28 protein-coding genes and 1 pseudogene (1 of these 29 cut by a window edge) are annotated in these 45,816 nt (G+C 40.8%); 15 read left to right on the top strand and 14 right to left on the bottom strand.

Going from position 1 to position 45,816, the window contains the following annotated elements; translation table 11 throughout:
* Positions 1 to 479, top strand: a pseudogene (locus BM329_RS01410) (RNA-guided endonuclease TnpB family protein); the annotation flags it as partial.
* A 219-nt stretch (positions 480 to 698) separates the two neighbouring features.
* Here BM329_RS01410 and fliE read toward each other — a convergent pair.
* Positions 699 to 1,010, bottom strand: coding sequence for a flagellar hook-basal body complex protein FliE (gene fliE, locus BM329_RS01405; protein ID WP_092547811.1), 312 nt, complete (start codon positions 1,008 to 1,010; stop codon positions 699 to 701).
* A 284-nt stretch (positions 1,011 to 1,294) separates the two neighbouring features.
* Here fliE and fliF point away from each other — a divergent pair, with 284 nt between their 5' ends.
* The 6 genes from fliF to BM329_RS01375 all read left to right on the top strand — a co-directional run bounded on the left by fliF (position 1,295) and on the right by BM329_RS01375 (position 8,083).
* Positions 1,295 to 3,022, top strand: coding sequence for a flagellar basal-body MS-ring/collar protein FliF (gene fliF / locus BM329_RS01400; RefSeq protein WP_092547808.1), 1,728 nt, complete (start codon positions 1,295 to 1,297; stop codon positions 3,020 to 3,022).
* Positions 3,019 to 4,011, top strand: coding sequence for a flagellar motor switch protein FliG (gene fliG / locus BM329_RS01395; RefSeq protein ID WP_092547805.1), 993 nt, complete (start codon positions 3,019 to 3,021; stop codon positions 4,009 to 4,011). Before fliF ends, fliG begins: the two co-directional genes overlap by 4 nt.
* Entirely contained in the window at positions 4,004 to 4,708 is a 705-nt protein-coding gene (fliH, locus tag BM329_RS01390; protein ID WP_092547802.1) for a flagellar assembly protein FliH, read from the top strand. The genes fliG and fliH overlap by 8 nt, the downstream gene beginning before the upstream one ends.
* Entirely contained in the window at positions 4,708 to 6,072 is a 1,365-nt protein-coding gene (gene fliI, locus BM329_RS01385; RefSeq protein WP_092547824.1) for a flagellar protein export ATPase FliI, read from the top strand. The genes fliH and fliI overlap by 1 nt, the downstream gene beginning before the upstream one ends.
* Positions 6,073 to 6,233: 161 nt before the next feature.
* Positions 6,234 to 6,680: a flagellar export protein FliJ gene (gene fliJ / locus BM329_RS01380; protein ID WP_092547800.1), complete on the top strand. Its 447-nt coding sequence runs from the start codon at positions 6,234 to 6,236 to the stop codon at positions 6,678 to 6,680.
* Complete coding sequence (locus BM329_RS01375) at positions 6,677 to 8,083, top strand: flagellar hook-length control protein FliK (protein WP_092547799.1); 1,407 nt, start codon at positions 6,677 to 6,679, stop codon at positions 8,081 to 8,083. Before fliJ ends, BM329_RS01375 begins: the two co-directional genes overlap by 4 nt.
* Before the next feature lie 29 nt (positions 8,084 to 8,112).
* On the opposite strand, the gene BM329_RS14620 is transcribed toward BM329_RS01375, so the two are convergent.
* Positions 8,113 to 8,280: a hypothetical protein gene (locus tag BM329_RS14620; RefSeq protein ID WP_177216157.1), complete on the bottom strand. Its 168-nt coding sequence runs from the start codon at positions 8,278 to 8,280 to the stop codon at positions 8,113 to 8,115.
* Between the two features lie 26 nt (positions 8,281 to 8,306).
* On the opposite strand from BM329_RS14620, the gene fliL reads away from it, so the two are divergent.
* The 8 genes from fliL to speD all read left to right on the top strand — a co-directional run bounded on the left by fliL (position 8,307) and on the right by speD (position 14,614).
* On the top strand, positions 8,307 to 8,783 hold the full coding sequence (gene fliL / locus BM329_RS01370; RefSeq protein ID WP_092547796.1) for a flagellar basal body-associated protein FliL: 477 nt from the start codon (positions 8,307 to 8,309) through the stop codon (positions 8,781 to 8,783).
* 5 nt (positions 8,784 to 8,788) lie between these two features.
* Complete coding sequence (gene fliM, locus BM329_RS01365) at positions 8,789 to 9,796, top strand: flagellar motor switch protein FliM (RefSeq protein WP_092547793.1); 1,008 nt, start codon at positions 8,789 to 8,791, stop codon at positions 9,794 to 9,796.
* The gene (gene fliN, locus BM329_RS01360) at positions 9,789 to 10,196 is read left to right on the top strand and encodes a flagellar motor switch protein FliN (RefSeq protein ID WP_092547790.1); all 408 of its coding nucleotides are present in this window, start codon (positions 9,789 to 9,791) and stop codon (positions 10,194 to 10,196) included. Before fliM ends, fliN begins: the two co-directional genes overlap by 8 nt.
* A gap of 2 nt (positions 10,197 to 10,198) precedes the next feature.
* Positions 10,199 to 10,660, top strand: a complete 462-nt coding sequence (gene fliO, locus BM329_RS01355) for a flagellar biosynthetic protein FliO (RefSeq protein ID WP_092547779.1) — start codon at positions 10,199 to 10,201, stop codon at positions 10,658 to 10,660.
* A 112-nt stretch (positions 10,661 to 10,772) separates the two neighbouring features.
* Entirely contained in the window at positions 10,773 to 11,489 is a 717-nt protein-coding gene (gene fliP / locus BM329_RS01350) for a flagellar type III secretion system pore protein FliP (protein WP_092547822.1), read from the top strand.
* Between the two features lie 67 nt (positions 11,490 to 11,556).
* Complete coding sequence (gene fliQ / locus BM329_RS01345) at positions 11,557 to 11,826, top strand: flagellar biosynthesis protein FliQ (protein ID WP_092547777.1); 270 nt, start codon at positions 11,557 to 11,559, stop codon at positions 11,824 to 11,826.
* Between the two features lie 2 nt (positions 11,827 to 11,828).
* Positions 11,829 to 12,611 carry a flagellar biosynthetic protein FliR gene (gene fliR, locus BM329_RS01340; RefSeq protein ID WP_092547774.1) on the top strand — a complete coding sequence of 261 codons (783 nt, stop codon included), beginning with the start codon at positions 11,829 to 11,831 and terminating at the stop codon, positions 12,609 to 12,611.
* Between the two features lie 491 nt (positions 12,612 to 13,102).
* Positions 13,103 to 14,614 (top strand): adenosylmethionine decarboxylase, encoded by a 1,512-nt coding sequence (gene speD / locus BM329_RS01335; protein ID WP_092547772.1) that lies wholly within the window; start codon positions 13,103 to 13,105, stop codon positions 14,612 to 14,614.
* 275 nt (positions 14,615 to 14,889) lie between these two features.
* On the opposite strand, the gene BM329_RS01330 is transcribed toward speD, so the two are convergent.
* The 12 genes from BM329_RS01330 to BM329_RS01270 all read right to left on the bottom strand — a co-directional run.
* Complete coding sequence (locus BM329_RS01330) at positions 14,890 to 15,960, bottom strand: fatty acid desaturase family protein (protein ID WP_092547770.1); 1,071 nt, start codon at positions 15,958 to 15,960, stop codon at positions 14,890 to 14,892.
* A gap of 131 nt (positions 15,961 to 16,091) precedes the next feature.
* A complete protein-coding gene (locus BM329_RS01325; RefSeq protein ID WP_092547768.1) occupies positions 16,092 to 17,177 on the bottom strand; it encodes a saccharopine dehydrogenase family protein in 1,086 nt (361 codons plus the stop codon).
* A 207-nt stretch (positions 17,178 to 17,384) separates the two neighbouring features.
* Positions 17,385 to 21,848, bottom strand: coding sequence for a type I polyketide synthase (locus BM329_RS01320; protein ID WP_092547766.1), 4,464 nt, complete (start codon positions 21,846 to 21,848; stop codon positions 17,385 to 17,387).
* Between the two features lie 102 nt (positions 21,849 to 21,950).
* Positions 21,951 to 24,524: a non-ribosomal peptide synthetase gene (locus BM329_RS01315; protein ID WP_092547763.1), complete on the bottom strand. Its 2,574-nt coding sequence runs from the start codon at positions 24,522 to 24,524 to the stop codon at positions 21,951 to 21,953.
* 181 nt (positions 24,525 to 24,705) lie between these two features.
* Positions 24,706 to 25,029, bottom strand: coding sequence for a darcynin family protein (locus BM329_RS01310; RefSeq protein WP_092547759.1), 324 nt, complete (start codon positions 25,027 to 25,029; stop codon positions 24,706 to 24,708).
* A 169-nt stretch (positions 25,030 to 25,198) separates the two neighbouring features.
* On the bottom strand, positions 25,199 to 30,982 hold the full coding sequence (locus tag BM329_RS01300) for a type I polyketide synthase (protein WP_092547747.1): 5,784 nt from the start codon (positions 30,980 to 30,982) through the stop codon (positions 25,199 to 25,201).
* A gap of 58 nt (positions 30,983 to 31,040) precedes the next feature.
* A complete protein-coding gene (locus BM329_RS01295; protein WP_092547744.1) occupies positions 31,041 to 32,513 on the bottom strand; it encodes a serine hydrolase domain-containing protein in 1,473 nt (490 codons plus the stop codon).
* 81 nt (positions 32,514 to 32,594) lie between these two features.
* Positions 32,595 to 42,869, bottom strand: a complete 10,275-nt coding sequence (locus BM329_RS01290) for a type I polyketide synthase (RefSeq protein WP_092547742.1) — start codon at positions 42,867 to 42,869, stop codon at positions 32,595 to 32,597.
* Between the two features lie 204 nt (positions 42,870 to 43,073).
* A complete protein-coding gene (locus tag BM329_RS01285) occupies positions 43,074 to 44,225 on the bottom strand; it encodes an acyl-CoA dehydrogenase family protein (RefSeq protein ID WP_092547735.1) in 1,152 nt (383 codons plus the stop codon).
* A 7-nt stretch (positions 44,226 to 44,232) separates the two neighbouring features.
* Positions 44,233 to 44,490: an acyl carrier protein gene (locus tag BM329_RS01280; protein ID WP_092547733.1), complete on the bottom strand. Its 258-nt coding sequence runs from the start codon at positions 44,488 to 44,490 to the stop codon at positions 44,233 to 44,235.
* Between the two features lie 33 nt (positions 44,491 to 44,523).
* The gene (locus BM329_RS01275) at positions 44,524 to 45,588 is read right to left on the bottom strand and encodes an HAD-IIIC family phosphatase (RefSeq protein ID WP_092547731.1); all 1,065 of its coding nucleotides are present in this window, start codon (positions 45,586 to 45,588) and stop codon (positions 44,524 to 44,526) included.
* Positions 45,588 to 45,816: the 3' end of a 3-hydroxyacyl-CoA dehydrogenase family protein gene (locus BM329_RS01270; RefSeq protein ID WP_010848099.1), read on the bottom strand. 629 nt of this gene lie beyond the right edge of the window; only the last 229 of its 858 coding nucleotides appear in the window; its start codon lies off the right edge, out of view — the gene reads right to left on this strand; the stop codon is at positions 45,588 to 45,590. The genes BM329_RS01275 and BM329_RS01270 overlap by 1 nt, the downstream gene beginning before the upstream one ends.

The following is a 45,816-nucleotide window of genomic DNA, read 5'->3' as shown; positions in this document are numbered from 1 at the left end:
AGATTGCTGGTCGCCAAATGCCATGAAAAAGTAGCGAACGCTCGCGCTGATTTTCAGCACAAACTCTCTCGAACTCTCGTTGACGAAAACCAAGCGGTGATAGTCGAGACACTGAAATCAGCCAATATGATGAAAAACCGCAAACTGGCTAAACACATAGCAGATGCCTCATGGCATGGCTTTGTTGTAAAGCTGGAGTACAAAGCCAAAGAGCAAGGTAAGCACCTGGTAAAACTCGATCAGTGGTACGCCAGCTCTAAAACTTGTCATTGTTGCGGTCATAAAACGGAAGATATGCCTTTGTCGGTTCGTCAGTGGGATTGTCCATCTTGTGGCACTACGGATATAGACCGCGACTTAAACGCGGCTCTCAATATCCGTGATAAAGGCATTCTGGAATTAAAGGCGGCTGGACGGTCGTCTCTGCTTATGGAAGCTGCGTCAGTCTCGATACTATCGAGCAACGGCTAACGAAATAAGAAGCATCGCCCGATAGGGCGGTGAGAAGTCACAGTCTATCCCTGCAGGGGTTATAACAAATAAAACAGACTGATAGACTCCCACAATTAACCTATACCCATTGGATTTCAAGATGCAGCGCGACGGCAAGGAACGAATCCCCTGGAGCATAGATAACTATGTGACCGGGGTGAGTGAGCGCAGCCAACAAAGCTGCATCTTGAAAGACGATAGGTATATCAAACTTGTATATTCATGATCTCATGATACGCACTAATCAACTTATTCCTTACCTGAATCCCCATTTGCAGCGAAATATTCGACTTCTGCATATTAACCATGACATCATTTAGCTCTACACCGGGAGCGCCCAGCGTAAAATCTTGTGCTTGCTTGACCGCACTCAAACGTGTCTGGTTTATTTTTTCTACTGCGGCAGTGAGCTGACTGGCAAAACCACTCTGCACTGGCAGCGGTTTGGCAATGTTTGCTGCTTGTAATGCCTGAGTCTGCATCTGTTGCAGCACACCTTCAATTGCCTGAATTGACATAAAAACCTCGCGTTAAATCACCCTATTGATGACGTGATTAAGTGCCATATTAGTCGTGGGCTGGTTGGCAGTTTTTCCACGCTGCCACCGTAACATAGCCCTTCTAATCTAAAGCAGGTAATTGAAGTCAAAATTCAAAGCTTATTGTGCCATTAAAAGAGGTGTGAACAGCGAATAATGATGGAATTAATAATAGGAAGAATCTTTTCGCTTGCGTATGGGGAGTCTGTTTTGTTACGCCACGCTTTTAGTATTTATGTTGACCAGCAAGGCAAGGATCGTCTATGAGTGCAACAAACGACGTTGAAAACCAAAACAAAGGTTTCAGCACTATTATCAGCAGGATAAAAGCTGATCCGAAGGTTCCGTTATTAGTCGCTGGCTCCGCTGCCATCGCTATTGTCGTTGCTCTGTTTCTCTGGTTGCGCAGCCCCGATTATCGGGTGCTTTACAGCAATCTGAGTGATAAAGATGGCGGCGAAATCGTTACGCAATTAACCCAGATGAATGTCCCTTACCGTTTTTCCGAAAATGGTTCTGCGATCATGATACCTACTGATAAAATACATGAAACCCGCCTGAAACTGGCACAGCAAGGGCTGCCCAAAGGCGGGGCTGCGGGTTTTGAACTACTGGATAAAGAGAAATTCGGCGCTAGTCAGTTCAGTGAACAGGTCAATTACCAACGCGCTCTGGAAGGCGAGTTGGCCCGTACTGTTGAATCTCTCGGCCCGGTCCAAAGCGCCCGCGTTCATCTGGCTATGCCAAAACCTTCTTTGTTCGTTCGTGAACAGAAATCGCCGTCAGCTTCTGTAACTGTTGGTTTGTTGCAAGGACGTGTACTGGATGAAGGACAAATCAATGCTATTGTGCATATGGTTTCAAGCAGTGTTGTCGGTTTACCAGCAGGGAATGTTACGATTGTGAATCAATCAGGACGTCTGCTGACACAAGCCGATACCACTGGCCGTGATTTAAATACCACCCAGTTGAAATATACGCAGGAAATTGAAAACCGTTTCCAGCAGCGCATTGAAACAATTCTGGCCCCTGTCGTCGGTCGGGGCAATATACATGCGCAGGTAACAGCTCAAGTCGATTTTTCCCGCCGCGAGGAAACATCAGAAGAGTACAGGCCGAATCAGCCACCCAATCAGGCGGCCGTCCGCTCCAAACAGAGCAGTTCCAGTGAGCAAAACGGCGGGCCATTGGTGGGCGGTGTACCGGGTGCATTGTCGAATCAGCCAAGTGCTGCACCGAGCGCCCCGATTGAAAGACCAAATACCAATGCCAATACGAACGCCAAAGGCAATGGTGACGAAAAATCTGCTCAACAGCAGCGCAATAATAGAAATAATAGAAATAATAGCTATGAGCGCATGGTGAACAATAATCGTAATCATCGTTATGACGAAACCACCAACTATGAAGTGGATCGCACCATTCGCCATACGCAATTACACGCTGGCGCAGTGGAACGTCTTTCGGTTGCTGTCGTCGTCAACTACACCACCACTCAGAGAGAAAACGGACCTGAAACAAAACCGCTGACACCAGAACAATTAGCACAAATCGAAGCACTGACCCGTGAGGCAATGGGCTTTTCTTCTGACCGTGGTGATAGCCTGAATGTGGTCAATACTCCGTTCAATGACACTACCGAAGTGATAGAAACCCTCCCGTTCTGGCAGCACCCTGTTCTACTGGATAAATTACTGGACGCAGGCCGTTGGTTACTGCTGGCATTCATTGCATGGTTACTGTGGCGTAAGATGATCGTACCGCAAATTGCCAAAAAACGTGCTATGGAGAAAGCGGCTTTGGGTACACAGAAAAATCAGCAGAAACAAAAGACAGAAACCAATGCTGAAATGGATGAAAAAATGCGACGTAAAATGGCTCGTCAACGAGTCAATGCTGAACTTCAAAGCCAGCGTATTCGTGAATTAGCAGAAAAAGATCCTCGCGTTGTTGCGCTGGTGCTCCGTCAATGGATGAGTAACGAACAATGAGTCTGACCGGAACAGAAAGAAGTGCCGTCATGTTAATGACCCTGGGAGAAGATCAGGCAGCTGAGGTGTTCAAACACCTGAATTCGCGGGAAGTACAACAACTCAGTATCGCAATGGCGGGGATGAGACAAGTCTCCACCCAGCAACTGGTTGAAGTGCTGGCGGAGTTTGAAGAAGATGCAGGGCAATATGCTGCCCTCAGCATTAATGCCAACGATTATCTACGCAGCGTATTGATCAAAGCATTAGGTGAAGAACGGGCTTCCAGTCTGCTTGAGGATATTCTTGAATCCCGTGATACCACTACAGGAATCGAAACCCTCAACTTTATGGAACCGCAGATGGCCACCGATATGATCCGGGATGAACATCCGCAAATTATTGCCACTATTTTAGTTCATCTGAACCGAGGTCAGGCTGCCGATATCCTCGCCCTGTTTGATGATCGCCTGCGCAACGATGTCATGCTGCGTATCGCCACCTTTGGCGGTGTACAGCCTACCGCATTGGCAGAATTGACCGAAGTCCTGAATAACCTGCTGGACGGTCAAAATCTCAAACGCAGCAAAATGGGTGGTGTTCGTACTGCGGCAGAAATCATCAACCTGATGAAAAGCCAGCAAGAAGAAGGTGTCATTGATGCGGTTCGTACCTATGATGGTGAACTGGCACAGAAAATCATTGATGAAATGTTTTTGTTCGAAAATCTTATCGGCGTGGACGATCGCAGTATCCAGCGTTTGTTGCAGGAAATCACGACCGACTCCCTGCTTGTGGCATTGAAAGGCTGCGATCAGGCATTGCGCGATCACTTCCTCAACAATATGTCGCAACGTGCTGCTGAAATCATGCGTGATGATTTAGCAAATCGTGGCCCTGTTCGTATGTCTCAAGTGGAAGCTGAACAGAAAGCCATCCTGCTTGTGGTTCGTCGTCTGGCTGAAAGTGGCGACATGATCTTAAATGGTGGTGATGATACCTATGTCTGATAAGCCGAATAAAGGAAACTGGCAGCCCTGGCTGCCGGGCGAATTGACTCAATGGGAATCTTTGCAGGCAAAACTGGAGCCGATAGACGAGGCACAGGAGCCGAGTGAACAAGAGATTCTGCTGAAACAGGCAAAAATGCTTGATGAACTGAAAGAACAGGCGCGTCAGGCCGGCCATGCGCAAGGCTTTGCAGAAGGCCAGATTCAAGGTTATGAACAGGGACTCCGGGAAGGCCGACAGGCCGGACTGGAACAGGGTTTGCAAGAAGCCAGACAACAACAGCAAGTTGTCATTGACCAGTGGAAAGCACTACTGATGGATTTCAGCCATTCATTGGATGGATTAGATACCGTTATTGCTTCACGTCTGATGCAACTTTCACTGACAGCGGCTCGCCATATCTTAGGGCAACCCGCGGTTTGTGACGGCACTGCCCTGTTGAATCAAATCCGTGAATTTATCCAGCAAGAACCTATGTTCAGCGGTAAACCTCAGCTGCGAGTCCATCCACAAAACATTCCTCTGGTTGAGCAGAAACTGGGGGAAGTTCTGACGTTGAATGGCTGGCGTTTGGTTGCAGATAACAAACTGCATCCGGGTGGCTGTAAAGTCAGTGCCGATGAAGGGGATCTGGATGCCAGTTTAGCCACGCGCTGGCACGAAATGTGTCGTCTGGCAGCATCGGGAGAATTATGATGACAGCAAGACTCGGACGCTGGCTGGCAACATTAGATTCACTGGAAAAGCGTCTGGCAAAAACGCCAAAAGTACGTCGCTATGGGCGCCTTACCCGTGCTACAGGTCTGGTCATGGAAGCCACTGGTTTGCATATGCCCCTTGGCTCGACCTGTCTTATCGAGCGTCAGAATGGTAAAAAGATTGAAGAAGTCGAAAGTGAAGTTGTCGGCTTCAATGGCGAAAAACTACTGTTAATGCCAATGGAAGAACTGGAAGGCATTGTACCGGGAGCCCGCGTCTATGCCCGCTCATACGGTGAGGATGCCGGAGGGGGGCGTCGCTTGCTTCTGGGACCTGAATTGCTTGGCAGGGTTCTGGATGGTGCAGGACGTCCTCTTGATGATTTACCTGCCCCCGATACAGGCTATCGCGCTTCCCTGACAACAACTCCGTTTAACCCCCTGCAACGAACTCCAATCAGCAATGTACTGGATGTCGGCGTTCGTGCCATCAACGCCTTGCTGACGGTAGGACGCGGACAACGCATGGGGCTGTTCGCTGGATCGGGGGTTGGTAAGAGTGTATTGCTTGGCATGATGGCACGTTATACCCAAGCCGATGTGATCGTCGTAGGGCTGATTGGTGAACGAGGCCGGGAAGTCAAAGATTTTATTGAAAATATCTTAGGTACGGAAGGATTGTTACGTTCAGTGGTCGTCGCCGCTCCTGCGGATGTTTCACCGCTGTTACGGATGCAGGGGGCTTCTTACGCGACTCGCATCGCCGAAGATTTTCGCGATCGCGGTAAACATGTGCTGCTGATCATGGATTCCCTGACCCGTTACAGCATGGCCCAGCGCGAAATTGCACTGGCCATCGGCGAACCACCGGCAACCAAAGGTTATCCCCCTTCTGTATTTGCCAAATTACCCGCTCTGGTAGAAAGGGCCGGTAATGGTGTCAGTAACGGCGGTTCCATTACCGCATTTTATACTGTTCTGACAGAAGGTGATGACCAGCAAGACCCCATTGCCGATGCTGCCCGAGCTATCCTTGATGGCCATATCGTGTTATCACGCTCGTTGGCAGAATCAGGTCACTATCCGGCCATTGATATTGAGGCATCCATCAGCCGTGCCATGACCTCTCTGATCGACAATACCCATTACCGGCGGGTACAGCTCTTTAAACAGTTGCTTTCCAGTTACCAGCGTAACCGGGATTTGATCAACGTTGGGGCTTATGCTGCGGGTAGTGATCCTTTGTTGGATAAAGCGATTGAGCTTTATCCGCACATGGCTCAATTCCTGCAACAAGGCATTGATGAACGCAGTGAATATGATACGGCCTGTACTCAGCTTCAACAATTGTTACCGACATAATTGTTACCGACATAATGTCTTGCTTATGAAATCTTGCTTATGAAAATTTCGCCGAAGAATATTCGGCCAACGGGTATAACGTTTGTCGGTTCAATGCCGATATAACTTTGATGCAATTCAGTAACGCTTATGTCTGCGTGGTGATTAATACGAGGAAATACATGCAACAACCCTCCCCTCTCGTGACTTTACGTGAACTTGCCCACGATGCGGCAGAAAAAGCGGCATCTCAGCTTGCTCAGATTCGGCAAAATCACCAGCAAATGGTGCAACAACTCACGGAATTAATGAATTATCAGGATGAATATCGTACCCGTTTAAATGACACTTTCAGCAGTGGCATGTCCTGCTCAACATGGCAGAATTACCAGCAGTTTATGAAAACGCTGGAAATGGCAATTGAACAGCACAAGTTACAGCTCAATCAATGGAAAAAACGACTTGAGCTGGCCATATCTCAATGGCAGGAAAAACAGCAGCGTCTGAACGCTTTCGACACACTGCAACAGCGGGCAGAACATAATCTGAAGTTACACCAAAATCGCATGGAGCAAAAACAAATGGACGAGTACGCACAACGTGGCGCACAACGGAGAATGAAACAATGAATCTCACTCTTTTGCCTACGGATTTAAAACTCACGGATAAAGGTTCGGCAAAAAGTCCGTCATCCTTAAATGATCTCGTGAACGATAGCCACTCCCCTAAATTCGGGCAGCTTCTTGATGCAAAAACAGCCTCTATGCAGAAGCGCCCGGCTCAGGCAGATAAACATAGCCTGAAAGAAGGAAATTCCGTTGTTGATAAAACAGCAAAAAGCGAATGGTCGCAATTACAGAGCGTATCAGACAAGACTGCCGAAGATAAATTGCAGAAAGAAATCACTCTGCAAGAGAACAATGCCGAATTTACGCTATTGAAAGATGACGATCTGTTATCAGCCGATGCGTTAAATGCGGTTATTCCGATCCAGATTGCCGGATTAGTTACCCCTCCTGCAGGTACTGCGGCGCTTGCCGAGAATACCGATGGATTGGCAGAAAATGAATTACTGGATAGATTACTGGATAGTGAAGGCGATCTTGCCAATGCGCAGCTGGGCAAAAGTCCCAAAGATGCCAGGCTGACCAATACAGATCTTGTTGAATCACCTAAAGAGAGTGATCGGGATGAAGGCATACATCTTTCTGCTGCACGCAATACTGCCCTGAACCATCAATCAGACGATGCCACCAACACTCGCTCTGCACTGATACCAGCCGCCGGACAAATAAAACTTGCCAGCAGCAATAAAGCAGAGTTCAGCCAGTCTCTCCAAAGTAATGCCATTCCTAAAAATGCAGCGTCGAGCAACGGTAAGGAATTAAACCTGCTTCAGGCGGCTATTCAGGCTGTCCCTGCATTAACTGCCCCTACTGCTGAAACAACCTCAATTGATTCTCCTGCAATATTGGCGGCATCTCCCCTGTTTTCAGCCGGACAACATGTCACCGGACAGCAACCTGTGGGCCAATTTCAGCTAAGTGAAACAACCGCACCATTGTTGAATGCTCATCTTGGCAGTGAAGAGTGGCAGCAACAGCTCAACCGGCATGTCCTGTTCTTTAACCGCAATGGACTACAACAAGCAGAACTTCGCCTACATCCCCAAGAATTGGGCGCACTGCATATCCGCATGAGTGTTGAAGACAATCAAGCACAACTGCATTTTGTTTCTGCTCATCAAAATGTTCGTGCTGCTCTGGAAGCTGCATTGCCGGGACTTCGCCACGCATTAGCTGAAAATGGCATTCAATTGGCGCAAAGCAGCGTAAATAGCGATGCCCAAGGGAATTGGCAGCAAGAACACCATGCCACTAATCATACCAACGGTCATTCCGGTTCCCATGAAGATACCCAAAGTCATGGCCTGGCAGCTGCAACAGGAATAACGGCTTCTCCTGCCTCAGCCATGAGAATGACACCTCAACAACTCGCCTCGACCCGAGGAGGTATTGATACATTTGCCTAATTATCCACCTGATTATTTGCCCAATATCATTATGCGCTGTAAGAAAGCGAAAAAGGGCCGATAACAAATGTGTGAGTTAATGGTTTTTTCCACGTTTGTTCCTGCCATTGCCGGAACAAAGACGCGGGATAATTGATATTGATATCGATTTTGATGGAAAAGGAGACCCGCCACGGAATGCCCGGGAACTTATCCACCACGGAAAACAGGAATTTGTCTGTCCATGTCTGATTATAACTACGAGCGTAAACGCATAAATCCAATTTGGATGATACTGTTAGTACTAATTGCTGTTATTGGTGCTGCCATCGGCGGGTATAGCTGGTGGGCGATGAACCAGTCGGCCAATAACAGTACAACAAAAACCAAAGTTATTAAAACACCTGTGTTTATGTTTTTGGAACCTTTTACCGTCAATTTGATCGACAACGAAGATCATTTCGACCGTGTTCTGTATGTTGGAGTCACATTGCGTCTGTCTGACGAAAAAATCCGTCAGCGCTTGCATGATTATCTGCCAGAAGTTCGTAGCCGTATGTTGCTGTTATTATCTCGCCAGAAAGCGGCTGATTTGGCAAAAGATGACGGCAAGATGCATTTGGTGACAGAGATCAAACAGACATTAAACCCGACGCTGATATCCGGTGAACCTGATCAAGAGATCACCGATGTGTTGTTTACCACGTTTATTCTGCGATAATCACAATGAGTGACAATATTCTTTCACAGGCAGAGATCGATGCTCTGCTAAATGGTGACAGTGCCTCTGATGATGACATAGAACAAACTGCGTCCGGAGAAAGTGAGGTTCGTCCTTACGATCCCAATACGCAACGCCGCGTTGTACGCGAACGTTTGCAGTCACTGGAAATCATCAATGAACGTTTTGCCCGCCAATTCAGAATGGGGCTGTTTAACATGCTGCGCCGCAGCCCGGATATTACGGTCGGCGCAATCAAAGTTCAGCCTTATCAAGAATTTGCCCGCAATCTGGCCGTGCCAACCAATCTCAATCTGGTGCATTTGAAACCATTAAGGGGAACCGCACTATTCGCTTTCGAACCCAGTTTAGTTTATATCGCCGTTGATAACCTGTTTGGCGGAGATGGTCGTTTTCCCACCAAGGTGGAAGGCCGTGAATTCACCCATACCGAACAGCGGATCATCAACCGAATGCTGAAACTGGCGTTGGATGCCTATCGGGATGCCTGGGATTCTATATTTAAAATTGAAATGGAATATGTGCGTTCCGAAACACAGGTAAAATTCACCAATATCACCACTTCACCGAACGATATCGTGGTGACGACACCGTTTCATGTGGAGATTGGTGCATTGACGGGCGAATTCAATATCTGCATTCCATTCGCCATGATCGAGCCTTTGCGCGAACGCCTGACCAACCCACCCGTGGAAAATTTGCGTCAGGAAGATGGCCAGTGGCGTAAAAGCCTGGTGAAGCAAGTTCAGCACTCAGAATTAGAACTGGTGGCGAATTTTGTTGATATTCCCCTGCGGCTGTCAAAGATCCTCGAACTAAAAGCCGGCGATGTTTTGCCGATTGAAAAACCCGAACGCCTGATCGTTCACGTTGATGGTGTGCCCGTGCTCACCAGTCAATATGGAACACTAAACGGGCAGTATGCCCTGCGTGTTGAACACCTGATTAACCCTGTTTTAACTGCTCTGGATGAGGAAAAGCCCAATGAGTGATGCTAAACAACCCACAGATACCAGCTTGACTGACGATATGTGGGCAGAAGCGCTGGAACAACAGACCGCACAGCAAACCTCTGACGGCGGCGCGTCAATATTTGAAAATCTGGAACCACAGAATGTGCTCTCCCAGCTCTCCGATATTGATCTGATCATGGATATTCCCGTTAAGCTTTCCGTCGAGCTGGGGCGCACTAAGATGACCATCAAACAGCTACTGAAACTGTCACAAGGTTCTGTTGTTTCCCTTGATGGCCTTGCGGGTGAACCGTTGGATATTCTGATCAATGGCTATTTGATCGCACAAGGAGAAGTGGTTGTTGTATCCGATAAATACGGTATCCGTATCACAGATATCATCACGCCTTCTGAACGCATGCGTCGCTTGAGTCGCTAACCATGATGGAAAACCAGCCTTCCCTTCATGCGTCTTTTCAGCGTGGTACGGCATCCGATGCCGTACCCGTCAGCACGACAGGCAGTAGCGAACCCCTTCCGGCAGGCCAAACTTTAATGCAAGTCAGCAGTGCATTGGGGGGTGTTTTATTGCTGATATTCTTCATAACATGGCTAGTTCGCCGTTTGGGTCTTGCTCCCGCCAAAAACAAAAATCACCGATTGTTAAATGTTAAGGCAAGCTGCTCACTCGGTCCAAAAGAGCGAGTCGTTGTGGTGGAAATCGAAGGCAATTGGCTGGTACTGGGCGTGACTTCTCAACAGATAAATATGCTGCATCAAATGCCTGCACCACCTGATGACGTGGAAAAGGACAACGTACTCAAGTCGCTGCCGTTTGGTCAGATGCTAAAAAATACGCTCCAGAGAAAAAGCAGGAACGACAAGGACGATGATGAAAAATAGAGTTTCCTTTATGACAGGCAGCCAAATAACAGGAAAAAAACGGGTTTCACGACTTTATCAAATGCGTTCAGGTTCAAAACGATTGAACTTAGTACGTGTGATCACCCTGCTTATGGTGTTCTTTCTGCCGCTGTTCTCCATGAACGCCGCGGCCGAATTGCCTGGCATCATCAGCCAGCCCTTGCCTAATGGCGGCCAAAGTTGGTCACTGCCCGTTCAAACGCTGATTTTTATCACGGCTCTGGGGTTTATTCCAGCCGCCCTGCTGATGATGACCAGCTTTACCCGCATCATTATCGTACTCGGTTTATTGCGTAATGCGCTGGGGACTCCGTCTGCCCCGCCTAACCAAGTTATGCTGGGTCTGGCACTGTTCATGACATTTTTCATCATGGCACCGGTATTCGATAAAGTTTATCAGGATGCTTATTTGCCCTACAATGAAGATAAAATTACGCTGGAAGCCGCATTGGACAAGGGTTCCAAGCCATTGCGCCAGTTTATGTTACGCCAGACCCGGGAAAATGATTTGGCTCTGTTTGCCCGCCTTGCAGATCAAGCAACGTTTGAAACTGCGGATTCTGTGCCAATGCGTGTACTTGTACCTGCGTTTATTACCAGCGAATTGAAAACCGCTTTCCAGATTGGTTTTACCCTCTTCATCCCATTTTTAATTATCGATCTGGTGGTTGCCAGTGTTTTGATGGCGTTGGGGATGATGATGGTGCCACCGGCCACTATATCGCTGCCATTTAAACTTATGTTGTTTGTCCTGGTAGATGGCTGGCAATTATTACTTGGCTCACTGGCACAAAGTTTTTATATCTGATAGGCAGTTTTTGTATCTGGCATGAAATCTTATTGGAAAAAGATCACAAAAGCGGTTTGAGAAAATTATGACTCCAGAATCGGTAATGGCCCTCGGTGTTGAGGCGATGAAAGTAGCACTGGCGCTGGCCGCACCACTGCTTTTATCTGCCCTGATCTGTGGCTTGATCATCAGCTTATTGCAGGCGGCAACTCAGGTAAACGAGATGACCTTATCGTTTATCCCAAAGATTCTGGCCGTTGTCGTTACTATTGTTGTCGCCGGGCCGTGGATGCTGAACTTGCTGCTGGATTACATGCGCACACTGTTTAGCAGCATTCCCACTATTATCGGTTAATCATGATCCCATTTGATAGCGAAACACTTTCCCGCCTTGTCAGTGACTTTTTCTGGCCCTTGATTCGTTTATTGGCGTTGTTTAGCATAGCTCCCATTTTCAGTGAAAAACAGATGCCGATAAAAGTCAGAATCGGTCTGGCATTAGTGATCACTGCTTTATTGGTTCCCAGTATTCCTTCTTCCCAAATTCCTATTTTTTCCGTTGCTGGAATTTGGGTATTGATACAACAAATATTGATCGGCGTGGCTTTGGGCCTGACTATGCAAATCGCTTTTGCTGTTGTGCGCCATGCTGGTGAAGTTCTTGGTTTGCAGATGGGGCTTTCATTCGCCACCTTCTTTGATCCCACTGGTGGGCCGAATATGCCTATTTTATCCCGTATTCTGAATATGCTGATGATGTTGCTATTTTTGGCATTTGACGGGCATCTGTGGCTGTTATCTATTTTGGTAGATACGTTTTATACCATTCCGGTTCAAGTGACGCAGTTGAATCCGAAAGGTTTCCTGTTGTTAACCCAAAGTGCCAGCCTGATTTTCATTAACGGTATGATGCTGGCCATGCCAATGATTACTCTGCTGCTAATCTTGAATTTTTCCTTAGGCATGCTAAACCGTATGACACCGCAACTTTCCGTTTTTGTGGTCGGTTTTCCATTGACTCTGACAGTAGGAATTTTCACACTTTCCCTGCTGATCCCGGTGCTGGTACCGTTTACTGAGCGATTATTCGGGGAAATGTTTGACCGCCTGGCCGTGATTATCAGTGAACTGATACTGTAGTTGTGGCTTTATCAGCAGCAAATACAATCGTTACAATCAAGTACGTTATTTCGAATAAATTTATGTAAAACAACAATCATTCCTCAATTTTATTTTTTATAAAACTCAATTCATTATCCCGCATTAAAATAAGAAATTGGTTTTACCAAACTATTTAGAAAACCAAAAATCACTTACTACATAAGCACCAATAAAATAAATACAAGTTAATATAACTAATGTTATCATTCCAATAAGTTACAAATAACTGAGATAACACGTTATATTAACCTAGTTTATTATTTCTTTAGAAATAGAAACTAGTTGAAATTTATAAGCCACTATATAATGTTGAGTTTTATAAATTACTCGTCAGATTTATAGCATTTATGGGGAGAGGTAAATGGCTGGATTCAGAAAGCGCGACAGTAACAGATCCAAGTATAATTTAGATATCTGACTGGATATTAATTACGCTATCAGATTATAAGAATATGTAAAAAGAGATTACGATGAATACACTAGACATTATAAAAAACAACATGAAGTTGTCACACCCGGTTGAAGTATTAGAGACATTACTAATACGCCTATATTTATATGGCCGTACATCAAACAAAGACCTGTCATTAAAAAGCAATTTACCTATTCCTATCATCTCAGCATTTAAAAAAGAATTAATAAAGTATAATTTTGCTGAAAATAAAGGGGTTTTTAAATTAAACCCAACAGGTATAAAACATGTTCAAAATGAACTGGAATATAAATCAATTGATATCAATAAATATAACTTACTCTCTTCCAATGAAAAACGAGAAGAGTTTACAAATGAACTATCCGTTTTACTGGAACCTATATATAACAACAGACCGCAAGTCAATATTTTATTAGATCAAGCTCATGCAACATTAGAGACATCAATAAGCAGGGTAATGTTATTACTTAATAATCCACGGGTGTTTAAACAAAACATTCTATTTTTAGGCGATGATGATCTAACATCTTTAGCTTTAATGATGGCCTTTAAAAAACTTGGGTATTCCTCTTCAAGGAATATTTTTGTCAAAGATATAGATCAGGATCTATTAACATTTATCCAAGATGTAGCGAAACAAAATGATTTTGTTATCAATACTGAGTACTTAGATCTAAAACGTGCTAATGTTTACACCAAAAATTTTGACATTATCTGGACAGATCCACCTTATACGTTGAGTGGATTGAAATTATTTTTATCACGTGCAATTAGCTTAGCTAAAAATGATAACAGTGAAATTTTACTTTCATTTGGTCAAAAAAAACCAATGGAAAATCAAGAGGTACAGCGGTTACTGAACAACCAGAATCTCCTTATCAAGCATATTTATCCACAATTCAATAAATATCATGGCGGAAGTATTATAGGCAATGTCAGTGACTTATATGTTCTTTCTGTTACACCACACACATATCCAATCATTTCAGGCAAAAGTGACTACTCAGATAAAATCTACACAGGAGAATTAAATCCTCGTATAAAATTTTATCAATGTAAATCATGTAATAACATGATAACCATTGGGCACGGAAAAAACATATTAACGATAGAACAGCTTATTGAGACAACGTGTAATCAGTGTCACGGCAATAAATTTCAATATCGAGGTCAAGAGAAAGTAAATTCGTCGACTAAAGTAAGTCAACTTGGTATTCACATTATTGTAGATATGAAGGAATGTGATGCAGAAATATTAAAATCGGTATCAGACATTGAAAAAATCATGCTTGATGTTGCCAAAAAATTTGAGTTAAACGTTATTACTCATAATTTTCATCAATTCAAACCCTGGGGTGTCAGTGGAGCACTGATATTGGCTGAGTCACATTTTACCATTCACACATGGCCAGAATATCATTATGCAGCACTTGATTTATTTGTCTGCAATGAATTTAAACATCAAGATGCATTTATAACAGAATTACGCATGCAGCTTAATGGCCAAGAATATGAATATAAAATACTACAGAGAGGGAGAGGGTTTTAATTTTAAAATAAGTAAAATACCTTATTAACATCTTATCCATGAAACAACTGATTGTTAATTAGCCAAGCGTGAAAGGCAATCAGTTACAGAATAATATACCCGTCGTCTTTCAAGTTGCAGCTTTGTTGGCTGCGCTCACTCACCCCAGTCACATAGTTAGCTATGCTCCTGGGGGTTCATTCCCTTGCCGTCGTGCTGCATCTTGAAATCCATTGGGTATAAACATAAAGGGCCTTAAAAGCCCTCATGAAAAAATAGTTTTATGTATTGCTTGTTCAAATAGAAAGAAGATATTTGGCAAAACTGCCCTTTTGATTATATTTTCTAAATTTTCTATATTTTGAAGCATAACTTAGCATCGTTTCTTGATGGGGATGTTGACGAATAAATATCCCGCCCCATAAATCATCCCATTTTTGATAATTTGGATCATTGAGCAAGTATATATGAGCTTTTTGTATGTTCCAATGAGGGATACCCGGATACAGGTGATGCACTAAATGATAATTGTCATAATGTCTTCCAAACAAAAAGCGTTCCCACCAAACCCCCTTTGTGTTTCTTGTGAGCAACAATGCTTCCTTTTCAGATGCAGGAAGAGGATAATGTTCAGCTATACCAATAATCCACCCAATAGCCACTGTGACAGTGAATAATGGTACTATCCAAAGCAAAATAAAATACATAAAGAAACCAAAATAAATAATAACTGAAAGAATAAAAACCCAATAAATAACAAATGCTATTGATTCATTGTTATTTTTAGGATTTTTCTTTTCTATTTTAATTTTAATTTTAATTTCATCTTTCTTTGATTTGATTGCATCCTTTATTACATAGTGTATAAACTTTAATGTCCTATATCCTGAAATGGTTAACAATATATTTTGTATGAAGAATTCTTTATCATTCTGATTAAAATCATATAAACCACTATCTATATGAAACTTGAGATCAGGATCTTTTTCTGGATTACCTAAATGTGCATGATGATACCTGACATGAGGATCTTTATAAGTATTAAGCAGGTGGAAGACTAAATGCCCAGATAAAAAAGTACCTCCAATATAATTTATAAATTTATTTTTGGCTAAAACATGATGAGACGAATAATGTAATATATTAGTAAATGCTCGTTGTGTTGAACCTATCATAAGTAAAGAAAATGGATAAAACCAAAAACTTATACCAACACTTAAATATATAGCCGTTATTATAACAAGATAGTCTTTTGAAAGTGCAATAGCCCAATGATAATTATCTAATTTCCTTAACTCCCGTAAGCTAGCAATCACTTTACGTGATATATTGAAATTATTACTTAAACTTATTTCAGACAGTGACATGATTATCTATTCTCCTGATATTTTCATCATAAATAAAAAACCAAGTTCCAATTAAGGTAAGGCAAGAGCGTGAAAATTTTGTTAACAAAATTTTCACGCTCTTGCCCTGTAAAACAACTAACTAAAGAAAACTACTTTAAGATTTCATTTTCTTCATCAAGATAAATTCCTTCAGACTGTAATAGATCTTTAAGTTTTTGAACACTGAAAAACGCCTCTCCTACCATAAAAATATTTGGTTGATTATTTTGAATATGCTCAGCCAATTGCATAATTAAAGCCGCTACGCCTGTCGCTGTTAAGTGAGATTGTCCTTTCGGATCCTTAATATGAAGAATGTGATGTTTTTGATGCCCTTTTTCATCAACTCCATGAACATCAATACGAATTTGATGTTGGTCGCCAGAGCCAGGATGATAAAAAATTTTCTTACGTAATTTTTTGAAAAGATCACCAGATATCAGTTTCCATATACCACTCTTTATAATGAAAGCTAAAATATCATTCACCTTATGATTATTATAACCAATTCTGGTTGCAACAGTTTTCGCATTTGTCATTAAAGGCAAAGTAAATTGTTCAGGCATATCCATACGAAAAACTTTATATTTACCATTATCACCAAATGACATAATACGTTCATCCGAAAAAGGCAACACTTTCTGATATCTGTCACTTTGCTTTACAATAAATGGAATCGCAAGTCTATCCAAATAGTCAAATGAATCCGGGCCGGATTTATCCTGAGAAAAAGCCAATATACTGATATCAATACTCGTCACGCTCTTAAGTGACTTGCTCATATTATTGGCGAGTGCTGAAACAACACTTGCCATCCAAGAAGAGGCAAAAATCATTGAGCTTGTATTTTGCATCATCACCGCTTTACTTAGTGTAATCTGCAACTTTTCCGTCCAGCGCGTAATATCTACATAAGCAATGCTATTTTTATTTGCAAAATAAAACAAATTATCTTGTGGATCATTAACGATAGATAATATTATATCAACATCCATATCGTCTGGCAGACAAATATTCTCAATATCAAAAGCGATACCCTGCGCATTTTGTAAACTTTTAGCTAGATCCCTGGCTTTATTAATATCCCTTCCGGCAATGATCAACTTCAGATGGGGAGCATGCTGATTCAAAATCAATGCAACCTGATGTCCAACAACCCCATATCCTCCAACCAATAGAACAGACAACTTTTTCATTTAATAATCCTCAAAACAGAATGCAAGACTTTATCCTGCTAATAACCAGAAAGATTTAAATAGACTTAGAAATACTATTTCTATACCCGTCGTCTTTCAATTTGCAGCTTTGTTGTCTGCATTATGAAACTCACCGGGTATACATACAATCATAAAATATGGATAATATTTAATTAAAATAAAAATAATTTCCTGACCATTCAGATTTCAGCTATTTTTCAACCGTCTATTTATACGATTCTTAGCCAAACTTCTTCTATTATTTTGATTTGAGCCTTCCTTACTTTGATGTATGTTACCTGAAGATTTATTCATCATATTCTGTAATGCTGACCAGAGCTTCACAACAGAGCTATAGGTAAACATCATGGCAATGGGAATATCTGCATTTAATTTTTCCTTTAATCTTTCATTGGCCTGAACGATATCAAGTGAAGTCGCTCCCAAATCAAAAAAACTTATATTCTCATCAAGGCTCATTAATCCCAGTTGATGTTCCCAGACTTCTATAATGACTTTCTTTATTAAATCTTCGGTATAAGAAATTTCAGTATTGGATATATGATCTTTATTCTCCAGCCGGAGAAGATCGTTCTCTTCCATTCTCTCTTTTATTGGCAATACGGATACTGAAAATCGATTAGGGTAATGGGAAAGTATTTGCAGAAAGACATCTTGCCCTTCCCGGTTAGTCAAACCGACTATTTTGTTGGTATCCAGTCTGTTTTTAGCCGCCATCCCCACTTCTAACCAGCGATCCCAAGAGATGGAGCAAATTCTGAAAGGATAATTATAGTTATCCGCAATAGCCTCTAAGTAAGCATTAGCTGCAACATAAGCAGAATGCCCATAGGCGCCATAATAAGCTAATAAAGAAGAACAAAGCAGCATAGTACGAAGATTTTTATCACTGAAATATAACAGCAAATTATTCACACCACAGACTTTAGCCGCCATGATATCTCGATGCAGTATCAGATTAGGTTGCGCAATGAGTGCACCGGCATCAGATCCGGCAGCATGAATAACCATACTAAATGGCCCTAATTCGCTTTCAAGAGATTGAAGCAAAGCATGAAGATCTTTTTTGCAGGAAACATCAACAGAATGGAGATGAACTTCACCACCAAATTGTTCTATTTTTTCAATAGCCTCAATCTTTCTCATTGTTTCCATTTGTGTCGGATCTTGCTTTATCAAATCCCATTCAGATCTCGCCGGGAATTCTGAACGGGATGACAACACAAGACGTGCGCGATACTGAATTGCTAATGATTCCGCCAGTGTCAGTCCGATACCACCAAGACCACCGCTGATAAAGACTAAATCACCTATTTGCAATTCATGATCTTGCTTAACCTGATGCAGGGAATTAACCGATAATACTTTAAATTCAGGTGACCATAACTGACCATATCTTATTGCGGCATGACGATATTTCTCAAAACCACGTTTATCAGACCCGACAAGCCCGCGTATCAGTGAGTTCAATCGATTGCCTGCTACAGCATTTCCGGAGAAATCTATCTGCATAGTCTGGTGCTGTTGATATTCATGAGAAATGGATTGCACCAATCCCTTTAACATTGAAATGGCAGGATTAGGCCGTTCATATCCCAATACATTTTCAATTTCAGGGGTAAAGAGGACAAATCGTGCAACTTGTAACTCCAGTTGATTTAAAATGACGCGAAGTGCTTCCACCCATTGTAGATAATATTCAATGGGTTCATTTTCGAGCGGATCATTTTCAGGAATAAGAATAAAAGTGCTGTCAGATAATGATGTTAATAACTTAAACTCTGCTGAATTATCAATGAAAATGACTTTACTGTCAGGCCACAACTCTTTGCTTAAATCAAGGTAATAAGAATTATTTGTTTGGGTACAGAGGATAAAAACGTGTTGGTATTTTGTTTCTTCCCCTGGCTGATAATAAATTTCTCGTTGCCAACCAGGAGAATAAAGTTTATTTTTATTCTCCTGTTGACTAGCACTGTTAATATTTAAACCAGAAACTAATTTATCTCTTAGTTTAGTGTATTCCGTTTTGGCAAACTGATACACTGGCATATGAATCAACCTTCCTGTCGGCTGATTGATATTTTCCCACTCGACTCCTTCTGTACTACACCATATCTTTCCAAGTTGACGATAGAAATACTCATGATCATCATCGTTCAAATTAGGATGTTTAATCATGTTAATGATTAATGGCTTATTTTCACTCTCGTTTTGGTAATACTTATGTACAAAACTGGATAACGTGTTACCCGGGCCCATTTCAATAAATACGAGGTCATTAAATTCAGATAATGTTTCCATTCCTCTCAAAAAATTAACTGTATTTCGCTGATGTGACAACCAATATTCAGAAGCCCTGATACTTTCTACAGAATGCCACACACCCGTTAAATTAGAGATAATGGGAATATTGGGCTGGTCAAAGTTTACTGAGTTTAACGAATTAGCATATTCTGACTGAATTTCATCTATTGCTCTGGAATGGAAGGCATGAGCCGTTTTTAATCTTCTGCAATAAATATTATCATTTTGAAGAGAGGATTCCAGCTTATCAATATTCATTGCATGACCAGAGATAACGACAGATTCTCTACCATTAATTGCCGCTATTTCAAGTTCTTCATTAAGGTAATGACCTATCTGCTCTGCACTCAATGATACACTCAACATAACACCCGGTGACATTGTTTCGATGAGTTTTGCTCGCTGACTCACCAAATACAAAGCATCACTCAGTGAAAATACCCCCGATATTGTTGCTGCAACATATTCACCTAAACTGTGCCCAAACAGAGCAAAGGGTTTAAACCCTTTGCTCTGGAATAAAAATGTCATCGCATATTCAACAATAAAAATAGCTAATTGAGTTATTTCGTTAGAGACATTCTTTTGTTCAGACGTATTCACAAAAAAATCATACAATTTTTGTTGAGAGTCTTCCGGCAATAAAGATAAACACGTCTGGCAACTCTCCCTGAATACACTTTCCTGCTGATATAAAGCATAAGTCATACCCGGATATTGCGTTCCTTGTCCCGGGTATAAAAAGACCATCTTCTTATCTGAATATTTTACTTTGGCACGCACAAAATCAGATAAGGTATGGTTTTCCTGATCCCCTGAGCAAACCAGTACAGAACGATAATCAAAGTGTTCCCGTCCTTGCTGCAAGGTATAAGCAATATCAGATAACTTATATTGTTTCTCTGACAAAAATTTCAGCAATTCATTTTCCATCATTGATAGACTTGCTTCATTTTTTGCTGAAAGAGGTAAAAGAGTGAGCTGTTCCGGCGTTTCAGCTTGCTCTGTCTGATATGACATTTCTTCAAGAATCACATGCGCATTTGTCCCGCCAATACCAAAAGAGCTGACTCCGGCTCGTCTGATCGATTGACTGTGCCATTCCTGACTATGCGTATTAATGTAAAACGGTGACGATTCTAGTTTAAGCTTAGGATTTGGTGCGTTGAAATACTTATTGGCGCACAGCATTTTATTTTTCAACATTAACGCGGTCTTAATTAAACCGGCCATACCTGCTGCGCTATCAAGATGCCCGAGAATGGATTTAGCCGAACCGATTGCGATACTGCCCGCCGGACAATCATCAAATACATTTTTTAACGCCGCCATTTCAATGGGATCACCGAGTTTAGTGGCGGTTCCATGCGCTTCAATATATGAAATTGATTTAGGATCAACCTTGGATACAGTGATTGCACTACGAATAACATCGGTTTGCCCTTCAATACTCGGCGCGGTATAACCCACTTTTCTCGCACCATCATTATTGATGGCACTTCCCTTAATCAGAGCAATAATAGGTCGTTTTTCTTCCAGAGCCTGTCTCAAAGGTTGCAGAACAATTGCGCCAATGCCTTCTCCGCCGACAGTGCCATTGGCATGTTCATCGAAAGGACGACACATACCATCCGGTGATTCAATCATGCCATCCAGATAGAGATACCCCTGCTGATTAGGGAGCGTCAAAGCGGCGGCGGCCACTAAAGCCATTTGACATTCACCCAGCAATAATGCGCGGGCAGCCATATGCACAGCAGTTAATGAAGAAGAACACGCGGTTTGTAATGCGACCGCCGGTCCCGTCAAACCGAGCTTATAAGCTAAACGCGTCGCCACAAAATCCTTCTCGATAAGACTAAATGCCGAAAACAAACCGACTGCATCTTGTTTACTTTCTTCATAAGCCGCCATCTGCCACTGCAATTGCGCACTGGCTGCCAGATAACAGCCTATTTTTCCTTTATAAACCGAAGGGGCTATGCCTGCTGAACCCAATGCGTCAAAACTACATTGATGCAAGTGTCTGATTTGTGGTTCAAGTAATTCTGCTTCTCGTTTATTGTATTGGAAAAATTCAGCATCAAATCTTAAAGGATTTTCAATCACACCTTTTGCATTAACATAATTCTGACTTTTATATTCATTCTCAGGAACCCCATTTTCAGCTAATGTTTCATTAGAAAAACGGGTAATGCAGTCATTACCTTCAAGACAGTTTTTCCAAAAACTTTCTATCGTTGGACTGTTTGGAAATTGACAAGAAACACCTACAATAGCGATTTCCAGACCTGTTAGTTTCTGAGAAATTTTATAATCAGCCTGATTTTCTTTTTTATTCATAATATGTCATCACCGATAACAATAAATACATTACTGAAAGTTAATGAAACCCATCAATATATTAATTAAACCTGATTTTTATTTTTTTATTATTAACAATGACTAATTGAACATCCCTATCACCTTATCAAATTGCTCCAGTTGATGATTCTCAAATAAATTATTTTCTTCTATCTTCTCATGAGATGAGATGAAATTGGCTTGTTGCTCTATCGTTGTATATTGAAATAATTCAACAACCTCAATTTCTTTATTAAAGAACTCATTTAGTTTAATACTCAGTTGTAATAACGTGTATGAAGAACCACCTAAATCAAAGAAATTATCATATACACTGATATTTTCTTTATTTATTTTTAAAACATCAGCCCATAAAGATAATATATGAACTTCAATCTCACTGCTGCAAGGTTTCAATTCACTATTTCTTATCATACTTCTGGGATCGGGTAATCTTGACACATCAATTTTACCGCTATTGTTTTGTGGAAATTCATCCACTTTAATGAAATAGTGGGGGATCATGTAATTTGGCAAATGTTTAGCTAATGTACTTTTCAAAATTTCCTGATCAAATGCAATATTAGTATAGAGATAAGCGATCAGGATTTTATTATCCGAATCTTGAGAGTTAACCATAACAAAAACATCACACACTGCCGCTGAACTCAGTTCAGATTCATTCATTTGTTCATAAACGGATTTTTGCGTAATGACTTCTATCTCTCCCAATTCAATGCGATAACCATTAATTTTAACCTGACTATCAGATCGGCCAAGATAGATTAAACCATTTTCGCCAGAGTATTGGGCGAGATCACCTGTTCTATAATATCTTTTACCATCAATAGTAATAAATTTTTCGGCCGTTAACGCGGGTTTATTGATATAACCTTTTGCAAGACCCTTTCCCGCAATGGCAATCTCACCGACGGCACCTTGAGGCAACGGTCTTAAACAGTCGTCAATCAATATAATCTCTTCCCCCGGCATAGGAAAACCGATCGGGATCGTGGGTGTTTGAATATCACTATTCTCGTCAAATTCGAAAGAAGAAGACTGGACACAACATTCTGTAGGACCGTACGCATTAGAGGCATTAGGAGCCGACGCCCAGCATTTGGCAAAGTTATGCCAGTTGTGTTTTTCCAACCGTTCACCACCAATCATCAGATGATTAACAGGAAAATAAATAGAATTTTCAGCAAATTGCGTGCGTATCATACGCAAATGTGTCGGAGTACAATCTGCAATATTAATGGCTCTTTTATGCCAAAACTCAACGACACTTTTTCCATCTCTCCTGACAGATTCCGGTACTATATGGAGGGTATGACCGAGTAACAATGCAGGATATAACTGTTGTACTGAAGCATCGAAGCTCAATGCCGACATCATGGCGACATTAAGAGGAGCTTGCTCTTGATAACGCTGATAAACCCGATCATGCAGCCCTAACACCAGGTTGATTACAGCAGAGTGGGAAACTTCCACCCCTTTCGGTGCTCCTGTTGAACCTGAAGTGAAAATAATATAAGCCGAATCTTCTGAAGTTATATGAAATGCCTCGCCAACATCAATATCAGTATTAAGCTCAAGTGGTGCATAAACAATATTCTGGCAATTTTCAAGCTCGCAAACCGTTTCGTCGGAAATAATTAAATACTGAATATCAGCGGTATCTTTAACATATTTCTTTCGTTCTATCGGCCAATTGATATCAAACGGGCAATATTTAGCACCTGTTTTCAGAACCGCCAACATAGCGACAATTGCTGCACATGAACGGTTCATATGAATGCCGACCGCATCATATTGTTTAATACCCTGACTTAACAACTGAGCGGCAAAAAATGAACTTAATTTATCCAGCTCAATGTAATTGAGCGACGAATTTTCATCCGTTACTGCGATATGCAAAGGATGTATTTTCGCTTTTTCCGCAAATAAAGAGTGAATAGTAAAATGATGTTCAATCTCAGGTGACAATGGATCGGTATATTGACCCGAACCGGCAGATAATTTAAGGGTACTGAGCGTTTCCTCAGAACGAACCTGCTGTACCAATAACTCCACCATTTTAATCAGTTCATTATAATAATTAACAGAATAAGGCGAATGAATTTCACAACTGATTATTTCGTTATCATGATCAAAAAATAACTGAGAAACAGATAAATCATAAATTTCTTTATTCACTGCCTGACAGTTCTTCAATAAAACACAAGATGTAAGAAACTTAGGCTGATCACAAACATCCTGAAAAGAAGCCAATTTATACTGCAATAAATCATGTATACTTTTAGATACCGTTTTTATCAACCCAACCAGAGTTTGCTCAGGTTCATACTTTGCAGGCACACACAGTATCTTTGGAAACTCGTCATCATCCAGGTAATTTGTGGTTAAGATTAAAGAGTTCTTACTTCTCTGCATCACTGATTCGGCAAATCCGAACAACGATAAAAGCAGAAGACTTAATCGTTTATCTGAACTATTCGCCATAAACAAGAGATTTTTTGATGCTTCACGTGAAAATGATATATTTTGTATATTTATGCCATCATGATTGGGTATCAACGACTTTTCAAACTCTGATGGCTCATATTCATTAATGACTTTCTTCCAAAAATAGACTTTATCAATGTTTGTATTTAATTCATCTTTTACATTCATAATATAAACACCCTATCATTTAATTTCTTTCACTCTATCAATGAGGCTGACTATACACTTCGTCTTTCAAACTGCCTCTTTGTTGGCTGCGCTCGCTCACCCTGGTCACATAGCTATCTATGCTCCCGGGGATTTGCTCTCTTGCCGTCGCGATGCAACTTGAAATCCATTGGGTATAAAATTAATTATCGTCATAAATTTCATCGGCATTTTCAATACCCATGAAAACTTTAGATATAGATAAATATTTTTCAGAAAAAACAAGGGTGTTTCTCATATCCTGTAACATACAGTAATAGTCACTTAAATTTTCCGTTTCTATAATAACAAAATCTTGAAACTCTGCTGTAAACCCTTCTGTATCAATGGTTCTCAAACTAATGGTTGAATGGTACTTTTCCAATATTTCAGGCAACGCTGTGTTTTGCAATCTCTTCCGTTCATTTCTCGTCAAAGCATTCCATTTATCATGAAAAACCAGTGTCCAAATAATGACATATTTCATTTTATTTCCTATATAATTTCATTTATTTCAGATTCAATTTTCTTGATGACGTCATTTTTGTATTTCTGCAAATAAAAATATCCACCCTGAAATCCATAAATTGTGCATTGACCTAAAATATATCTCGACCACTCTTTCATCATTGCATATACTCGTCGTCTTTCAAGTTTTAGAAATTAAAGTTAAACAAATCATCCTCTGCTGTTTCACTATGACTTCCTTCATTATCCATACTCAATATTTTTTTAATTGCTGTATCAGGACGAGCAACAATACTATTTAACAAGGTTAAATATCTCTGTTTAAAATAATTTATCGTTTCATCTTTAAATAAATTCTTTTTGTACTCAATATTGAATTCATAACCTTCAGGGTTTTCTTTAACAAAGAATGTGATATCAAAACGGGTATTTTTCTGATTAATCTCATAACGGGAGAATTTAACCTCAGGCAATATAAAATCAGCCATACCAATATTCATATAGGAAAATACCGTATCGAAGATCGGTGTTCTATTCAATCTTGGCTTGATATTCAGCTCTTTTACCATATCCTCAAACTGAAAATTAGCATTTTCAAATGATGTTATTGTTGTTTCAGCAACATTTTTAACAAAATGATTAAATGATAATTCATTTTCACATTTAAAGGTGATCGGCAGCAAATTAACAAACATACCAATAATATCTTGCAGTTCACTTTGTGGCCGTCCCAATATTGGCGTACCGACTGCAAATTCATCTTGCCCGGAGATATCTTTCAACAAAAGCGCGTAAGATGAAATGAACAGCATGAATTTTGTAATATTCTCTTGTTCTGCCAAGGCATCAAGTTGATCACTCAATGGTTTGTCAATGGCAAAGCTTATCCAGCCACCTGTGTTACCTACTTCATTTGTTCGAACATAATCTGTCGGTAATTTAAATTCAGGCAAATCTTTTAAATTTGATAACCAAAACGCTTTCTGCTTCAATATACGGCTATCATTTAACATTTTTTGTTGCCAGACTGTATAGTCTTTATATTGTATTTCTAAAGGCTTAAGTTCTTCATCCTGATAAATACTTAAAAAATCCCTGACAAAGATATCCTGAGATAGCCCATCTGAAATAATGTGATGTAAATCCAGGAAAAATATATAGTGTTCTTCTCTTACTTCAAGCAAGGTAACTCTAATCAGTGGCGGCTCATTTAAATTAAACGGTTTAATCAAGCTATTAACTTTCACGTTTATTTCATCATCATTCATATTGGATGAATCAAGTTTTAAGTAATCGATATTTAACTCAATATCATTGTTACATTTTTGTCTCGGCTCTCCATCAGATAAAACAAATGATGTTCTCAGTGAATCATGTCGTTTAAATAATAAATGAAGTGTTTTGTTAAATTTATCTTTATCTAATTTTCCGATAATATTAAACGCGGCGGTTTCATTATAAGCAACAGAATTTTTGTCAAATATCTGTTGCAGATAAAGTCTCCGCTGGCCGGAAGATAATGGATAATTGTCTTGAATCTCTGCCGGCAATATCATCTGATACTCTGATTCTGACTGAGAACCACATAACATGACAATATCTTCTATTGTCGGGTTTTTAAAGAAATGTGTTAATGACACATCTATTTTACAGTTTTTATGGATACGGGATAATAGTGTTATTGCTTTAAGTGAATTACCGCCCAACTCAAAGAAATCATCTTTTAAACCAATAGGTTTAATTCTTAAGAAATCTTGCCAGATTGAGACTAATTCCGCTTCAATTTCACTGTTTGGTAAAACATACTCAGTGTCTAAATCAGGTCTGACTGAATAATTCTCATGCTGAGTTTCTGCTTCATTATCATGGACAGAAGGCGCTGACCATTGGGCAATACGTGCGTTGATATCCGCCGTCGAAATAACAACAGCCTGTCTTTCCTGATATTTGAGTACCTCTTCTAATAAAGAAGTGCCTTCATTTTTCGTCACAAGCAAGTGTGATAAGCTGCTTCCCACTTTTTCGTTAATTTTATCTTTTTCCGCTAATTCCCAGCCATCCCAGTTAATTAATGCCCAGGTTTTCGGATTCTTCCGGTTATGCTGCAATACAAACGCATCTAAATAGGCACTGGCTGCCGCATAGGCATAAAATCCTACACCACCGAGAATCGGGGCCAGAGAAGAAATAACTAAACAAAAATCATAATCAATGGGTTCTAAAACCTGTTCTAATACCATTATCCCTTTTTGCTTAGGCACCAGATGGCTGTCAATATATTCCATCTCTGTTTCACTGAGCGACCTAAACGAAGCGTCATCGGTTAAACCCGCCAGATAGAAAATACCATCAATACAACCATATTTAGCCATCATGTCATTGATAAGTTTTTCCATTGCAACACGATCGCTTGCATCAACCTGAACAAATTCTAAGTCAGCGGCGGCTTCTGCTACGGATTGCCATTGCTGATCACCGGCATATTCCTGTTTAGATCGTGAAGAAATGACCAAGTGGGCATGATATTCTGTTGCAAGATATTGAGAGAATGTGTGGCCGATAAATCCTCCCCCACCAATGAGTAAATACACGCCCTCTTTTTTCAGACAGGAAAGGTTATCTTTTATAAAAGGACTATAGGATAAAAACGCTTCAGTCCATCTTCGATTATTTCTGTAGATAACGGTTTTATTTCCACCTGCCTCTATTTCGCGCATTAATATCTCGGCAGCGCAATCATCAGGATTACCAACGTCTATCGCGCGGCAATCCACTTCGTGAAATTCTTGTCGGATAACTGTGCTGACAGCTAACATCGCGGCGGCACGTGGATCAATATCAGGCTCATTGCAAACTTCACGTGCGTTCTGAACAAGTAAGGTAATATCCGTGAGTTTATTGACATGACAAAATGCGCGGTGTGATTTAATTAAATAGAGAGCTGAGGCCAATTGTTCATTAACGGCCAGATTTCCCCCTGTGCAATCAATGATAATCTCTTCAATAGGAACTTCATTCTTATTAAGAAACTTGAATAAATTTTCATAATCTTCCACGTGAAGAGCACGAAGGGTACTGGGTATTCCAATCTCTAATTCGCATTGTGAACCAATATTAACCTGAATAATTTTATGATAATGCTTGATTAATCCTTGTTCGTAGAGAGTGCTTTGCTCAGAACGCTCCCCCAATCGGAATAACAGTGCGGTCTTGGCATGTTTATTTTGCTTCGAATATTTCAGAACATCTTGCTGCCAAACAGATTGATAAAACCAATCTGACATATTCTCATTTTTGATAACAGGAATCTGACCCTTTTCGACACTTTCATTATTACCGGAAAACAGGTGCAAGAAATTGGCATTTTCAGGCCAGTAAATACTGCGGTCAAACGCATAACCCGGCAATGAAATACGTTTACAATCTGATGATGGGCGTACTTTTTCCCATTGAATTTTAACGCCTTGTTGCCATATTTTACCTAAACCAGACCAGAACAAATAAGGCTGGGTTGCGACTTTATTATCTTCCGGTAACAATTGGATAATGGCTTGTGCATCTTCCGGTAAGGTATATCGGCGAACTAAATTAACCAGATCTCTCCCCACGCCGACTTCAAGTAATACATAATGCTGACTGCTGTTGAGAATATTTTCGATTCCCTGAACAAAACAAACTGTCTTTTCTGCTTGTTCAGCCCAATATTGAATTGATTTTACCTCTGTCTCAGACAAAATTTTACCGGTCACAGAGGACATAATGGCTGTTTTCGGGGCACTTAACGTAAAACCAGAAAGTATTTGCAACAATGCTTTATTTATTTCAGCCATTGCAGGGGAATGGGCTGCATGTTTAGATTTTATGGGTGTCGTTAAAATACGTTTTTTCTTTAATATCTGAGAAAATGCTTCAATGGATTTTTCATCGGATGAGACGACACAAGAATCTTTATTATCTATCGCAATAACAATGTGTTCAGGGCAAAGCGACAAGACTTCTGATGCAGGCAACGGGATACTCAGCATTGCGCCAGTAGGCAGACTTTGCATAAGCTGTCCGCGTTTTACGACAAATTTTAACGCATCTTCCAAGGTGAAAACGTCAGCAATTGTTGCCGCAACCAATTCCCCAAAGCTATAACCAATCAGAACAGAAGGTTTTATTCCATTATCAATCAGGCAATGAGCAAGCGCATATTCGATAATAAAAATGGCAGGCTGCGCATATTGTGTCTGGCTAAGATAATCACTATTGCCATTATCAAACCACTTATCCCGGAGAGATTCGCCAAGATATTCTGAAGCCAGGAGTAAACCTGAATCCACTATAGAGCGGAATAATGAATGATTTTCATAAAGTGATAATGCCATATTTGTATATTGTGCTCCCTGACCCGGGAACATAAATACGATATTCGGCTCTGCATCTTTCGCTTTTACCGGATTGGTGGTTGCTCTTTCCAGCACCGAACAGAGTTCCTGGTATGTTGAACCCATAAATGCTTTACGGTAGCGGAGGTGTTTTCTCCCTTCCTGCAAAACGTAGGCAACATCATTTAAGCGGTACGATTTCGAATCTTTAAGTACCTTGAGCAAATTCTGTTGATTATTTTGTAAAGCTTCAGGCGTTTCGGCTGAGATTAGGAATAGATTGGGAGATTCATCATCCGGGATATTTTCTTGCCTGTCTGCTTCAGCCAGCACAATATGTGCATTCGTTCCACCAATACCAAACGAACTGACCCCGGCCATTCTTTTTTTACCTTCAGGAACTGCCCATTCCATCGGACAATCCACCACTTTAAACGGTGTCTCGTCTAAATATAATTTATCATTCGGCTTTTTGTAATGCAGAGTAGGTGCTAACTGTTTATTCTTCAATGACATAACAGTTTTAATGACACCGGCAATTCCTGCTGCTTCGTCTAAATGACCGATATTGCTTTTTACCGCGCCTAACCAACAAGTATGCTGAGAATGTTGGAATACACGCGCCAACGCTGTGACTTCAATCGGATCGCCTATTTCAGTTGCGGTGCCGTGGCATTCTATGTAACTGATATCTTCAGGTTCAACCCCCGCCAACATTTGTGCATTGGAAATAACTTCAATTTGCCCTTCTATACTTGGTGCCGTGAAGCCGACTTTACGTTGCCCGTCATTATTGACTGATGTTCCTTTTATAATCGCATGGATGTGATCATTGTCTTCTACAGCGCGATCAAGTAGCTTTAGCAGCAAAATTCCCACCCCATTGCCACCCACCGTGCCACCTGAATCTGCGTCAAATGGCCGGCAATGACCATCCGCTGAACGAATCATTCCCTTCTGGTATGTATAACCCGATTCCTGAGGCAATGAAATGGAAACCCCTCCCGCCAAAGCGAGATCGCAATCGCCACTTAATATCGACTGACAAGCGGTGTGGATAGCAACCAGAGAAGTTGAACATGCCGTATGGACGGACATAACAGGTCCATTCAGGCCCAATCTATAAGCTATTCGGGTAATAACAGATTCTGGAAGGCTCCAGTTGACAACATCAAATATTTCAGCCGGAGTCAGCTTCTGTTTTAACTGATTAGAAATCCACGGTAAATTGAACGATGTACCGGCGAACAAACCTACCCTGTCCTGCATTTCACCGGGGACATAAGCCGCATCTTCTAAGGCGTGCCAACAGCATTCATGCAATAACCGGCATTGGGGGTCCATTTTATCAACTTCATCTTTGAGATAACCAAAGACGTTATTATCAAAAGACTTGTAATCTTTGAGTATGGCTTTAGCAGGTACAAAGTCAGGATCGTTGATCTCTTCCTCTTTGTAACCATTCTTAATTAATTCTTCATGCGTAAATTTTCTTATACTTTCTTTTCCTGAAATCAGATTTTGCCAAAACATTTGTGGTGTCGTTGCATCAGGAAAATTACAAGCCATGCCAACTATGGCTATATCAAATGAATTCGTCATATATTAACAACCTAATTGATATCGATAAGTTAAATAACCAAAGTCTAATTTAATATTTTTACCGGAGATAAAGACTCTGGTTTTTGGCATACGATATATGTTTGAAAAATATAATCAGCAGATTAATCAGACTCATGACTAACGTTGACATTAACAGCGTTAACATCAATATGAAACTCATTGGCATCCAGATAATCAATGAATTCCAGGACATATTCAATAAAATGGAAGGAAAGAAAAAGCATAAAAACATTAAGGAGAAACAGAAAAAGACCAAAATAATTACAGTAAATTTCTTTATCGCAGAAAGAGGCTGTTTGTCTTTATTCACAATATTTCGATAGATTCTAAATGAAACCCATATTAAAAACAGGGAAAGGAAGGCACTGGCTATTAAAAATAGTCTGTCAAAAGTATCAAACAACTCAATATCATTGGCAGAGGTTAATTTTATCGTGCCATTACCTGATGAAAGTTGTTGCAGAATTTGTTCGCCAATAGTAAACGGAACATTACTATTAACATTCGCCATCACCACAACAGCGACATGAGACTGAGTATTAAAACCGACGAAGCTGGAGAAATTCGGATTCATTCCGGTATGATAGATCTTATCATTATTTATCGACCACCCCAGTGCATAATGCACATTTTCGCCCTCATTGGTCGGTAATTTAGTGTCAGGCTCCAGAATACGTTTCTTATATTGACTTAATGGTGAATCATTATCTTCAATAAGAAAACGGAGCCATTTTTCCATATCTATTGCATTTGTCTGAATATATCCGGCGGGAATATTAGAAATGAAAAAAGGGGCATCATAAGGTCTGGGTGCAAGGTAACTTATCTGATATCCCGTGGCTTTATTGCTGACCGCAGAATCAATGGACGTGTCATTCATTTTCAGCGGCGTTAACACGTAATCCTGCAATAACTCAGCATAAGGTTGTTGTGTCACAACTTCCATCATTCTGGCTGCAATATCATAATTAATGGTTGCATAGGAATAACGTGTATCAGGGTTATCCTCAAGATTTATCCGCCCAATGTTCTTTATCATCTGTGCTAATGAATCATGACCAGAACCACCATAAATAAAATCAACACTTGAAAACGGAACCCCTGATGAATGATGTAACAGTTGAATAAAACTCACTTCTACAGGTTTATCTTCATAATAGAATGAGAGTTCTGGCAAGACAGAAGAAACGCTTGTCTCTGGTTTTATTTTTCCCTCTTCAAGCAGTTTTGCTGCTATCAACCCGGTAAATGCCTTACTTGTCGAACCTAATTCAAATAGAGTTTCCGGTTTAACGTTTTCTCCTGGGTTTTCATTTTGTTTTCCTAACATTATCAAATGGGTGTTATTTTGTTTATCAATAAACATCAATGATAACCCCGGAATTTTACCGACATCCATATATTCAAGCAGTTGTTCCTTTAGTTCCGCAGGGTCAGTTGATTCATTTTGAGCAAAAGACATTGATATAAATAAGAGACTAAAAAAAGCAAGAAGCAATCTGATTTTCATCCAATAACACTCCTAATATTCAATGATGAAATTTATTGAGCAAAAATAAAATCTGAAAGTTAAAATTTCAGGAAGATCATACTATTCGGAAATAATATTAATCACAGAATCCAATCCAGATTTAATCTGGGTCAGGCAATTGACTTTATTCCCATCATTATCATGATCTTTACACGATACTATTAACTCTTCCATTTTTTCCTGGATAAGAGAGAATGAACTTTCAAGTTGAATGGCACTTGCTGACCTGGCAATCATCAGGAACCGCTTTAATGAAGAGATTTGATCACGCCAACGTACAAATATTTCTTCCAAATCAGTCACTGTGCTATTCGTTAACAACGCCGGAGTTTCAATCAGTTTTTCGATTGCTGCTAATCCTATATAACAAGAAAATTCATTTTCAGGGTATTTTATCTCTTCTTCTTTTCTGAAATCATTAATCAGATTGTTTAAAATGATCTTTTGTTGTGCTTCGCTATCAGGAAAATCACCATCACAATTGACAGTAATCACCAAATAGGGGCGGGATTTCTTAAAGACTTCATGTGATTGCATGAAATCTAATCCCCTGAATCCAATCACCGTTTTTTCAAATTCCTGTTCGGTAATTTCCCCAAAGTATTGGAAGCTGCCGTCGTAGACTTGATAACCTGAATCGGTCTTTCCAACCAAGACAAACGCGTGTGGAATGACCTCATCATCCAAAACGATATCCCGGAATAACGGTCTTGCTATATATTCCGCTTCCGATAAACCGTATGAAGGTGAGAAAGGCAAATAGTAATCACTTCCTGTTACAATGACGACATGCCCGAGAGATAACTCTTTTTCACAGTAATTGCGATAGGATTCATAATCATCAAAGAATTTCTTGGCATAAGAGAAGGAATAACTTTCATCTAAGGCAGGCCAGCCAAGAATACGGCCAAAATTAACCTCCTGATGAGATAATTGAGTTTCATTTTCACACTGTTGTAATACGATACCCAATAATGGGCTACCGTCTGAAACCAGCATCAGTGCATCACTACAGTCTAATTGATGTTCATGTTTCAATTTTTCTCTGACGGCTGAATACAGGCAACTGGCATATTCCGGGTATAATTCGGGAGAAAATTTTTCATTGAATGTCCAACGCTGAGTCTTATATTCCGTGTTATTCTCATTGCCCAATAGTTGATTTATTTCAAACAGGGTTTTACCTGACAACAACATATTGATGTTAATAGGCAAGTTTATCTCCTTCGCTTTTGCAATCACCTGTACTGCTGAAAGTGAACTGCCGCCCAGAGAAATAAAATCATCACTGTTTTCGATTTTATCGATACCCAGAATGAGCTTCCAAATAGCGCCTAATTGATCAATAGCACTGTCCGATACTTTTCCCCGACTGATCGGGTTGGTATTTATTTTCTCCTCTTTTTCAGTCTCTTCGGCAACGCTCGGCGGGTTACCAGAAAATAATGCCTGCAATCTTTTAATATCAGTCGGATACGCTTTTCCGCGTATGGGGGTTGGCGGCAAATGAATTAATTCAGGTTGCTGCTCATTGATCTCCTGCTGCCAATTAACACGGATACCATATAAAGCAATCATGGCTAATTTTTCTATCAGCTCATTATGGTGGCTCATCCCTTTGGTCTTATGGCCCTGCCACGAGAGACAAGCGTGGTTGGTATTATAGTCTGAATGATTTTGAACTAACGTCGAAAGTCCACGACCTGGCCCCACTTCGATAAACAAACAGTGTTCATTTTCTAAGGCCGTTGCAATAGATTGTCTGAAGCGGACAGGCTGACGAATATGATCAACCCAATAATCACTTTCTGTCACACGTTTGTGATCAACCCATTCGCCTGTCACATTCGATATAAAATCGATTTGAGGTTTATTGAGTGTGATGCCTTTAAGAGCCTGACCATATTCTTCCAGAACCGGGTCCATATAACGGGTATGGAAAGCTCTTTTGATTTCCAGACGTTTGGTTTTTATCGATTCTGTATGGCAGATTTCTTCAAATTGCGTCATTGCCTCATCTGAGCCCGCTACAACACAAAGTTCACTGCTGTTATCCAGGGCAATATCAAGATTTTCCGGTAAGATTTCCTTCACTTTATCTGAAGACGCCATAACAGAGAGCATAGCCGCCGTTTCTGTCGATTGCATATATCTGCCCCGAATGCAGATAATTTTAATTGCATCTTCATATGAGAATACACCAGCGAGGGTCGCGGCTACATATTCTCCCAGACTGTGACCTATCATTGCATCAGAAGTAATATCATAAGATTGCAGAACCTGTGCCAAAGCATATTCAATAATAAACAACAATGGCTGAACAAATTCAGTTTCATAAATAGGCTGTTCCTGAGAACCATTAATCAGCAACGCTTTCAAATCTGTTGTGCAATACTCTTTCGCAATCACAAACCCTTTATCACACCACTGTCTGAATAATACATTATGCTTATAAAGATCTTGTCCCATCGAGATATATTGTGAACCTTGACCAGGGAACAAAAACACCACTTTCCGCTTAATCCCGCGTGATAGATTAATATTGTCTTTTTCTGTTGAAGAGAGTGCATTAATCAATTCATCACGGTTATTCACGACCGCAATAAATTGTGATGCCATTGTCTCTCTTTGCATCAGGCTGTAAGTGAAATCACTGATATTCAGCTTTTGATTATCACTCTGAATAACTTGCTTTAACTGTTTCTTATAGGACTGCAATGATTTCTCGTCCGGTGCCGATAGAATCAATGGCAATCGATTATTTGTATTTTTCCCGGATAATTTATTTTGGTCAGCCCGATACTCTTCCAGCACAAGATGCACATTCGTGCCGCCAAGACCAAAGGAACTGACACCGGCCCTAATCGGATGTTTACTGTCATGCAGTTCCGTATATTGGTTATTCACCATAAATGGACTATTCGCAATATCCATTTCTTTATTGGGACGGGTAAAATGCAGCGTTGGCGGCAATACCTTATTCTTGATGGATAATGCCGCTTTTATCAGCCCGGTGACACCTGAAGCGAAATTGAGATGACCAATATTCGATTTCACACTGCCGATTCTGCAATAACTCTTTTTATCCGTTGAGAAAGCTTGTTTCAGGGCATTAAATTCAATCGGATCACCCAAATTCGTGCCCGTGCCATGTGTCTCTACAAAATTAATCGATTCTGATGAAACATTTGCATCCCGCAATGCGGCCTGAATAACGTCAACCTGACCTTTTGTACTCGGTGCGGTGTAACCGACTTTCATCCCCCCATCATTGTTAATACCACTGCCGATGATGGTCGCATAAATATTATCTTTGTCTGCTATCGCTTGTTTCAGGGGTTTCAGAACGACCACACCAACGCCATCACTAAATACCGTTCCGTTAGCCTGAATATCAAATGGCCGGCATTTTCCATCTTTAGAATAAATCATGCCTTCTTCAAATAAATATCCGGCTTTAATTGGCAACGTAATTGAAACACCACCCGCCAGTGCAACATCACATTCACCCGTACGCAGTGATTTAATCGCTTCGTTCACAGCAACCAGCGATGAAGAACAGGCTGTTGAAATCACCATACTTGGCCCGGACAAATTTAATTTATATGACACACTGGTCGACATATAGTCTTTGTCTGCCACGACCATCGCACTATATTGACCGGCATTGCCTTCTGCCGTTGCCATTGCTTGTGCCAGCCACGGTAAATTTCCTGATGCCGCAGTATATAAACCAATTTTCAGCTTGTTGTTTTTGGGTGAGATCCCCGCATCCTGCAATGCCTGCCAACTGCAAATGTGCATCGCCCGAACCTGTGGGTCCATTTGACGTGCTTCATAAGGTGTATAACCAAAGAATTCAGCATCAAATTCACCTGAATGCGGCATAATACCTTTGGCACGAACATAATTCGGATCATCCAATAAGTCTGAATCAATGCCTGATTCAATTAATTCTTCCTTGCTCATTATGCTGATTGATTCTTTGCCATAGCATAAATTATCCCAAAACTCATAAATATCTTCAGCGCCCGGGAATTTTCCTGCCATACCGACAATTGCAATATGTTTATCGAAAGCAATATGTTTATCGAAAACCGTATCCGGTTTAACAACGTATTCTGCTACATAGTCACTATTATCTAGCTGTTCATGCTGGCTATCATTTTTGCTGACTATTCCATATTGACTTGTTATGTAATCAGCCAGTAATTCTGAGGTGGAATAACTGAACATATCCACGACTGAGATATCAATCTCTAACGCATCCGTTAATCTTTTATTAACTTGAACCAAATCCAACGAATTGGCACCTAATTCAAAAAAGTTATCTTCACGGTTAATCTGTGTGATTTTTAAGAAATCTTTCCAGATTGAAACGATGGTTTCCACTATCTGATCTTTGGAAATGGTTTTCCTGTGAGATTGACTGATTTTATTAATATCAAAGGCTTTTAAATGAGAACCGACCCATTGTTCAAAACGTTGATTCAAATCACCGGTAGAGACAATAATTTGCCCGTGCAATGGTGATTGTAAAACACGTTCCAGAATCTGAATGCCTTCATCCGGTTCAATTAAAAGCTGGCTCAATGAGGAACCCAGCGCATCACCGGAATCATTGCGTTCAAACACCCATCCATCCCAGTTAATGCTAATCCAGGGCTTGCCTTGCTGGTTTTGTTGTCTTGCAAACGCATCAGCAAATGCACTGACAGAGCTATAGGCAGAAAAACTTAAGCCCCCCAGCATTGAAGCGATTGAAGAACAAAGCAGACAAAAATCCAGTGGCTGGTGTTCGGTCAATTCCGCCAGAATTTTATAAGCTTCAACTTTGGTTTCTATTTGTGGCGAACACGCATCCAGCGTTATCCGGTTAATGCCCTGAAACGAATCGCCTTCCGTCACACCCGCGGCACAGATGATGCCATTCAATGCTCCATGTTGCTCGTCTATTGTCTGCAATAAGCGTTGCATGGCAGATTTATCAGCCACATCAGCCGGATAATAAACCACATCGCCTCTGCCAAGATCGGCCAGTTTATTCAGTTGTTGCAATAGGTTAGTGGTCGGCAAATCTGCTTGAGTTGCCTGTTGCCATTCATGCCTGTCAGGTAATTCCCGGCGGCCAGACAAGATCACGGTTGCCTGATATTCTTTCAAAAGATATTCTGCAAACAGCAAACCTAAATCACCCAGTCCGCCAGTAATCAGGTAGGTGCCCTGCTGTTTCAGGAGCGAATGCTTTTTCTGTGGCTCCACGTTAAGCCGTTCATAGACTTGTTCAGAATAACGCCCTTCTGTCCGGCAAACGATAAAACGCCCGTCTGTGGCTAACAGCTCTTCCGTTAATATCTCACAGGTGTTTTCAATCGATTCTGTGGTATTGATTTGGACTAATCTGGGATGGCATTTGCTGACTTCCTGAGTAATGACTTTGACCAGGCCCTTGAGCATGCCGGATTCAGGCTGCTCGGTGTTCACCAGCAATAAACGGAAATCCCCCATATTGCCTACCGTTGCCCATGCCTGAAGCAACGTAATGGCAGAAAACCACGTGTTTTTTAAATCACGATGACCGGATAAAGGCCAGGCAAATATGACCGAATCAGGTTGTAACTGATTTTCTTTTAATTCATGGAAGAGCTTTTCGAAATGGCTGACTTCACCTGCGGCCAATGTAATCACATTGTTCACAGAGGTGTAATCATCACCTGATAACACAAACCTTATTGATTTTTCATCAATATTCAGATGGCGGCTAAGCGGCTCGCACCATTCCATACCCGGAACAAAGCACAAAGCGGTTTTAACTTCAGATTGATTCGATTTATTGGGTAAGAGCGCATCCTGCCATATTTCACCATACAGCCAGTCTGAAATAGTATTTTTTTGTATCCGGGTTTCAGTTATTTTCTCCGCCTGATTTGAACTGGCCTGTGAGTTTCCGGATCCCATTTTTTCTGGGATAAACTGATAACCGGGCAGACTGACTCTTCCTGGCTTGACATCCTGATAAATAACCGACCAATTAATGGCATAGCCCTTCATCCAAAGCTGACCAAGCAGTTTTAATAAATAGGCTCTGTCATTTTCTTCTTCTAATGGATGCCGCATCACATTAATAACAGAGGTATCGGTATTTGTTCCGATAACCTGCTTAACAAACGTAGACAATGTTCTGCCCGGCCCGACTTCGATAAAGGCATTCAGATCGGGCTGTTCCAGACAAGTCATAATACCTTGGTGGAATTCGACTGTTTCACACAAATGGGCAACCCAATAATCAATGGAATTGGCTTGTTTTGCCGTGATCCATTGACCGGTGACATTGGAGATATAGGCTTTATTGGGCTTTCTCCATTTTATCTTCTTCAGCGCCTGTTTAAACTTCCCGACCGCAGGTTTCATCATTGCCGTATGAAACGCATGAGAGGTTTCCAATAATCGGGTGCGGTAATTTTTATCCGCCAACGCAAGCTGTACTTTTTCAACTTCAGCCTGCGATCCCGCGATAACGCAGGCCATTGATGAATTCACCGTGGCTAACGTCACTTCATCAGTTAAATAAGGTTCAATCTCTTCTCTGCCAGCCGAAACACTCAGCATCGCTCCCGGCTCACATTCCTGCATGATAAGGCCTCTGACAGCGACAAGTTCTAAAGCCTCATCCAGCGTCATCACGCCTGCCATTGCGGCAGCCACATATTCACCGATGCTATGGCCAATCATGGCTTTGGCTTCTATACCTAACGCTTCCAGACTCTTAGCCAGAGAATAAGAGATGGCAAAAATAATGGGTTGGGTAAATTGCGTATTGCGGAGTTTTTCTACACTGTCTTGATTCTTTTCATCATAGAGCAATGCCAGTAAATTAATGCCGAATCTCTCGAAGAGATATTCGTGACACTCATCAAGATGCTTTCTGAAAATCCCCAATTCCTTGTATAAATCCCTCGCCATATTGATATATTGTGCCCCCTGACCCGGGAACATAAAGACAATACGCGGTGTTTGGTCAAAGGAGATTTCGGCGATGTTGTTTGTCTCTTTGACATGCAATAAAGCGTTTTTGAGTTCTTCTGCATTATCTACCACAAACGATGTGCGATATTCATGTTCCCCTCGCCCGATTTGGAGGGTGTAAGCAATATCAGAAAGCGATTTCGTGTGGGTATCTGCATTTAAAAAATGGCCTAATGTTTCCGCCGTTTTAATCAAGCCTTCTTTGCTTTTACTGGAGAGTGTAATCAGTTCTGGGCGATCTTGCTCGCTACTGATTCGATCTAAGATAGATTGGATCGTGATATGAACATTTGTTCCCCCAATACCAAATGAACTCAATCCTGCGGTTCGGATATCGTTATTATTGCCCCAATCAGTTGCAGTATTCATTAAACGGAATCGTGTCCCTTGCAGCAACCCGTGATCATTTTTTTCAGTATGGCAAGTTGGCGGGATCTTCTTATGTTTGACTGTCAATAGTGTCTTAATGAAACCAGCAACACCTGCGGCACTGTCGGTGTGACCGAGGTTTGATTTGACACTGCCAATGTGACAAATACTGGGATTATCGTCTGCAACGCTCAACGCATTTTTGACACCTTCCAGTTCAATATCATCGCCTACCAATGTCGCTGTACCATGCGCTTCCAAATATCCGACATCGTTGGCAGAAATTCCGGCCATCGCCAGAGACTGTTTAATACAGGCTGCTTGCCCATTGGCACTCGGCGCGGTAAAACCGGCTTTTTCATAACCATCATTGTTGACGCCATAGCCGGCAATCACGCCATAGATGTGATCATTATTGTCAATCGCATCTTCCAATCTTTTTAAGGCAACCATGCCAATGCCATCACTGAACACGGTTCCGCTGGCATCCTCTGAAAAGGGTTTACAATGGCCATCGGCACTATTTACCATGCCATTGACATACATGTAGCCACTTTTCACCGGAACGGTGATGGAAACGCCCCCCGCCAACGCTAAATCACATTGATTAACCCGCAGGCTTTGACACGCAAGTGTGATGGCCAGTGCAGAGCTGGAACAGGCACTCTGGACGGTCACGGCTGGCCCGGTCAGATTCAACTTATAAGCGATGCGGGTTGTGAGGAACTCACGGTCATTTAAAAGCCCGATGCTGAACTGTTCTGTTGTATCTTTAACTTCCTCTTTTACCCGGTCTAACCATTCATAATTAGAGCCAGAAGACGCAAACAGACCCGTTACCGGGCGATATCTGGGGTTACCATATCCTGCATCATCCAGTACTTCCCAGGTTATTTCATGCAGTAAACGGAATTGCGGGTCCATATATTGTGCTTCACGCATTGTGTAACCAAAGGCGGTTTTATCAAAATCCAATGCATTCTCAACAATCCCTTTTGCCCTGACATAATGCTTATTTTTGAAAATATATTCTGGAATTCCCGCATCAATCAATTCATCATCGGTAAAGAAAGAGATGCCTTCTTTACCGGACAATATATTTTTCCAATATTCCCGTACATTATGACTGCCGGGGAAACGGCCACTGATGCCAACAACGGCAATGGCATTTTCAGGATAGTCATGATGGGTTGTTTTTATACGATTTGATGTTTTTCCATTTGCCACCTTTTTTGATTTACGTGTCGTTTTTCGCGGCGTTTCATTGATGACATCGTATATTTTCTCAGAAATTTTCTGACAGGTTGTATAACGATACAAATCATTAATTGATAATTTGATAGCATAATGCGCATTTATTTTTTCGTGTAACTGAACAATATGTAAAGAGCTGGCACCAACATCAAAGAAATTATCATCTTTGGAAATATTCTTATTCGGGAAGTACGCGGTTAAAACATTCAACATCTCTTTCAATATAGAATTGATATCTATTTTTTCTGCAAAATCAACCGATACTTCTTGCTCTTCATTATCTTGCTCTTCATTAAAGACAGAAGCAGTCTCTTTTTTTATTGAAGGCTTAAACTCAATCCGATTGGGCAGTTCCTGATAATTTAGATGTTCTGCCGAAACCGATTCTGCTCTCTCCGAAAATTCTTGCAGAATAAGATGTGCATTCGTGCCACCAACACCAAAAGCACTGACACCAGCATTGATTGGCGCATTGTTTTGTGTGACCCAGGGCTTTGTTTGTGTATTAACATGAAAAGGGGTTTTTTCCAGTGCTAATTTTTTATTGGCTTTTTCAAAATTAATGGATGGCACTAATATCTTGAAATAAACACATAATGACAGTTTTATCAGTGATATTACCCCGGCTGCGGTATCACAGTGCCCGACATTGGATTTAACCGAACCAATGGCACAAGATGGCTGCCCATGAAAAATAGCATCCAGCGCTGCGATTTCAATTGGATCACCCAATACCGTACCTGTCCCGTGTGTTTCTATATAACTAATACTGGCAGGATCAATTTCCGAGACATTCAATGCTGCCCGAATCACCTTTTCTTGCCCCAAGGCACTGGGCGCGGTAAAACTTATTTTGTCATTACCGTCGTTATTAATGGCACTGCCTTTAATCACGGCATAAATTCTGTCGTTATCTTCAATTGCATCCGTCAATCTTTTCAGGGTAACAACGCCAACCCCATTACTGAAGACCGTCCCACCCGCCTGCTCATCAAATACCCGTGTCTTGCCGTCGATACTATTTATCATGCCTTCCTGATACCTATATCCGGCCTGATGCGGGTGCGTTACGCTGACACCGCCAGCCAAAGCAATATCACATTCTCCGGCTTGCAGAGCCTGACAGGCTGTATGCACAGCCACTAATGAAGTTGAACAGGCTGTTTGTATCGTAACGGACGGGCCACGTAAATTCAGTAAATAGGAAATACGCGAACAAAATGCAGAATCATTTAATGTTGCAACATGGAACAGCTCTGCTGAGGAGTTAAATTCAGTATTTAAAGTGTTAAACCATGACCACTGATTACCGGCTCCTGCATAAACACCAATTTCTCCCGGATAGTCTTTGGCATCAATACCGGCATGGTTAAGTGCCTGCCAGCAGGTTTCAATCATCAAACGGGTTTGGGGATCCATTTTTTCTGCGTCTGGATGGTTAATTGCAAAATAATCAGCCGCAAAATGGTAGGGTTTGTTGATGATACCTTTAACAGGAACATAATCTTCGTTTAAATACTCTTCAGACGATATACCATTATTCTCTAATGTTTCCTGAGTAAATCTGCTAATACCTTCTTTTCCATCACAGAGCATTTCCCAAAAATCATGCACATTGTCTGCGCCAGGGAATTGACCAGCCATTCCAACTATAGCAACTTCAAGACCAGTGACATTATTTACCATAATTAACCTTTAATATAATTATTTGATAATGAAAAGATCATTTTCAATTTAAATAATTAATAATCCTCATGAAACAGAGAATTATATATTGACTCAAAACATAAAATTCATTATGAATTTCAGTATTCAGATTTTTCCAAATTGACTTATATCTCTAATCATTTAATTTTTGGGAATCTCTGATAGATGTTTATTTTATCGGTATTACTCAATAACCGAGCCTTTCCTGTAAAAACCACGCAAAGCATGTTGTGATATTAACATTTGTTGGATTTGATTCGTTCCTTCTATAATCTCCAATACTTTGGCTTCACGATATAATCTTTCTACCGGATATTTGTTGGATAATCCATTTCCGCCAAGGACCTGAACGGCATTATTGGCGACCAGCATAGCGACAGCCGAACTATTATATTTGGCGATATTTGTTTCCATAATGGCATTGTGATCGCCTTGATTCCTCATATGCCCGATCTTTTCACAGGCTGCTTTGGCGGCATAAAATGCCGTCGCAGAATCGGCAATAATCCCTTGAATCAATTGATGCTGGGCAATTTTCTGACCGAACTGTTTTCTTTTCCGGGCGTAAGTCACCATCTCTTCCATTGCCGCATGGGCAATCGCCACACCCGCCCAGGCAATGCTGTAACGACCAAAATAAAGCGCGGTATTCGCAACAAAGCTGAACCCTTCTCCCTCACACCCGATTAAACTCTCTTTAGGTATTTCGACATTATCAAAATTCAGTTCTGACAAATAAGCGCCACGACTTGCCATTAAACCGGACATCGGCTTTCTCGTTAATCCTTCAACGCCGAATTCGACAATAAACGCACTGACTTTCTCTTCACATTTAGCAAAAACAAGGAACAGGTCAGCAATGCCTGAATAAGTAATCCATTTTTTATTGCCATTGATCCTGAAGCCATTTTCTGTCACTTCATACCGGGTTTTAATCGCATTGGCATCAGAGCCGGCTTCAGGTTCAGATAAAGCAAAACACGCTATTTTTTCACCCCTTGCCATTGCAGGCAGGTATTTTTCCTTTTGTATCTGGCTGCCCAGTTTTACAATTGTTTCACCGACTAAACTGGTGTGTACCGTCAACAACGCCCGTGTCGAATTACATCCTTTACCTATTTCTTCAGTCAAATAACCATATGAAAGGGGATCTATGCCCTGTCCGCCATATTCTTTCGGCAAAATAGCCCCTAATAAACCCAGTGTTGCCATCTCAGTAATAATTTCATCAGGCACTTTACCTTGATTATCAATCAAACCTGCGGAGGGTCTTAATATGTTATCTGAAAAATTTTTTGCCACATCCACCAAATGATGAATTTCATATCGCCCCATGTGAATCTTACCCTCTGATTTTATTAATAAGTTCCAGCATTGCATTTATTGAAACAAAGTTCTCGCGCTCTATATACTCATCAGGAATGGTGACGGCACATTTTTCTTCAATAAAACAGAGTAAACGCATGGCAAAAAGTGAATTCACCAAACCACTTGTAAATATATTTGTGTCATCCAGTAATTCAATTTCATCATCAAATACAGAGATATTATTTTCAATAAATTCACGAATTTCTTTGGCGATAGTTTCCAGATCTTTCATTAGCATATCCTAGTTATTTATAATCACATCAACCTAATTATTTATAATGACATCAACATAGTAAGGGAAATCAGGTACATTCTCTAATTCATGCTCAAAAATGATTGTTTCATCTGCCAGTTTTTCTGTTTCTTTAAAGCCTGCAAATTGATAAGTGACAAACATTTGTCGATTACGAGGTGTACGTTTAAATTCAGCATATAATTTATGCGCTTTTGCTTTCGCCTGCTGCATAATATAATTCAATGCAATACTTCCAACGCCGCGGGAAAGTGTTCTACAGGACATTAACAACAATTTAATATAATCAACCTCGCCTTTATATTGAACTAAGGCCAATCCTATTTTTCCATAAGAGCCATATTTATCTGTCAACTCAAAAACAAATACACCATATTCATCTGAGTTGATTAATTCATTTAACCGTTCTCTGTTATAAGTAATCCCGGTTGAATTAAGTTGATTCGTTCTTTGCGTTAGCTCTTCTGCGCGCAGGAGATCTTCTGATTTGGCTTTGGAAATATAAAACTTCATATCAAGTTGACTAAGAAACTCTTCTGAAGTGCCGATAAATTCCTCTTCTTCTTCTTTTCGTAAGATATCTTTCTGATATCTCTGTCTTCTTAATTTTGCGTCATCCGATATTTCCATATTGGCAATTCGGGGCAAGTGCAGTATTGATTGATATTCCAACGCATCAATACAAGTCACTTCCGGGAATTTAGCATTAACTTCATCCCGTTCTAAAGGCTGGTCATCAACAAAAATAAAAGTATCAGCGGCAATATTTAAACTTTTCTGAATATTTTCAATAGAGGAAGACTTGGCTCCCCAATGAATTTGAGGATAAATAAAATAATGCTTTAAATTAAATTTTTCCAGCATATCCAAAGCATCGGAGGCTTCATTCCGGCTTGCAATGGATTGCAAAACGCCCATTTTATCCAATTGGTCAATAATTTTTTCTATTCCCGGCTTTAATTTAATAGTATCACCTTCAGAAAGCACGCCGTCCCACAACGTGTTATCCAAATCCCAAATGATACATTTTACCGGTATTTCGCTATTTACCTGATTATTGGTCAAATCATCCATCATCAATATTCCGAATTTGTATAATTGAAAAATCCTTTACCACTTTTCCTACCCAGATGCCCCGCTTCCACCATTTTCTTTAACAGAGGACAACAGCGGTATTTCGGATCTTGGTAACTTTCATAAAGAACGTGTAAAGAATTAACAACGGTATCCAGACCAATCAAATCGGCGGTTTCCAGTGGCCCCATAGCATGGCCGTATCCTTCTTTGAAAATACGATCTACATCC

The organism is Xenorhabdus koppenhoeferi, assembly GCF_900116635.1.
In the GTDB taxonomy this organism is placed as follows: Bacteria; Pseudomonadota; Gammaproteobacteria; order Enterobacterales; family Enterobacteriaceae; genus Xenorhabdus; species Xenorhabdus koppenhoeferi.
Note: the sequence above shows the minus strand (reverse complement) of the source record. Positions and strands in the feature narration are given on the sequence as shown.

Coding starts and splice junctions, on each gene's coding strand:
- fliE (WP_092547811.1), bottom strand. CDS start 1,010: ATGTCAATTCAGGCAATTGAAGGTGTGCTGCAACAGATGCAGACTCAG.
- fliF (WP_092547808.1), top strand. CDS start 1,295: ATGAGTGCAACAAACGACGTTGAAAACCAAAACAAAGGTTTCAGCACT.
- fliG (WP_092547805.1), top strand. CDS start 3,019: ATGAGTCTGACCGGAACAGAAAGAAGTGCCGTCATGTTAATGACCCTG.
- fliH (WP_092547802.1), top strand. CDS start 4,004: ATGTCTGATAAGCCGAATAAAGGAAACTGGCAGCCCTGGCTGCCGGGC.
- fliI (WP_092547824.1), top strand. CDS start 4,708: ATGACAGCAAGACTCGGACGCTGGCTGGCAACATTAGATTCACTGGAA.
- fliJ (WP_092547800.1), top strand. CDS start 6,234: ATGCAACAACCCTCCCCTCTCGTGACTTTACGTGAACTTGCCCACGAT.
- BM329_RS01375 (WP_092547799.1), top strand. CDS start 6,677: ATGAATCTCACTCTTTTGCCTACGGATTTAAAACTCACGGATAAAGGT.
- fliL (WP_092547796.1), top strand. CDS start 8,307: ATGTCTGATTATAACTACGAGCGTAAACGCATAAATCCAATTTGGATG.
- fliM (WP_092547793.1), top strand. CDS start 8,789: ATGAGTGACAATATTCTTTCACAGGCAGAGATCGATGCTCTGCTAAAT.
- fliN (WP_092547790.1), top strand. CDS start 9,789: ATGAGTGATGCTAAACAACCCACAGATACCAGCTTGACTGACGATATG.
- fliO (WP_092547779.1), top strand. CDS start 10,199: ATGATGGAAAACCAGCCTTCCCTTCATGCGTCTTTTCAGCGTGGTACG.
- fliP (WP_092547822.1), top strand. CDS start 10,773: ATGGTGTTCTTTCTGCCGCTGTTCTCCATGAACGCCGCGGCCGAATTG.
- fliQ (WP_092547777.1), top strand. CDS start 11,557: ATGACTCCAGAATCGGTAATGGCCCTCGGTGTTGAGGCGATGAAAGTA.
- fliR (WP_092547774.1), top strand. CDS start 11,829: ATGATCCCATTTGATAGCGAAACACTTTCCCGCCTTGTCAGTGACTTT.
- speD (WP_092547772.1), top strand. CDS start 13,103: ATGAATACACTAGACATTATAAAAAACAACATGAAGTTGTCACACCCG.
- BM329_RS01330 (WP_092547770.1), bottom strand. CDS start 15,960: ATGTCACTGTCTGAAATAAGTTTAAGTAATAATTTCAATATATCACGT.
- BM329_RS01325 (WP_092547768.1), bottom strand. CDS start 17,177: ATGAAAAAGTTGTCTGTTCTATTGGTTGGAGGATATGGGGTTGTTGGA.
- BM329_RS01320 (WP_092547766.1), bottom strand. CDS start 21,848: ATGAATAAAAAAGAAAATCAGGCTGATTATAAAATTTCTCAGAAACTA.
- BM329_RS01315 (WP_092547763.1), bottom strand. CDS start 24,524: ATGAATGTAAAAGATGAATTAAATACAAACATTGATAAAGTCTATTTT.
- BM329_RS01310 (WP_092547759.1), bottom strand. CDS start 25,029: ATGAAATATGTCATTATTTGGACACTGGTTTTTCATGATAAATGGAAT.
- BM329_RS01300 (WP_092547747.1), bottom strand. CDS start 30,982: ATGACGAATTCATTTGATATAGCCATAGTTGGCATGGCTTGTAATTTT.
- BM329_RS01295 (WP_092547744.1), bottom strand. CDS start 32,513: ATGAAAATCAGATTGCTTCTTGCTTTTTTTAGTCTCTTATTTATATCA.
- BM329_RS01290 (WP_092547742.1), bottom strand. CDS start 42,869: ATGGTAAATAATGTCACTGGTCTTGAAGTTGCTATAGTTGGAATGGCT.
- BM329_RS01285 (WP_092547735.1), bottom strand. CDS start 44,225: ATGGGGCGATATGAAATTCATCATTTGGTGGATGTGGCAAAAAATTTT.
- BM329_RS01280 (WP_092547733.1), bottom strand. CDS start 44,490: ATGAAAGATCTGGAAACTATCGCCAAAGAAATTCGTGAATTTATTGAA.
- BM329_RS01275 (WP_092547731.1), bottom strand. CDS start 45,588: ATGATGGATGATTTGACCAATAATCAGGTAAATAGCGAAATACCGGTA.